General features: G+C 73.8%; 45 protein-coding genes, 1 tRNA gene and 2 pseudogenes (1 of these 48 running past the window's edge). 26 read left to right on the forward strand and 22 right to left on the reverse strand.

The genetic code is table 11. The features are described 5' to 3' along the window. Positions 1 to 119: 119 nt before the first annotated feature. From AC068A_RS15205 to AC068A_RS15230, 6 genes and pseudogenes are all read left to right on the forward strand, one after another. Positions 120 to 5,441 (forward strand): annotated as a pseudogene (locus tag AC068A_RS15205) (type I polyketide synthase); the annotation flags it as partial. Position 5,442: 1 nt separating this feature from the next. Continuing rightward, complete coding sequence (locus AC068A_RS15210) at positions 5,443 to 10,398, forward strand: type I polyketide synthase (RefSeq protein ID WP_478584993.1); 4,956 nt, start codon at positions 5,443 to 5,445, stop codon at positions 10,396 to 10,398. Then, positions 10,395 to 10,727 carry an acyl carrier protein gene (locus tag AC068A_RS15215; protein WP_478584995.1) on the forward strand — a complete coding sequence of 111 codons (333 nt, stop codon included), beginning with the start codon at positions 10,395 to 10,397 and terminating at the stop codon, positions 10,725 to 10,727. Before AC068A_RS15210 ends, AC068A_RS15215 begins: the two co-directional genes overlap by 4 nt. Further along, positions 10,724 to 11,569 (forward strand): alpha/beta fold hydrolase, encoded by an 846-nt coding sequence (locus tag AC068A_RS15220; RefSeq protein WP_478584997.1) that lies wholly within the window; start codon positions 10,724 to 10,726, stop codon positions 11,567 to 11,569. Before AC068A_RS15215 ends, AC068A_RS15220 begins: the two co-directional genes overlap by 4 nt. After that, positions 11,566 to 12,765, forward strand: a complete 1,200-nt coding sequence (locus tag AC068A_RS15225) for a glycosyltransferase (RefSeq protein WP_478584999.1) — start codon at positions 11,566 to 11,568, stop codon at positions 12,763 to 12,765. The genes AC068A_RS15220 and AC068A_RS15225 overlap by 4 nt, the downstream gene beginning before the upstream one ends. A gap of 161 nt (positions 12,766 to 12,926) precedes the next feature. Beyond that, on the forward strand, positions 12,927 to 13,988 hold the full coding sequence (locus AC068A_RS15230; protein WP_478585126.1) for a class I SAM-dependent methyltransferase: 1,062 nt from the start codon (positions 12,927 to 12,929) through the stop codon (positions 13,986 to 13,988). A gap of 96 nt (positions 13,989 to 14,084) precedes the next feature. Here AC068A_RS15230 and AC068A_RS15235 read toward each other — a convergent pair whose 3' ends face one another. Further along, on the reverse strand, positions 14,085 to 14,927 hold the full coding sequence (locus tag AC068A_RS15235) for an alpha/beta fold hydrolase (RefSeq protein WP_478585001.1): 843 nt from the start codon (positions 14,925 to 14,927) through the stop codon (positions 14,085 to 14,087). 296 nt (positions 14,928 to 15,223) lie between these two features. Between AC068A_RS15235 and AC068A_RS15240 the strand changes: the two genes are divergently transcribed. The 3 genes from AC068A_RS15240 (at position 15,224) to AC068A_RS15250 (ending at position 18,946) form a co-directional block, all read left to right on the forward strand. After that, on the forward strand, positions 15,224 to 16,234 hold the full coding sequence (locus AC068A_RS15240; RefSeq protein ID WP_478585003.1) for a hypothetical protein: 1,011 nt from the start codon (positions 15,224 to 15,226) through the stop codon (positions 16,232 to 16,234). Continuing rightward, positions 16,231 to 17,361, forward strand: a complete 1,131-nt coding sequence (locus tag AC068A_RS15245; protein ID WP_478585005.1) for an alpha/beta fold hydrolase — start codon at positions 16,231 to 16,233, stop codon at positions 17,359 to 17,361. Before AC068A_RS15240 ends, AC068A_RS15245 begins: the two co-directional genes overlap by 4 nt. A gap of 298 nt (positions 17,362 to 17,659) precedes the next feature. After that, a complete protein-coding gene (locus AC068A_RS15250) occupies positions 17,660 to 18,946 on the forward strand; it encodes a PP2C family protein-serine/threonine phosphatase (protein ID WP_478585128.1) in 1,287 nt (428 codons plus the stop codon). A gap of 96 nt (positions 18,947 to 19,042) precedes the next feature. Here AC068A_RS15250 and AC068A_RS15255 read toward each other — a convergent pair whose 3' ends face one another. Then, positions 19,043 to 20,248, reverse strand: coding sequence for an erythromycin esterase family protein (locus tag AC068A_RS15255; protein ID WP_478585007.1), 1,206 nt, complete (start codon positions 20,246 to 20,248; stop codon positions 19,043 to 19,045). A gap of 70 nt (positions 20,249 to 20,318) precedes the next feature. Here AC068A_RS15255 and AC068A_RS15260 point away from each other — a divergent pair, with 70 nt between their 5' ends. The 4 genes from AC068A_RS15260 (at position 20,319) to AC068A_RS15275 (ending at position 24,288) form a co-directional block, all read left to right on the forward strand. Further along, on the forward strand, positions 20,319 to 21,068 hold the full coding sequence (locus tag AC068A_RS15260) for a TioE family transcriptional regulator (protein ID WP_478585009.1): 750 nt from the start codon (positions 20,319 to 20,321) through the stop codon (positions 21,066 to 21,068). 234 nt (positions 21,069 to 21,302) lie between these two features. Then, a complete protein-coding gene (locus AC068A_RS15265) occupies positions 21,303 to 22,046 on the forward strand; it encodes a class I SAM-dependent methyltransferase (protein WP_478585011.1) in 744 nt (247 codons plus the stop codon). A 378-nt stretch (positions 22,047 to 22,424) separates the two neighbouring features. After that, a complete protein-coding gene (locus AC068A_RS15270; protein WP_478585013.1) occupies positions 22,425 to 23,582 on the forward strand; it encodes a serine hydrolase domain-containing protein in 1,158 nt (385 codons plus the stop codon). Positions 23,583 to 24,033: 451 nt separating this feature from the next. Next, positions 24,034 to 24,288, forward strand: a complete 255-nt coding sequence (locus AC068A_RS15275; RefSeq protein ID WP_478585130.1) for a cytochrome P450 — start codon at positions 24,034 to 24,036, stop codon at positions 24,286 to 24,288. Between the two features lie 81 nt (positions 24,289 to 24,369). Here AC068A_RS15275 and AC068A_RS15280 read toward each other — a convergent pair whose 3' ends face one another. The 4 genes from AC068A_RS15280 to AC068A_RS15295 all read right to left on the reverse strand — a co-directional run bounded on the left by AC068A_RS15280 (position 24,370) and on the right by AC068A_RS15295 (position 29,924). Continuing rightward, a complete protein-coding gene (locus AC068A_RS15280; RefSeq protein ID WP_478585014.1) occupies positions 24,370 to 25,137 on the reverse strand; it encodes an NPP1 family protein in 768 nt (255 codons plus the stop codon). A gap of 193 nt (positions 25,138 to 25,330) precedes the next feature. Then, a complete protein-coding gene (locus tag AC068A_RS15285; protein WP_478585016.1) occupies positions 25,331 to 26,278 on the reverse strand; it encodes an NmrA/HSCARG family protein in 948 nt (315 codons plus the stop codon). A 290-nt stretch (positions 26,279 to 26,568) separates the two neighbouring features. Continuing rightward, positions 26,569 to 29,028: a CehA/McbA family metallohydrolase gene (locus tag AC068A_RS15290; RefSeq protein WP_478585018.1), complete on the reverse strand. Its 2,460-nt coding sequence runs from the start codon at positions 29,026 to 29,028 to the stop codon at positions 26,569 to 26,571. Between the two features lie 104 nt (positions 29,029 to 29,132). Next, a complete protein-coding gene (locus tag AC068A_RS15295) occupies positions 29,133 to 29,924 on the reverse strand; it encodes an SDR family NAD(P)-dependent oxidoreductase (RefSeq protein WP_478585020.1) in 792 nt (263 codons plus the stop codon). A gap of 155 nt (positions 29,925 to 30,079) precedes the next feature. On the opposite strand from AC068A_RS15295, the gene AC068A_RS15300 reads away from it, so the two are divergent. Then, on the forward strand, positions 30,080 to 30,661 hold the full coding sequence (locus AC068A_RS15300) for a TetR/AcrR family transcriptional regulator (protein WP_478585022.1): 582 nt from the start codon (positions 30,080 to 30,082) through the stop codon (positions 30,659 to 30,661). Positions 30,662 to 30,747: 86 nt separating this feature from the next. Here AC068A_RS15300 and AC068A_RS15305 read toward each other — a convergent pair whose 3' ends face one another. The 5 genes from AC068A_RS15305 to AC068A_RS15325 all read right to left on the reverse strand — a co-directional run bounded on the left by AC068A_RS15305 (position 30,748) and on the right by AC068A_RS15325 (position 36,024). Beyond that, on the reverse strand, positions 30,748 to 31,617 hold the full coding sequence (locus AC068A_RS15305) for an STM4011 family radical SAM protein (RefSeq protein ID WP_478585024.1): 870 nt from the start codon (positions 31,615 to 31,617) through the stop codon (positions 30,748 to 30,750). A gap of 10 nt (positions 31,618 to 31,627) precedes the next feature. Next, positions 31,628 to 33,034: an STM4012 family radical SAM protein gene (locus AC068A_RS15310; protein ID WP_478585026.1), complete on the reverse strand. Its 1,407-nt coding sequence runs from the start codon at positions 33,032 to 33,034 to the stop codon at positions 31,628 to 31,630. Then, entirely contained in the window at positions 33,031 to 33,837 is an 807-nt protein-coding gene (locus tag AC068A_RS15315) for an STM4013/SEN3800 family hydrolase (protein WP_478585132.1), read from the reverse strand. The genes AC068A_RS15310 and AC068A_RS15315 overlap by 4 nt, the downstream gene beginning before the upstream one ends. Before the next feature lie 109 nt (positions 33,838 to 33,946). Next, entirely contained in the window at positions 33,947 to 35,053 is a 1,107-nt protein-coding gene (locus tag AC068A_RS15320) for an STM4014 family protein (protein ID WP_478585028.1), read from the reverse strand. 11 nt (positions 35,054 to 35,064) lie between these two features. Beyond that, entirely contained in the window at positions 35,065 to 36,024 is a 960-nt protein-coding gene (locus AC068A_RS15325) for an STM4015 family protein (RefSeq protein WP_478585030.1), read from the reverse strand. A 268-nt stretch (positions 36,025 to 36,292) separates the two neighbouring features. Here AC068A_RS15325 and AC068A_RS15330 point away from each other — a divergent pair, with 268 nt between their 5' ends. The 4 genes from AC068A_RS15330 to AC068A_RS15345 all read left to right on the forward strand — a co-directional run bounded on the left by AC068A_RS15330 (position 36,293) and on the right by AC068A_RS15345 (position 39,646). Then, entirely contained in the window at positions 36,293 to 36,619 is a 327-nt protein-coding gene (locus tag AC068A_RS15330) for a hypothetical protein (protein ID WP_478585032.1), read from the forward strand. 42 nt (positions 36,620 to 36,661) lie between these two features. Beyond that, the gene (locus AC068A_RS15335) at positions 36,662 to 37,684 is read left to right on the forward strand and encodes a DUF6745 domain-containing protein (protein ID WP_478585134.1); all 1,023 of its coding nucleotides are present in this window, start codon (positions 36,662 to 36,664) and stop codon (positions 37,682 to 37,684) included. Between the two features lie 113 nt (positions 37,685 to 37,797). Next, positions 37,798 to 39,009, forward strand: a complete 1,212-nt coding sequence (locus tag AC068A_RS15340; RefSeq protein WP_478585034.1) for an FUSC family protein — start codon at positions 37,798 to 37,800, stop codon at positions 39,007 to 39,009. Positions 39,010 to 39,145: 136 nt separating this feature from the next. Next, on the forward strand, positions 39,146 to 39,646 hold the full coding sequence (locus AC068A_RS15345; protein WP_478585036.1) for a hypothetical protein: 501 nt from the start codon (positions 39,146 to 39,148) through the stop codon (positions 39,644 to 39,646). 70 nt (positions 39,647 to 39,716) lie between these two features. On the opposite strand, the gene AC068A_RS15350 is transcribed toward AC068A_RS15345, so the two are convergent. The 4 genes from AC068A_RS15350 to AC068A_RS15365 all read right to left on the reverse strand — a co-directional run bounded on the left by AC068A_RS15350 (position 39,717) and on the right by AC068A_RS15365 (position 43,070). After that, positions 39,717 to 41,237 (reverse strand): hypothetical protein, encoded by a 1,521-nt coding sequence (locus tag AC068A_RS15350; RefSeq protein ID WP_478585038.1) that lies wholly within the window; start codon positions 41,235 to 41,237, stop codon positions 39,717 to 39,719. 170 nt (positions 41,238 to 41,407) lie between these two features. Next, positions 41,408 to 41,575 (reverse strand): hypothetical protein, encoded by a 168-nt coding sequence (locus AC068A_RS15355; protein WP_478585040.1) that lies wholly within the window; start codon positions 41,573 to 41,575, stop codon positions 41,408 to 41,410. Positions 41,576 to 41,773: 198 nt separating this feature from the next. Further along, positions 41,774 to 42,478, reverse strand: coding sequence for a DsbA family oxidoreductase (locus AC068A_RS15360; protein ID WP_478585042.1), 705 nt, complete (start codon positions 42,476 to 42,478; stop codon positions 41,774 to 41,776). A 460-nt stretch (positions 42,479 to 42,938) separates the two neighbouring features. Beyond that, entirely contained in the window at positions 42,939 to 43,070 is a 132-nt protein-coding gene (locus AC068A_RS15365) for a hypothetical protein (RefSeq protein WP_478585044.1), read from the reverse strand. Between the two features lie 270 nt (positions 43,071 to 43,340). On the opposite strand from AC068A_RS15365, the gene AC068A_RS15370 reads away from it, so the two are divergent. Beyond that, complete coding sequence (locus tag AC068A_RS15370; RefSeq protein WP_478585046.1) at positions 43,341 to 46,148, forward strand: ATP-binding protein; 2,808 nt, start codon at positions 43,341 to 43,343, stop codon at positions 46,146 to 46,148. A 115-nt stretch (positions 46,149 to 46,263) separates the two neighbouring features. Here AC068A_RS15370 and AC068A_RS15375 read toward each other — a convergent pair whose 3' ends face one another. Continuing rightward, positions 46,264 to 46,974, reverse strand: coding sequence for a TetR-like C-terminal domain-containing protein (locus AC068A_RS15375; RefSeq protein ID WP_478585048.1), 711 nt, complete (start codon positions 46,972 to 46,974; stop codon positions 46,264 to 46,266). Between the two features lie 368 nt (positions 46,975 to 47,342). On the opposite strand from AC068A_RS15375, the gene AC068A_RS15380 reads away from it, so the two are divergent. The 3 genes from AC068A_RS15380 (at position 47,343) to AC068A_RS15390 (ending at position 48,832) form a co-directional block, all read left to right on the forward strand. Beyond that, positions 47,343 to 47,939 (forward strand): hypothetical protein, encoded by a 597-nt coding sequence (locus AC068A_RS15380; protein WP_478585050.1) that lies wholly within the window; start codon positions 47,343 to 47,345, stop codon positions 47,937 to 47,939. Between the two features lie 97 nt (positions 47,940 to 48,036). Beyond that, positions 48,037 to 48,111: transfer RNA gene (locus AC068A_RS15385), tRNA-Trp, on the forward strand. Positions 48,112 to 48,184: 73 nt separating this feature from the next. After that, positions 48,185 to 48,832, forward strand: a complete 648-nt coding sequence (locus tag AC068A_RS15390) for a class I SAM-dependent methyltransferase (RefSeq protein ID WP_478585052.1) — start codon at positions 48,185 to 48,187, stop codon at positions 48,830 to 48,832. Positions 48,833 to 48,941: 109 nt separating this feature from the next. Here the strand turns inward: AC068A_RS15390 and AC068A_RS15395 are convergent, their stop codons facing one another. The 3 genes from AC068A_RS15395 to AC068A_RS15405 form a co-directional block, all read right to left on the reverse strand. Further along, positions 48,942 to 49,181 (reverse strand): hypothetical protein, encoded by a 240-nt coding sequence (locus AC068A_RS15395; RefSeq protein WP_478585054.1) that lies wholly within the window; start codon positions 49,179 to 49,181, stop codon positions 48,942 to 48,944. A gap of 206 nt (positions 49,182 to 49,387) precedes the next feature. Next, complete coding sequence (locus tag AC068A_RS15400; RefSeq protein ID WP_478585056.1) at positions 49,388 to 50,494, reverse strand: translocation protein TolB; 1,107 nt, start codon at positions 50,492 to 50,494, stop codon at positions 49,388 to 49,390. A 368-nt stretch (positions 50,495 to 50,862) separates the two neighbouring features. Next, positions 50,863 to 51,816, reverse strand: a complete 954-nt coding sequence (locus AC068A_RS15405) for an alpha/beta fold hydrolase (protein ID WP_478585058.1) — start codon at positions 51,814 to 51,816, stop codon at positions 50,863 to 50,865. A 122-nt stretch (positions 51,817 to 51,938) separates the two neighbouring features. On the opposite strand from AC068A_RS15405, the gene AC068A_RS15410 reads away from it, so the two are divergent. Then, positions 51,939 to 52,547: a TetR/AcrR family transcriptional regulator gene (locus tag AC068A_RS15410; protein WP_478585060.1), complete on the forward strand. Its 609-nt coding sequence runs from the start codon at positions 51,939 to 51,941 to the stop codon at positions 52,545 to 52,547. An 81-nt stretch (positions 52,548 to 52,628) separates the two neighbouring features. Then, the gene (locus AC068A_RS15415) at positions 52,629 to 53,174 is read left to right on the forward strand and encodes a hypothetical protein (protein WP_478585061.1); all 546 of its coding nucleotides are present in this window, start codon (positions 52,629 to 52,631) and stop codon (positions 53,172 to 53,174) included. Between the two features lie 161 nt (positions 53,175 to 53,335). On the opposite strand, the gene AC068A_RS15420 is transcribed toward AC068A_RS15415, so the two are convergent. Beyond that, complete coding sequence (locus AC068A_RS15420; RefSeq protein WP_478585062.1) at positions 53,336 to 53,485, reverse strand: hypothetical protein; 150 nt, start codon at positions 53,483 to 53,485, stop codon at positions 53,336 to 53,338. A gap of 699 nt (positions 53,486 to 54,184) precedes the next feature. On the opposite strand from AC068A_RS15420, the pseudogene AC068A_RS15425 reads away from it, so the two are divergent. Both AC068A_RS15425 and AC068A_RS15430 read left to right on the forward strand, forming a co-directional pair. Further along, positions 54,185 to 55,476: pseudogene (locus tag AC068A_RS15425) on the forward strand (sensor histidine kinase). Then, the gene (locus AC068A_RS15430; protein WP_478585064.1) at positions 55,464 to 56,147 is read left to right on the forward strand and encodes a response regulator transcription factor; all 684 of its coding nucleotides are present in this window, start codon (positions 55,464 to 55,466) and stop codon (positions 56,145 to 56,147) included. Before AC068A_RS15425 ends, AC068A_RS15430 begins: the two are co-directional and overlap by 13 nt. Positions 56,148 to 56,272: 125 nt before the next feature. Here the strand turns inward: AC068A_RS15430 and AC068A_RS15435 are convergent, their stop codons facing one another. Together AC068A_RS15435 and AC068A_RS15440 are read right to left on the reverse strand one after the other, a co-directional pair. Next, on the reverse strand, positions 56,273 to 56,968 hold the full coding sequence (locus tag AC068A_RS15435; RefSeq protein ID WP_478585065.1) for a hypothetical protein: 696 nt from the start codon (positions 56,966 to 56,968) through the stop codon (positions 56,273 to 56,275). After that, positions 56,944 to 57,365, reverse strand: the 3' portion of a protein-coding gene (locus AC068A_RS15440; RefSeq protein WP_478585067.1) for a hypothetical protein. It continues 142 nt past the right edge of the window; only the last 422 of its 564 coding nucleotides appear in the window; its start codon lies beyond the right edge, outside the window — the gene reads right to left on this strand; its stop codon occupies positions 56,944 to 56,946. The genes AC068A_RS15435 and AC068A_RS15440 overlap by 25 nt, the downstream gene beginning before the upstream one ends.

Here is a 57,365-nt window from a genome sequence, read left to right on the forward strand (position 1 = left end):
GAGGTCCCCACCAAACGTTTGCTGTCCTCCGTGTCTCGCGCGGGGGTGGGTCTCCTTTTTCTTGGGCTGGGGGGCTTCCTTGTGTGGGGCCCGCCCCCCCCCCCCCCCCCGCCGAGGCCGGCACCCGGGCTCCGGCTCCGGCTCCGGCTCCGCTGGACGTGGCCATCGTCGGTATGGCCTGCATGTTCCCCCAGGCTCCGGACCTGGCGGCCTTCTGGGCGCAGGTGCTGGACGGCCGTGACGCCATCACCGAAGTGCCCCCGGAGCGCTGGGATCCCGAGGTGCACTGCTCCCCCGGCGCGGACGGCGCCGGCCCGGCCAGCGCGTCCAGGTGGGGCGGGTTCCTGCCCCGCGTACCCTTCGATCCGCTGCGCTACGGCATCCCGCCGGCGTCGCTGGGCAGCATCGAGCCGGTGCAGCTGCTCGCGCTGGAGGCGTCCCGGCGCGCCTTGGAGGACGCCGGCTACGGTGAGGACGGCCGCGCCTTCGACCGCGCGCGGACCGGGGTGGTGTTCGGCACCGAGGCCGGCAGCGACCTGTCCAACGCCACCACGCTGCGGGCCGTGCTGCCCTCCTACTACGGGCAGGTGCCCGCGGGGCTGGACGAGCAGCTGCCCCGGCTCACCGAGGACGCCTTCCCCGGCATGCTCGCCAACGTCGTCGCCGGCCGGGTGGCCAACCGCCTGGACCTGCGCGGCCCCAACTACACGGTGGACGCCGCCTGCGCCTCCTCGCTGGCGGCCGTGGACGTGGCGTGCAAGGAGCTCGTCCTCGGCACCAGCGACGTGATGCTGTGCGGCGGCGCCGACCTGCACAACGGCATCAACGACTACGCCCTCTTCACCTCCGTGCACGCCCTGTCCCCGACCGGCCGCTCCCGCGCCTTCGACGAGGCCGCCGACGGCATCGTCCTCGGGGAGGGCGTCGCCTGCGTCGTCCTCAAACGCCTCGCGGACGCCGAACGGGACGGGGACCGGGTGTACGGGGTGATCAAAGGAGTCGGCGCCGCCAGCGACGGCCGCTCCCTGGGGCTGACTGCGCCCCGGCCGGAGGGCCAGCGCGCCGCGCTGGAGCGTGCGTACCGGGGCGCCGGCGTCTCCCCCGCCGAGGTCGGTCTGGTGGAGGCACACGGCACCGGAACCGTGGTCGGCGACCGCACCGAACTGGGCGTGCTGACGGACGTCTTCGACGAGGCGGGTGCGCGCGCCGGGAGTTGTGTGCTGGGCTCGGTGAAATCGCAGATCGGGCACACGAAGTGCGCGGCAGGACTGGCCGGGCTCATCAAGGCCGCCCTCGCCCTGTACACCGGGGTGCGGCCGCCGACCCTGCACGTGGAGAGGCCGAACCCCGCCTGGCGGGCGGGCGCCGGCCCCTTCGCCTTCCACCGGGAGGCGCTGCCGTGGCCGGCCGCCCCGGAGCGGCGGTACGCGGGGGTGAGCGCCTTCGGGTTCGGCGGCACCAACTTCCACGCGGTGCTGGCCGCCCACCGCGGGGACGGGCCGCCGCCGGCGCACGCCCGGGACGTGTGGCCGGCCGAGCTGTTCCTGTTCCGGGGGACCGAACCGGCGGCCGCCCGGCGCGCCGCAGCAGCGCTGCTGGACCCGGCCGCCGCGGCCCTCCGCGGCGACGCCCCGTGGCGGCTGCGGGACCTGGCCGCGACCGCTTCCCTCCGCGCGGCGCGGGCCCGCGGGACCGTCCGGATCGCCTTCGTCGCCGAGGACACCGAGGATCTGTGCCGCCTGCTGCGCGCAGCGGCGGAAGCGGACGGCGGCGCCGATGCAGGTCCGGGTACGGAGGCGGGTGCGGGGGCCGCCGCAGGTGCCGGGGGCGGGGTGTACCGGGCGGCGGCCGAGGCAGGCGAGGGGGCGGGACGTACGGCCTTCCTCTTCCCGGGACAGGGCAGTCAGCGGCCCGGAATGTCCGCCCACCTCTTCACCGCCTTCCCCGATCTCGGCCGGCTGCTCGGCGCCGACGCGGGCGGCCGGGCCATCGGGGCGCTGTACCCGCCAGCCGCCTTCGACGACGCCGCCCGGGAGGAGATGCGGCGGGCGCTCACCGACACGCGGGCCGCGCAGCCGGCCCTGGGCATGGTGGAGCTGGCGGCGTACGAACTGCTCGTCCGTTGCGGCATCCGGCCCGACATGGCGGCCGGCCACAGCTACGGCGAGCTGGTCGCCCTGTGCGCCGCGGGTGTCATCGACGCCGAGTCGCTGCCACGGCTGAGTTCCGCCCGCGCCGCGGCCATCCTGGACGCGGCCGGTGACGACCCCGGCGCCATGGCGGCGGTGGCCGCCGCGCCGGAGGACATCGGACGGGTGCTGGGCGGCCCGCCGCTGCCGGACGGGCTGGTCGTCGCCAACCTCAACGCGCCGCGGCAGAGCGTCCTGTCGGGGCCGACCCGCGCGGTCGAGGCAGCGGTGCCCCGGCTGCGGGACGCCGGGCTGGCGGTGAAGCGGCTGCCGGTGGCGTGCGCCTTCCACAGCCCGGTCGTGGCCGCCGCCGGGCCGGCATTCGGCCGGGTCCTCAAGGAACTGCCGCTGCGGGAGCCGGAGTTCGAGGTGTGGGCCAACCGCACCGCCTTCCCCTACGGGGCCGGCCCCCAGGCGGTGCGCGGGGAACTCGCCGCGCAGATCGGGGCGCCGGTGCGGTTCGCGGCGCAGATCGAGGCGATGTACGAGGCCGGAGCCCGAACCTTCGTCGAGGTCGGGCCCGGTCGGGTGCTGACCCGGCTCGTCGCGGACGTCCTGGGAGACCGGCCGCACCGGGTCATCGCCTTGGAACCGCGCGCCGACAGCGGTCTGGCAGGCTTCCTCGACGCACTCGCCCGGCTGGCGGCCGCCGGACTGCCGGTGGTCAACGACTGGATGTTCCGGGGGCGGGACGCCGTCGACATCGACCGGGCCGACGCCCCGCGCACGCCCGGCTGGACGGTGGACGGACACATCGTCCGGACCGCGTCCGGCGAGCCGCTTCCCGGCGCCCTCGCGCCGGCCCGACGAGTCGTGGAGGCACCCGTGACGACGGACCCCGGTGAGGCGGCGTCCGGCGCGCCGGACGCGCTGGTCGCCGAGTTCCTGCGCAGCAGCCGGGAGATGATCGCCGCGCAGCGCGACGTGCTGCTGGCGTACTTCGGCGGTGTGCCGGACGGGACGGTCCCCGGCGCTGCCGTGCCGGTGCCGGTTCCGGTGCCGGTGCCGGCGTACGGGCCCGGGCTGACGGCCGGCGCCGGCGCCCCGGGCCTCGCGGCGCCGCCCGCCCACGGGGCGCCTGCGGCGGGCGTGCATCCGGGCCGTGAGCTGCCGCACGGTGCGGCGCCCGTCCCGGGAGGCGGTGCGCCGGATGCCGCCGTGCCCGCGCCGCAGTCCGCAGAGTTCACCGAGGAAACGGTTCTGCGGACGGTCCTGGAGCTGATCAGCGAACGCACCGGCTACCCCCTGGACATGGTCGAGCCGGGGCTCGACCTGGAAGCCGACCTGAGCGTGGACTCGATCAAACGTGCCGAAATCGCGGGAGAACTCGCCCGTCGCCTCGGCGGCTCGGGTGGCGGCCCCGTGCCGGCGGCACTGGACGACGCGGAACTGGAGGAGCTGACGCGGGCGCGGACCGCGTCCGCGATCGCCCGGTGGCTCGTGGACCGCGCGACGGGCCCCGGCGCGGCCCCGGCGCCTCCGGTCCCGCCCGAGGTCCCGGTCGCCGCCGCGGCGCCCGGCACGGCTCAGGGCGACGCCCCACCGGCATACGGCAGCCCGGCCTTGCCCGTCCCGGACGGCTCGGAGCGCACCCCGAGCCCGGACCCGAAGCCGGCGGCGGAGGAGCCCGCACCCCGCACGGGCGCGGCCGGCGATCCCGGTGCCGCGGCCGACGCCGCCCATCGCGCGCGGCCCGACCGGGCGGCGGAGGGCGACGGCCCGGCAGAGCCGGTCGCGGCCTCCCCGCGGCGGTACCGCGTGGTGCCGTCGTACCGGCCGGCGAGCACGGCCGGTACGACGGCGGACCTCGCCGGTACACGGTGGGTGCTGGTCGGCGACGGCGCCGGGGCCTGGCGCGGAACCGCCGCGGAACTGCGGGCGCTGCTGGCCGCGCGCGGCGCGCAGGCGACGCCGGCGGACACCGGGCCCGCAGCGCCGGCGGACCCGGGCCTCACGGCGTCGGCCGACGGGCCTGCGGACGGTGTCGTCGTGCTGAGTGCGCTGGGCGAGAGCGGAGGTCCGCCGTTCCTGCCGGCCGGCTTCCCCGTCGTACGGGCCGCCCTGCGCGGTGCCCCGCGCCGCCTGCTGGTCGTCCGGGAGGCCGGGTACGGGGCGCGGGCTGCCGGGACGGACGGGCTGCTGCGGTCCGCCGCCCGCGAGTACCCCGACATCGCGGTGCGCTGCGTCGCGCTCGATCCGGACGGGGTGCCAGGGCCGGCGGCGGCCGCGGGGGCGCTGCTGGAGGAGCTGCTTGCGGGCGGCAGCGAGCCCGTGGTCGTGCGCACGCCCGCCGGACGGTTCGCGCCGGTGCTCGCCGAGGCGCCGCTCGGCCCGCTCGCCGCTGCCGGGGCGGGGCCGGCCGGCGAGGGCGCCGCCGAGGCGGAGGCTCTGGGGCTGGGCCGGGACAGCGTCGTGGTCGTCGTCGGCGGGGCCCGCGGGATCACCGCGCAGTGCGTGGCCGTACTGGCGGCCGCCGCCCGCTGCCGGATCGAACTCCTCGGCCGCACGCCGGTGCCTGCCGGGCCCGAGGACCCGGTGACGGCCGCCGCACCCGACCGCACCGCCCTGCGGGGCGTGCTCGCCCGTACCGGCCGCCACGCCTCGCCCGCCGCGGTCGACAGCGCCGCCGACCTGATCCTGGCCCAGCGCGAGGTCACCGCGACGCTGGACGCCGTACGGGCCGCCGGCGGCCGGGCCGGGTACCGCAGTGTCGACTGCCGGGATGCCGCTGCCGTGCTCGAGGCCGTCAAGGAGATCCACTCCGAGCACGGCCGCGTCGACGGGGTGGTCCACGCCGCGGGAGTCGTCGAGGACCAGCTGATCGAGGACAAGTCGGAGGCGTCCTTCCGCCGCGTCCACGGGACCAAGACGGAGGGCGCGGCCGCGCTGCTCGCGGCGGTCGAGGAGCTGCCGCAGGCCGAACACCTGTCGTTCGTCGTCCTGTTCGGCAGCATCGCGGCCGTCCTCGGCAACCGCGGCCAGGCCGACTACGCGGCGGCCAACGACGCGCTGGAGGCGTACGGGGCCGCCTGGGCGGCCCGTACCGGGCGGCGCGCACTGACCGTGCACTGGGGGCCGTGGGCCCCCTCCGAGGGACACAACGGCATGGTCGGCCCGGAGCTGGCCCGGCACTACGCCCGGCGCGGGGTCCGTCTGATCGACCCGGAGGAGGGGGCCCTGGCCCTGCTGCGGGAGCTGGCCTGGGGTGACCCGGCGGAGCGGGCCGTCGTCCTGACCGCCTCGGAGTGGTGACGTGACCCGCCCCCCGCACGGGGGCGGCGCCCCCGCCGTCCCCGTCGCCGTCACCGGCATGGCCGTGCTGCTGCCGGGCGCACCCGACCTGGCTGCGTACTGGCACAACCTGTGCGCGGGTGTGGACGTCATCGGCGAGGTCCCGCCGGGTCGCTGGGACGCCGCCGCCTACTACCGCCCCGGCAGCGCGCCGGAGCCGGCGGCGGCCGACCGGGTCTACTGCCGGCGCGGCGGGTTCGTGGACGCCGTTGCGGAGGTGGACGTCGCCCGCTGGGGTGTCATGCCGTCCTCCGTCCCCGGCACCGAACCGGACCAGCTGATCGCGCTGCACGTGGCTGCGAACGCGCTGGCCGACGCCGGCGGCACCGACCGGCTGCCCGACCGCGACCGCATCGGGATCGTCCTGGGGCGCGGCGGCTACCTCACCCCCGGCCTGGTCCGCCTCGACCAGCGCGTGCGCACCGCCCGCCAGCTGGTGCACACCCTCGGCGAGCTGCTGCCGGGCCTGGATGCGGATCAGCTGGAGCGGGTGCGGGCGGCGTTCACCGAACGCCTGGGTCCCGACCGCCCGGAGGACGCCATCGGCCTGGTGCCCAACCTCGCCGCCTCCCGGGTCGCCAACCGCTTGGACCTGCGCGGTCCCGCCTATACGGTCGACGCCGCGTGTGCGTCCTCGCTGCTGGCCGTGGACCAGGCGGTCGCCGCACTGGCCGCCGGGCGGTGCGACCTGATGCTGGCCGGAGGCGTGCACCACTGCCACGACATCACGCTGTGGAGCGTCTTCTCGCAGCTGCGCGCCCTCTCGCCGAGCGAGCGGATCCGCCCCTTCCACCGCGGCGCCGACGGGCTCCTCATCGGCGAGGGCACCGGGGTGGTGGTGCTCAAGCGCCTCGCCGACGCGGAACGCGACGGCGACCGGGTCTACGCCGTGATCCGCGGCACCGGGGTCAGCAGCGACGGCCGGGCCTCGGGACTGGTGAATCCCGATCCGGCCGGGCAGGCGCGAGCGGTGCGGGCGGCCTGGCGGGCCGCCGGCCTGGACCCCGCGGCGCCCGGCTCGCTGGGGATGCTGGAGGCGCACGGCACGGCCACCCCGGCCGGCGACGCCGCCGAACTGGCCACGGTACGCGAGGTGTTCGGCCCGCCGGAGCCGGGGCGGTCGGCGCACCGGCCCGTCATCGGGTCGGTGAAGTCCATGATCGGGCACGCCATGCCCGCCGCGGGGGTCGCCGGGCTCGTCAAGGCGGCGCTCGCCGTCCACCACGGCGTGCTGCTGCCCACCCTGCACTGCGAGGACCCGCATCCGGCGCTGGCCGGGACCCGCTTCCGTCCGCTCGCGCAGGCGGTCGCCTGGGAGGCCGGGCCGGACGGCGGGCCGCGCCGGGCGGCGGTCAACGCGTTCGGGTTCGGCGGGATCAACGCGCACGTTGTCCTCGAACAGGCCCCGTACGGCGGGGGCACTGCACCGGCCGCCTTCCCCGCTCCGCCCGCGCCGCGGGGGCGGGCCGTGGTGGACGAGCCGGAGCGGGTACTGCTCCTCGCGGCCGCGACGTCCGACGCCCTTGCCGACCTCCTCGACGGGCGCGGGGCGTCGGGGCCGGCGGGCGGGGCCCCGGCCGGCGCGGAGGCCGGGCCGGTACGGCTGGGCATCGTCGGCCCCACCCCCCAGCGGCTCGCCCTGGCCCGGCGGGCCGTTGCCAAGGGCGAGCCGTGGCACGGGCGCGGCGACGTGTGGTTCCGGCCGGGCCCGCTGCTCGGCGCCGGCGCACCCGAGGCCGGCAGGACGGTCTTCCTCTTCCCCGGCCTGGAGGCCGACTTCGCGCCCCGGGTCGACGAGGTCGCCGACCGGTTCGGCCTGCCCCGGCCGCCGGCCGCACCCCACCCGGCCCCGGGCGGCGGACCGGGCGGCGCGGGGGGGCTGGGCCTGCACGGGCTCGGCGTCGTCGCCGTCGGCCGCCTGCTGGACGCCGCGCTGCGCCGCATCGGCGTCGTCCCGGACGCGGTCGCCGGGCACAGCATCGGCGAGTGGACGGCGATGGTCGCGGGCGGGCTGTACGAGGAGGAGGCGGTGGACGCGTTCATGGCCGCCTTGGACCCGCAGACGGTCAGGGCCGCCGACCTGGCGTACGCGGCCGTCGGCGCGCACGCCGACCGGGTGGCCGGACTGCTGGCTGCCGGAGACCACCCGGGTGTGGTCGTCTCGCACGACAACGCGCCCAACCAGTGCATGGTGTGCGGACCGCCCGCAGCCGTGGAGCGGTTCGCCGCCGCGCTGCGCGCCGAGGGTGTGCTGGTGCGCACGCTGCCGTTCCGCTCCGGCTTCCACACCCCGATGCTCGCGCCCTGTCTCGGGCCGTTCCGGGAGGCCGCCGAACGGCTGCCGCTGCGCGCCCCGCACACTCCGGTCTGGTCCGGCACCACGGGGGCGCCGTTCCCGGTCGACGAGGCGGGGATCCGGGAGCTGTTCGTACGCCACCTGCTCGAACCGGTCCGCTTCCGCGTGCTGACCGAGGCACTGTACGGGGCGGGGTTCCGCGTCTTCGTCCAGGCGGGCCCCGGGCAGCTCGGCTCCCTGGTGGGGGACACGCTGGCCGGGCGGGACCACCTGGTGGTGGCCGCCAACTCCCCTCGCCGCGGAGGGCTGGACCAGCTCCGGCGGGTGGCCACCGCCCTGTGGACGGCGGGCGCCGGCACCGGCCCGCAGGCCGTGGACGCGCCGGCCGTGTCCGGGCACGCCGGGCACGCCGGGCAGCCCGGCTCCGTCGATCCGCGACTCGGGCATCCGGTCCGGCTGGACCTCGGCGGCGCGCTGGTGAGCCTGCCGCCGTCGGCCCGCCCCTCACTGACCGCGTGGCCCTCCCCCGCGGCCGTGCACGCCCCGCCGGACGCCCCGCCGGACACCGCGCCCGATGCCCCGCCCGACTCCCCGCCTGACGCCCCGCCGCATGCCGCGCCGAACGCCGCGCCCCCGGCGGCGGTTGTCCGTTCCGCCGGGCCCGGGAACACGCCGGGGCCTGCGGGAGCCGTGGCGGCCGAGTTGTCGGCTCTGCTGCACGAGACCGCACAGGCCGCCCGGACCGCGGCCGCGCTGCTCACCGCGGCCCGTCCGGCCGGCCCCGTACGCCGTCCGGCACCGCATCCCGCTGTACGGCCGGCCCGGTTCGGCCCGGCGTCCGCCGCTCGCGGACGACTGCCGGAGACACCCCCCGCGCCCGGCCCACCGCCCGGCCCGGCCGCCCCGGCCGCCGCGCCGCGAGCCGCGGCCGACGGTCCCGCCCGGTGCGAGACGGTGCGGGTCTCGGTGGAGGAGATGCCGTACTTGCTGGACCACTGCTTCTTTCCGCAGCGCGCGGACTGGCCGGACATCGCGGACCGGTGGCCGGTGGTGCCGGCGACGACGATCGTGGCGCACATGACGGCGGCGGCGGAGCGTGCCGTACCGGGACAGGTGGCCGTGGCGGTGCACGACGCGTGCTTCGACCGGTGGCTGACGGCATCCGAGCCGGTGGACGTCGAGGTCACCGTCACCCCGTGCGGGCCGGGCCGGGTGGCGGTGCGGTTCGGGCCGCATGCCCGCGCCGTCGTGGAGCTGGCCGCCCGCCACCCCGCGGCGCCGCTGCCGCCCGGACCGCCGGACCCTGCTTCCGAGCGGGTGCCCGACCACACAGCCGAGCAGGTCTACCGCGAGCGCTGGATGTTCCACGGCCCGGCCTACCAGGGCATCAGCCGGATCACCGCCGTCGGGGAGGGGCACGTGCGCGCCACCCTCACCGCGCCCCCCGCGCCGGGCGCGCTGCTGGACAACGTCGGCCAGGTCCTCGGTTACTGGATCATGGCGACGCGCGCCGACCGGACCGTGGTCTTCCCCGTGCGGATGCGGCACATGCGCTTCTTCGGACCGTCCCCGCGGCCCGGCACGGAGGTGGAGTGCCTGGTACGGATCGCCTCCCTCACGGAGACCGTCCTGGAGGCCAACGCCGTACTCACCGTCGCGGGCCGGGTGTGGGCGGAGCTGACCGGCTGGCAGGACCGCCGCTTCGACAACGATCCGCACACCCGGCCGGTGGAACGTTTCCCCGAACGCAACACGCTCTCGGTGACCGGGCCCGGAGGCTGGTCGCTGGTGTTCGAGCGCTGGCCCGACCTGGCCTCCCGCGAGTTGATCATGCGTAACGCGCTGGGCGGACCCGAACGTGCCGCCTACGCCGCCAGGCCGCCGCGCGGCCGCCGGCAGTGGCTGCTGGGCCGGATCGCCGTGAAGGACGCCGTGCGCCGGCTGCTGTGGGACGCCGGCGAGGGGCCCGTCTTCCCTGCCGAACTCCTCGTGGCCAACGAGCCGTCGGGACGGCCGCGGGTCACCGGACGGCACGGCCGTACGCTGCCGCCGCTGGAGGTGTCGTTGGCGCACTGCGCCGAGGCGGGCGTTGCGCTCGCCCGCGCCGGACGTCCGCCGGGTCTGCCGGGACCGCCGGGCGGGGACGGTGCGCAGGCGTGCCGGCCGGGGCCGGGGATCGACATCGAGGAGATCGCCGTACCGGCCGAGGCGACCCTGGCAACCGTGTTCGGACCGGCAGAACGCGCGCTCCTGACGGCTTGCCAGACGGGCTCCGAGGAGGCGCCGGAAGTGTGGTTCACCCGCTTCTGGGCGGCCAAGGAGGCCGTCGCCAAGGCGGAGGGCACCGGCTTCGCGGGCCGCCCCAGGGACATTGCGGTGGCGGCTGCGGACCCGGACCGGTTGACGGTCCACGTCCGCCGGCCGGACACACCGCAGGCCCCCGGGACATCGGACGACCCGAACGGGCCGGAGGCCGCGGCCCGCGTGTACCGGGTGGGCTGCGTACGGGTCGCCAATCCGCCCGGCCTGCCGCCGCGCGCGTACGTCGTGGCGTGGACGACCGGCCCGGACCCGGAACCACCGGGTGCGGGCGCCGACCGTGACGAGGGGAGCGAGTCGTGACGACCAGCCGGCCCGGCGTGTCCGAGGGCGCCGACGAGGCGGAGGTACTCGCCGAACTGACATCCATGATCCGGCAGGTACTGGACGGGTACGAGTTGGAGGAGGGCGAGGTCACCATGCGGACCCGCTTCGGAAGCGACCTGGAACTCGAGAGCATCGACCTGGTGACGCTCGCCGGGCTGCTGGAGGAGCGGTACGGCCGTGCGGTGAACTTCGCCGAGTTCGTGGCCGGCATGGAGCTGGAGGAGATCATCGAGCTGGACGTGGGCCGGCTGGTCGAGCACATCTGCCTGTGCCTGAAGGCCGCGGACGGGACCCGCCCGCGATGACCGTCCTCGACACCGGCCGGGTCCGGCTGCACGTGCAGCGCCTCGCGCCCCCGGACGGCGGCCGGGCGCGGGCCACGGTGGTACTCGTCCACGGCCTGCTCACCGACAGCCTCGCCAGCTACTACTTCACCGTGGCTCCGGCCCTCGCCGCCGCCGGGCTCGACGTGGTCATGTACGACCAGAGGGGACACGGCCGCAGCGGACGCCCCGAGTCCGGATACGGCCTCGACGAGGCCACCGACGACCTGGACGCCCTGCTCACCGGACTCGAGGTGCCCGGACCGGTGCACCTGGTGGGCAACTCGTACGGCGGCACGGTCGCCTTCTCCTACGCGCGGCGGCGCCCGGAGCGGGTGGCGAGCCTGGTGGCCGTCGAGTCGGAACCCGCCACTGCCGCGTGGGCGGTCAAGCTGGCCGGGCTGCTGGAGCGGGTCCGCCACGAGATGAGCGTCAACGAGGGCGCCGCCCTCGACTGGATCGCCGCCCACCACGGCGGCCACACCGCCCGCCTGGCGAAGTCCGCCGGGCGGCTGGTGCGGGACACGACCATCGCCCGGGACATCCCGGCCGGCCCCGTGCTCGACGACGCGCAGATCCGCACCATCCGCTGCCCCGTCCTCGCGCTCTACGGTGCCGACTCCGACCTGGCCGAACAGGCGCCCCGGCTGCGCGCACTGCTGCCGCACTGCACCACCGAGCTGGTGCCGGGCCTGCGCCACTCGGTGCTGGTGGAGGCGCCCGGGCGGGTGCGGGACGCGATCCGGGACTGGGTCGGCCGCCACGACCCGCCGGACATCCCGGGGGAGCCGGTCGCGGCCGGTCCGGAGGTGCGTGCCCGGTGAGTGCCTTCCTGTTCGTCGTGCCGCCGCTGGTCGGGCACATCAACCCGGTCGTCGCAGTGGCGTCCGCGCTCGCCGACCGCGGCCACCAGGTGGCCTGGGCGGGCGAACCCGCGCTGATCCGCCGCCTGGCCGGACCTGACGCGGCGGTCCATCCGTGCCCGCCGGGCGGGTTGGGCGGGCCGGGCGGGGGCGCGGCCCGCGCCGTCCGGCCGCCGGACCTGCGCGGCCCCGAGGCCTTGCGCTTCCTGTGGGAACGCTTCCTGGTCCCGCTCGCCGAGGCGATGGCGCCGGGAGTGCGGCAGGCGGTCGACGTCTTCCGGCCGGACGTGGTCGTCGCCGACCAGCAGGCGCTCGCCGGAGCGCTGGTGGCCGAGGACCTGGGGCTGCCGTGGGCCACGTCGGCGACGACATCGGCGGAGTTCGCGGACGCACTCGGCTCGATGCCCCGGGTCGCCGCCTGGAACGACACGCTGCTGAGGGACTTGCGCGAACGGATCGGGCATCCGGGCCGCACCGGCGACCCCCGGTTCTCCCCGCACCTCGTACTCGCCTTCAGCACCCCGGAGCTGGCCGGGCCCACCCTGCGCGGCGGCGACCGCGTCCGCTGGGTCGGCCCTGCGCTGGCCGCCCGGCCCCGCCCCGCCGCGTTCCCCTGGCGCCGGCTCGATCCCGGCCGGGCCCTGGTGCTGGTGACGCTCGGGACCGCGAACGCCGGCGTCGGCGGGCGTTTCCTCACCGAGGCGGCGAGCGCGGTACGGGCCCGGGCCGGGAGGGTGCAGGCCGTGGTGGCCGACCCGGAGGGGGTGCTCGGCGGGCGGACCGGCGATCCGGACGTCATCGCGCTGCCCCACGTTCCGCAGCTCGACCTGCTGGAGCGCGCCGCCGCGGTGGTCTGCCACGCGGGCCACAACACCGTGTGCGAGGCGCTGTGGTACGGGGTGCCACTGGTGGTGGCGCCCATCCGCGACGACCAGCCGGTGATCGCCGCACAGGTGGCGGCCGCCGGAGTGGGGGTCCGGATCCGCTTCGGACGGGCCGGTGCCGCCGCGATCGGCGCGGCGCTGGACACCGTACTGGGCGAGCCGCACGTCCGGGCGGCGGCCGCGAAGGTCTCCGCCGCCTTCCGTGCGGCAGGAGGCGCGACCGCCGCGGCGGACCATCTCGAACGGCTGGCACGGCAGGAGGACCCCGTATGAGCTCCGCACACCGCGCTGACCCCGGCGGCCCCGGGAACACGGGGGACCGCAAGGACGCCAACGAGCACGAGGCCGCCGCGCGCGACGCCTACGACACCGGCGCCCCTGCCGCCGCCGCTGCCGCTGCCGGCCGTACGGGGCGCAGGGACCGCGCCGCACGGGTGGCCGCGCTGCGCGCCGCCTACCGGCGGGAACTCGCGGAGGGCACCGGTGTCTTCTTCGAGGCCCGGCGGCACCGGTGCCCCTGGTGCGGCTCGGCCCGCCTCGGCGGCCGGCTGCGCACGACCGACCTCCTCCAGCACAAGCCGGGCGAGTTCAGTCTGGACCGCTGCCACGACTGCGGGCACATCTTCCAGAATCCCCGGCTCAGCGAGCGCGGACTCGCCTTCTACTACCGGGACTTCTACGACGGCCTGGGCGAGGAGCGCCTCGGCGGGGTGTTCGCGGGCCGCACCGCGTCCTACCGGGCGCGGGCCGAGTCGGTGCGCCCGCACCTGGCCGGCCCGGCCGAGTGGCTGGACGTGGGCACCGGGCACGGGCACTTCTGCGCGAGCGCCGCGGAGGTCCTGCCCGACGTGGACTTCGACGGCCTCGACCGCTCCGACGGGGCGGAGCTCGCCCAGCGGGCCGGACGGGTGCGCCGCGGGCACCGCGGGGCGTTCACGGAACTGGCGGCGAAGATGCCCGGGGCGTACGAAGTGGTGAGCATGTTCCACTACTTGGAGCACGCGACCGACCCGCAGGACGAGCTGGAGGCGGCGCATGCCGTACTCCGGCCGGGCGGCCTGCTGGTGATCGACGTCCCGGACCCGGAGAGCCGCTGGGCCCGGCTGCTGGGCCGCTGGTGGCTGCCGTGGCTCCAGCCGCAGCACCTGCACCTGGTGCCGGTGGCCAATCTGCGCCGGCGGCTGACCGAGACCGGTTTCACGGTGCTGGCGGAGGAACACGCCGAGGCGCACGACGCCGTGGACCTGGTGGCGGCGGCGTGGCTGGTACTGGAAGGGCTGGCACCCCGCGAGGACCTGCCCTGGCTGCCGGAGCCGCCCGGGGCGGTGCGCCGGGCGCTGCGCGGCGCCGCCCTGCTGGCCGGGGTGCCGCTGCTGCTGGCGGCCACCTTGCTGGACCGTGTGGTGGCGAGGCCGCTCGCCCGGCGGTGGGGACTGACCAACGCCTACCGGCTGGTCGCGCGACGGGAGGGGCCGGGGGCGGGCCGGCCGGCGTGAGCCGCACGAGCGGTGTCGCCGCTTCCGGCCCACCGGGCTCGACGCCGGGACGACCGGCGGGCAACCCGACCCGGTGGACGGCCCCCACCGTCCGGGTCAAGCGGTGAACGGGGCCAGGACCGAGGCGAGGCGGTCCTCGTCGATCAGATCGAAATGATCGACGTCGGTGAGTTCCACGGAAACGGTGTCGGCGTCCCCATGCCGGCCCATGGCCGAACGCATGGCGGACAGGTGTTCTCCGTAGGAAGCGGAGAGAACCAGCCGTACGTGCTCTGCCACACGGGTCACATTGTGCAGCCGGGCCCCGAATTGGTCGTAGCCGTCGGGCCGCCAGTAGGTGATCATGTCGCGGGACAGTTGCGCCACCTGTTCAAAATCCTTCGGCGCCACCTTCGTCAGGTAATGGCAGAGTGACCGGAACCCGTCCTTGTCCGGGGCAAGATTGACCAGTCGCTTGAAAGCCGGAACCGGATCTGTCGGATCCGCCTCCGCGAACAGCCGGGAAATGGTCATGGTCGATTGATTGACATTGGGATCGAGGAGTACGGCGGCACGCACCGCCGGAACCTCACCCCCGCCCCGCCAGTGCTCCGCGAGCTGAAGGATCAGGTCCGCGCCGAGCGAGAAGCCCAGCAGCACGATCTTCTTGCCCGCGTTCTCCCTGCTGACCTGCTCGACGAAGGCGGCGGCAAGCCGGATGTGCGAGGCCAAGGGGACCGGCGGGATCCCGGTCGGCCGGTCCGGTTCGTAGCCGCGCAGGTTCAGCGCGATGCCGTGGGTGTCCGCGTGGCTGAGGTAGCCGAGGTAGTCCGTCGCATCGAGGCCCAAACCGTGGAAGAAGAATGTGAGCGTGTCGGAGTCCGACTTTCGTTCCAGGTACCTCAATCCGGTCGACGTTCGTCCTTCGGTCACCTGACCGAAAGCCAACGCAGAGGTCATACGGACCACCCTCTGGCAGATGTGTGCGGCAAGTGCGTGAGCGACTCTAGACCAACACCGCATGGCATGTGCCGGAATGGGTAAGACCACCATCCGGCGTCGGCGAAGTGGGGACCCGTCGGCGTTCTGGACACCACCCGGGACCGTCCAGCTTAATTGGGTGGCACTCGCACGGCTACCGAACGGGCCAAGAATCGAACCATTGATTCCGGCACGTCGTCCAGTCAGCCGAACAAGAGGGGGGCGCTTCGGTGATGTCCGACGGCAAGGAGCTTCTGGTACGCACGCTGAGCGATATGCAGCAGCACGAACAGGGCAATCACGGCTGGTCGGTGGTGCACGAGTCGATGGCCCTGCTGGCCGGCTCCGGCTCCGCCCCCGGCCTTGACCGGCTGCTGGAGTCCGTACGCCGCACCCGCCCCCGGATGAGCACCTCGCACCTCATCACCCTCATCGCCATCGCCCTGCGCACCGTGGCCGCGCAGGACCCGCGGGCCGAGGCCCTCTTCTCGCCCGAACTCCCGCCCGCCGACCGGGCCGAGCTGCTCTCGGGGACACTCGGGGAACACCACGACCGGATCGCAGCCGTGCTCACCGGCCGCTCCAACTCCTTCACCGGGGCGCGCCGGTTCCTCATACCCCAGCTGCTGCTCGGCTCCTGGGCCGCGCACCACGGCATCAACGGGATACGCCTGCTGGACGTGGGCACGGGGATCGGGCTCATGCTGCGCCAGCTGAACAACAAGGTGGTCTTCGACCGGTTCGCCCCCGACCTCGAGTGGAGCCCCTGCCCGCCGCCGTACCGGATGCTCCCGCTGGATGCGCGGCACGGGATCGATGCCCCGCCGCTGCCCACGCTGGACTGGGTCCGCGCCTGCCACGGGCCCTCGGCCTATTACGACGACCGCTTCTCCGAGGTGCAGTGGTCACTGGCGCAGACGGCGTCCGCCGACGGCACCTTCACGATCTCCGCCCTCGACGTGCTCGACCTGCGGGCGCTGGCCCGGTATCTCCGCACCCACCGGATCAACGTCGTCACCTGCAACTTCGTTCTCTACCAGTACGACGAAGCCACCCGCGGCCAGGTCATCGACGCGATCAGGGAGGCATTGGCCCCGCCCGGGCTGCTGCTCGGCATGGAGCCGCGTGACGGGCTGCGCCGGATGGGGGCCCGGGTGGAGGCCCATCCGACCGGCAGCGCCGACCCGCTCCACGTCGCGGACGTCTCCGACGCCCATGTCGTCGGGCGGGTCACGGCCGGCCCCGGCTTCACCGAACTCACCGGCCTGGACGGACCGGGCCGATGAGAGGGATCGACACGACACGGCTGGCCGCCTTCACCGCCCGATGGAAGGGGCCGCTGGCGGCGGCCGGCGGGGCCGTCAGCCTGCTCGTCGGGATCTACAGCGACGAGGCACGCGCCATGCTCGCGTGGACCTGGACCCAGGTGGCCGCCGGCGGAACGCTGATTGCCGCCGGTGTCGCGGCCGTTTTCTGCACGGCCTGGTGGGCGCGCGGCCGGGTGGAGCGGCGCAGGGAGACCCAACGCGAGGTCACCCTGCAGTCGTTCGAGATCCGTGCCGACGACTTCGACGGCGACCTCCCGTCGGACCAGGCCGTCATCGGCCGCGAACTGCGCTACCTCGAACGGCGTACGTCTTCCTCGCACTTGGTGGTCCTGCTGCACGGTCTCGGCCTGGACGCCGAGGACTTCCGGCCGTACATGAACAGGGCCCGGCAGCACACCGTCGCCATCACTGCGTTCGGGCACAACGCGGATGAGGCCCGAGACAGCCGGTACGGTCCGATCGGGCTGGCGACCCACGCCGATCTGATCAACGGCGCCATCAACAACCTGTGCCGGCAGTACCCGCACAAGAAGCTGACCCTGGTGGGCTTCTCGGTCGGGGCGGACATGCTGTTCCGGCTGGCCGCGCTGTGGACCGCGTACCCGGACCGCAAGCCGAAGGTGACCGCTTCCCTGCTGCTGGATCCCAACATCAACCACTCCACCATGATCATCACGGGGAGCGTGGCACAGATGAACCCGGACGAGCCGCTGGCGGAGCTCAAGCGGATCGCCAACATCCCGCGTTCCCCGGTGGAGTTCCAGAACGTCTGCGAGTACCTCCACAAGATCACCGAGAAGGATCTGCACCTGGTCCAGCGCTATGCCTCCGAGCTGTGGACGGACTGGGAGCCGGAGGGCCGGTACGACCTGTTCTTCCGGCGCTTCGACCAGCTCCAGGCCCTGTCCGGCACCGTGAAGATTTTCTTCTCCACACACTTCGAACGCCACTTCAACGACGTGGTGGGGCTGGCCCGCCAGCGCGGCGTACGGCGGGTCTTCGACCTGCGCCGGGTGGACCACTTCGAGCTGTGCCGGGAGACGTTCCTGGTCCGCGAGGTGGACGCCCTCACCCGGCGCCGCTGACGGCGATCCCAACCGTCCGGGGCCGGTACGGTCAGCTGCCGAACGTGTCGCGCGTGCCACCCCCTGGGGTGCCCTGGCCCTGCGCCCGCCGCCGGTGGTGCGGCTCGGCGTGGTGCACGACCCCGGCGGAGCGGGGGTTCGGCGGACGACGGAATCGGCACACGAGGCGTCAATGCCGGTCGTCGGGGACCTGAGCTGCTGGGATGGCGGAGCAAGCGGGGTGCACTGACGGAGGTGGCGGTTGAGCCCAGACGGTGGGTTGCCCGGCGACGACGGACCCGCGCAGTGGCCGGTGCCCGTGTGGCGGGACTGGGCCGGGCAGGCGGTGGAGTCCATCGGGTCCAGTCTCGACGAGCAGACGACGTGTGCGGAGCTGGCCGTGTTCCTGTTCCGGCGGTTGTGCGAGGCGGCGGCGGTGGACCTGCTGCCCGAGCCCGTGAGGGCATCGGGTCCGAGGCCGGGTACGCGGTCCGCGGCGGGCCTGGAGCGGGTGGCGGTGGTCGGACGGACCGAATTGCTTCAGGAAGCGGTCCCGCACGACGCCCGCGGCCTGTCGGTGCTGGCGGTTGACGACGGCCACCCGATCACCGTGTCCACGGAGGCCGGGCGGGACGACCAGGGGGCGGTGCATGCGGTGTCGGTGCCGCTGGTGGCGCGGGCGCGGATGTACGGCGCGGTGGTGGCCGTCCGCACCGGCCCGCACCCGGGCGGCGGCCCTGACCCGGCCGTGGCCGGGGAGGACCGGCCGGGAGGCGGAGCCTTCACCGACGAGGAGATGGCGGTGGTGCATTTCGCGGCCCGGCTGACGGCCGTCCACCTCAGACACGCGCGGGAGCACCGCACCACGCACAGCATGGCGCTGAACCTGCAGCAGGCGCTGCTGGCCGAGCCCGGGCGGCCGCACCCCAACCTCGACCTGGCGACGCGCTACCTGCCCTCCGGCACAGGCGTGCTGGTGGGCGGGGACTGGTTCGAGACGGTCCGGCTGCACTACGGGCGCACCCTGCTCGTGATCGGGGACGTCATGGGGCACGGGCTCGACGCGGCGGTCGACATGAACGCCTACCGCTCCATGCTCCGCTACGTCGCCTCCACCGACCTGCCCCCGCATCGGGTACTGCGCCAACTCGACGCCGCGGTGTCGGAGGAGGGCACCCGTCGCCCGGCCACCTGCCTGCTCGTACGCATCGACCCCGCCCGCGGCAGTGCAGCATTCTCCAGCGCGGGGCACCTGCCCCCGGCGGTCTTCGGCCCCGACGGCAGCGGCACACTGATCGAGGTGCCGGTCGGCCCGCCCCTCGGCACCGGCCTCGGCGGCTACGAACTCACCACCCGCACCCTCGCACCCGGAGAAACACTGCTGCTGTTCACCGACGGCCTGGTCGAACGACGCGGCGAGGACATCGACGTCTCACTGGCCCGGCTGGCGGGGCTGCGACTGCCCTCGGGCATCGGGGTGCAACAGACATTGGACCAGGTGCTCCAGGCCCTCGACGCCAACCACGCCGAAGACGACGTCGCCGCCCTCGCGGCACGGATCCGACCCCGAACCCAGCAACAAACGCACGACGCGGGACCATCCTGAGCTCCCGCCCCAGCCCCACCAGCCCCACGCCATTGCCGGTCGGGACACCCCTCGCGCATCCGAGGCGCCCCGACCGGCCGGACCGCTGATCCGGCGCTAGCTGTTCTGTCGAACGTCCTTGACGAACACGATCCCGTCGCTGCCCGCCAGGTGAGCCGGGTCGAACGGGGCGTAGCCGAACCAGGGGGACACGCGGGGCGCAGGCCGTGTGTCGCCGAGGGCGGCGGCCAGCCGCCGGGCATCGATGACGCAGCGGTCCTCCGGGAGCGCGTACAGGAGTCCTTCGACGGTGTCCGGCGGCGGCGTGTCCACGTCCCGGTGCCGGATCGTGCCGAGGGCCGTGGCCACGAAGGCGTACTCCTCGCCGAGCCGCGCGCTCACCAGCGCACCGGCGCTCCACCACTCCAGCGGCTTCCCGCCCATCCGCATCGTGCTCTTCTCCCGCTGGAGATGGGAGTTGTGGGCGTGGACGAGTGCCGGGCCGCGATCGGCGATGGCGAGGAGGTTCCGGGCCATCATCTGGTCCCGCACGCCCACCAGCCGGGTCAGGCGGGCCGGCGAGGTGTCGGCCATCCAGTGGTGGTAGCGCAGCAGGCCGGTGGCGGTGCGCCCGTACAGGCGCGCCCGGTCCCAGTCGTCCCGCGAGGTCGCCGCGAGCAGGTGCGGCGTCTGCTCGTCGAGCAGCGCCGCCAGATCGTCGGCGAGCAGCCGCAGCTCACCGGCCTCGGCCGCCCGGCCCACGGACTGGGCCGGGTCCCTCATCGCGGCGGGGTTGGTCCACCGGTCGTCGGTGCCGAGCAGGCGGTCGAGCGTGTCCGCGGTGCAGGGGAGCAGGTCCCGGTCCAGGTGGGCCGAGAGGTAGCCGTGGAGTGCGGTGAGGGCCTGCCGGGGGCTCGCGGCGCCGGTGATCTCCAGCGGGCCGTCGAATCCGGCGAAGCGGAGCCGCTCGGCAGCGGGCCGGCCGTCGTTGTAGGCGCGCATCCAGCGTACGAGCTCGCGGTTGGCCGCGGAGGCGCCCCAGCCGTGGCTGATTCCGTGCTCCACGACCTCGTCGAGGGTGCCCGTGCCCGAGGTGACGTGGTCGTCCACGACCAGGCCCATCATGCAGTCGCTCTCGATCGCGATCGTCCGGTAGCCCTCCTGCTCGACGAGCTGCCGGAAGAGCTCGTTGCGCAGGTCGAGCAGAGCGTCCTCGCCGTGGGTGGGCTCGCCCAGGGCGAGCAGGCGGGGCCGGGCCGGGAGCAGCCTCATGACGGCGGCAGCGTCGACGGTATGGGCGGTGTCCGTGATGTCGGTAGCCATGCCCTCAACGCTATCGTTGAACCCTCGGTTGAAACTTTTCCGCGATGTCACGCGCGCTATCGTCAGTTCCATGGGGCGAAACCTTCAAAACGGCGAGCGGCTCAGGCCGGTTGATCTGGCGCGCGGGCACGGTCTGTCGACGCAGGCGATCAGGAACTACGAGGAGGCCGGCATCCTTCCGGCTGCCGCCCGCACACCCCACGGCTACCGCACCTACACCCCGGTGCACGCCACGGCCCTGAGTGCCTTCCTCGCCCTGGTGCCCGGCCACGGCCACCAGACGGCGGCGTCGATCATGCGGGCCGCGAACCGGGGCGCGGTCGATGAGGCGTTGCGCCTCATCGACGAGAGCCATGCCCAGCTCCTCGACGACCGGCGTACCCTCCGGGCCGTGGAGAGCGCCCTGCACGGCCTGGAGCCCGCCACGGCGGCCGAGCCCGGTGTGGGGTCCAGGACGGCCGCGGTGTCCGGGCCCGGCGGCACGTTCATCGGACTGCTGGCAGGGCAGCTCGGAATCCGGCCCGCGACACTGCGCACATGGGAGCGCGCCGGGCTGGTGCGCCCGCGCCGCGACCCGCGGACCGGGTACCGCGTCTACGACGAGGCCGACGTACGGGACGCCCGGCTGGCCCACCAACTCAGGCGCGGCGGCTACCTGCTGGAGCAGATCGCCCCGCTGATCGCCCAAGTGCGCGCGGCCGGCGGGCTGGAGCCGCTGGAGGGCGCACTGCGCGACTGGCACGGTCGGCTGTCCGCCCGCGGTCGGGCGATGCTGACCGGGGCCGCAGGGCTCGAGGCGTACCTCCGCGAACGCGGATGACTGGTCGAACGGCCCGACCAGACGCCGGCAGGCGGCGTTGGCCTTCCGAGAGCGGCGAGAGGTCGTAGGAGGGTGTGAGGTCGCCCGGCCAACTTCTTTGTGCCATCTGCCAGTACGGCGCCCGGACAGCGGCGGAGCAGACTGCTGCCACGACCGCACCCCGGCGAGCCTCTGGATCCGGAGGGCGGGCGTGGCCACGTAGAACAAGCCGAAGCAGAAGAGGGGGCGCGGCACATGAGCGTGCAGCAGTACGACGGGATCGGCGAGGCATTCGAGGGGTTCAAGTCCCTGCCGCTGATGCGTTACGGGGAGGTGCCGAGCTTCCTGGGCATGGTCGGGGACGTGAGCGGCAAGTCGGTTCTCGACCTGGCGTGCGGCACCGGCTTCTACAGCAGGGAGTTCAAGCGGCGCGGCGCCACGGATGTCTTCGGTGTCGACATCTCCGTCGAGATGATCGCCGCAGCGCGGGACATCGAGCAGCGCGACCCGCTGGGTGTGCGCTACGAGGTCGGTGACGTGGCCGAGCTGCGACCCCTCGACCGGCGCTTCGACATCGCGCTGGGAGTGCAGTGCCTCAACTACGCCGAGGACCTCGCGGCGATGGAGCGGATGTGCCGCAACATCCACCGGAGCCTGGTGCCGGGCGGAGAGTTCTTCGTCCTCGCCCAGAAGCCCGACTACCGGTTCGACTGCGCGTCACTGGACACGTACGGGTTCCGCTGCGAGCCGACCGGCGAGGAGATCGAGACGGGTCCGCGGGTGCGGGTCACGGCTCTCCTCGAGCCGCAGCCGATCAGCATCGTCGCCGCGGCCCCGCGCCGCGAGGTCTACGAGGAGTGTCTGCGGGCGGCCGGGTTCGATGAGGTGGAGTGGGTTCCGCTGCAGGTGTCCGAAGCCGGCATCCGCGAGTTCGGCAAGGACTTCTGGGCGGACCTCCTCGCGCACCCGCCGCTGGAGATGCTGCGCTGCCGTACCTGACCGGCCGACTGCCCGGACCCTCGAGTACGGTTCCGCTCCTGCAGCCGCCAGGCCCTCGGTGCCAGCGGCCGGACGAAGCGGTTGCCGGCTGACCTGACGGGACAGAAAGGGGCCCGCCCTCAGTGCTCGTGCGGGTGCTCGCCGGATGCGTGGTCGAGGAATCGAGTCACCAAGGCGCGAAGGCCGTCCACGTCGGTGGAGGGCCTTCACGTCTGCGGCCATGCCGAGCCGGCCGAGCCGGCCGCCAACGCCCCGACCGCCTGATCCCGCCAATCTTGGCCGGAAGCCGGCGCATCCCCTCGGCTGGCCCCTCCCCCAACCGCATGCTCGATCACGTCTGTTGATCGACACGACCACGATCGAGGGGGAAATCGTCGCATGGCGGTACGCAGGATACGGATCGGCCTGATCGGTGCGGTGGTGGCCGCGGTGTTGGGCGGCGCGGGGTTCGGCACGCCCGCGGTGGCGGCCGGCGAGGCACCCGCCGGCAGGCAGGCCGGCCACGAGAAGACGCAGGCGGCACTGGAGGAATCAGTCAAGGACGGAGCCGGAGCACTGATCCGGAGCGTGGACCGGAACCGCGCCTGGAAGAGCTCGGCCGGAGTCGGCGACCTCACCACGCGCACGCCGCGCGGCGCCGACGACACCTTCCGCGCCGGCAGCATCACCAAGACGTTCGTCGCCACCGTCCTGCTCCAGCTGGAGGCGGAGCGCCGGCTGAGCCTGGACGACCCGGTCGAGCAGTGGCTGCCGGGGACGATTCGCGGGAACGGCTTCGACGGCAGCCGGATCACCGTCCGCCAGCTGCTCAACCACACCAGCGGGCTCCGGGACGCCCAGGACGATCCTGAGGTCCGAACCCGCACCACCGGGCAGGGATTCCTGGATCACCGATACGAGTCCTGGCCCCGGGAACAGCTGATCGCGGCAGCCCTGCGGCAGACCCCGGCCGGCAGCCCGCACCAGGGGAAGCACGACTACTCGAACACCAACTACACCCTCGCCGGGATGGTGATCGAGAAGGTCACCGGCCGGTCCTGGGCCACAGAGATCGAGCGGCGGATCATCCGTCCGCTGCGCCTGCGGTCCACGCGCCTGCCCGGGACCGACCCCGGTATGCCCGCCCCGCACAGCCGCGCGTACCGCAAGGTGCTGGCGCCGGCGAACCCGGAGCCCTTCGACGTCACCGAGTTCAACCCGTCGCTGTTCACCTCGGCCGGCGACCTCATTTCCTCGGCGGACGACCTCAACCGCTTCTACCGCGCGCTGCTGGGCGGACGCCTGCTGCCGCCGGTGCAGCTCGCGGAGATGAAGACCACCGTCGATGCCGGCGGCGGCTCCGGCTACGGGCTGGGGTTGTCCTCGCTCACCCTGGACACGTGCAAGGTGACGCTCTGGGGCCACATCGGCCGCGTAGCCGGTTCGTTCACCGTGGCCGGGGCCACCGAGGACGGCAGCCACTCGACGGTGATCAACTTCAACGCGGACTGGAACACCGCCCCATCGCGGATCATCGAGGCGGAATTCTGCGGCTGACTCCTCCGCCGTCGGAGCGGCGGAGCGCCTCGGATCGGCATGGCGACGGTCCCGCGCCTGTCGGAGGGCCGACTGGCGCGGGACGGGTCCCTCCGGGTTACGTCGTATAGCCCCGGCCACGTCGGCGATGCCGCGTAGGTTGCCGTCCGTAGCCGCGCCGACACCGAGCCGAGTCAGAGCCGTTCCCGGCCGGACGGTTCCAAGCCGGGCGGAAAGGCCGACGGGCCCCGCCCGGCCAACCGAAAGGAAAACCGCCATGGCCGCCCTGATTCCCCGCGCAAGTCGCTCCTCGTAGCGGTCTCCGCCGTCGCCGCGCTCCTCCCTCACCCGTCCTTGTGGAGAACGTGCTCAAGCACACCAACACCACCTATACCATCACCCGGGACCTGCTGGGCGAGGAGGCCGACGGATCCGGCCCGACTGCTGGATCAACCAGCCCGCCGGCAATCCCCTGCCCAAGTACGCCTTCATGCCCTTCGGCGGCGGACCGCGAACCTGCCTCGGAGCACACTTCGCCACCGTCGCAATGGTCATCGCCACCGCAACCCTGACCAGGCGCTACCGCCTCACCCGGACCCCGGGCGCCACACCCACGTTCAGCACCCGCAGCATCCTCCAACCCGAAGGCCTCACCCTCGACGTCACCGCCCGCGCCCCGAAGCGCCACCCAGAGCGGCGGTACCAGAAGGTCGGTGTGCAGCGGTAGGTGTACCGCACCGCGGCAGGGATGCCGCACCGGACGGGGCCCCGCAATTGCGCCCGGGCCGGACTGACTTGCGGCCTGTGACTACTGGTACGGGTTGAAGGGAATGCCGGCCGGCTTGGCCTCCGCCAGGTGCGACTGGAAGGCGCCGTCCTTCAGGCCGAAGTGCGCGCTGCCGAAGTCGGCCTGGCTGAGCTTGTCCCGCAGGGTCGGGGGGTAGCCCGACCAGCCGACGAGTACGGGGAACTGCCAGGCCCGCTTGTGGTTCTCCGGTGGTTCGTCGTTGTTGTTCGCGGCACGGAAGCAGTGCGTGCCCACGCCGTCCTTGTGGTAGACGATCTCGGGGTGGGTGCCGACCCAGCGGATCTGGTCGCGGGTGTGGATGTTGAAGTCGCCGTGCGCGGACGTCGCGACGTACTTCGCCTCGTTGTTCTGGATCCACACCACCACGTGTTCCCAGTCGTGACGGTGGCCGCCCAGGCTGACCCAGGGGAGAGCCTGGTCCTTCTCGAAGTACAGCGCGTAGATCACGGCGCACCAGCCGTTGTTGCAGGTCGCCCGCGAGTACCCGTTGGTGTTGTCGAGGTCCGAGGCGTCCCGGCAGCTGCCGTCCAGGGCCCCGGTGGGTTTGAGGCCGCCGTTCAGGGAGCCGTTCGGGCCTATGGCCGGTGTCGGGTAGCAGCCATCGGTGTCGTAGTCGTAGGCGGGCTGGAAGTTCAGCTCCATCGGTTCGGCGTTGACGGGCAGCGCGGAGGGCGGCGCCGCGAACGCCGTCTGGGGGACGCCGACGATCAGGGTGAGGGCGGCACCGACGACCACGAGTGATCTCCGGATGTGACGGTTCGTCCGCAAGGCGGGCCTCCCGGCCAGTGGGGGGGTGACGGATGACGCGCGAGCCCGCCGCCGCTGGGCGGCACGCCCGGAGCATCATTGGCGAACCTGGCCGGTAGAGCAAGGGTTCCGGACGGCAACATTGCGCCGTGCAGGGCGAGTTGGGGCAGCATCACCCGATGCGATGGCCAAACCGAGCAGGGCGCGGGTCAGGTCAGGACAAGTGGAAGTCGTCGCGGTGTGCGGACAGCCAGGTTCTGAAGTCCTGGAGGCCGGGGTGGAGGGCGCGGACGGCGTCGAGGTCGCGGGCGGCGGTGAAGGCGTGCTCACAGTCGGCGTAGTACTGGAACATGTTGCCGGCCTCGTCGGCGCCGGGGAATCCGAGCGCGCGGAAGGCGTCCGCTGTCAGGGGCCGGTATCGCACCGGCTTACCGAGCACGTCGGTCATGGCCGCGGCCATCTCGTCGACGGTCAGGTGCTCGCCGGCGATGCTGATCGTGGCGGCGATGAAGTCGGTGCTGCCTTTGAAAATGGCCAGGGCGGTCTTGCCGATGTCGTCGACGGCGATGCCGGAGAGCCTGCTGGCGCCCATGGGGTAGATGAGTTCGAAGGTGCCGTCCTCGGCCCGGCGCGGGCCGGACATCGACAGCAGGTTCTCCCAGAAGAACGTGGTCCGCAGGAAGGTGGTGGGGACGCCGGCGTCGGTGAAGAAGTGGTCGGCCTCCGCCTTGGCGTCGAAGTGCGGCACCTTGTAGGAGCCCTGCAGTGTGGGCATCCGGTCGTCGTCGAGCGGAATGCACTCGCGCGTGTCCTCCAGCGTGGACCAGATCGCGTGCTGTACGCCTGCGTGTCCCGCCGCCCGGGCCAGGGCCTGCGCCTGGGCCTGCTCGTGGGCCGCGGACATGTCCTCCCAGAAGTTGGTCACCAGGAAGGCACCATAGGCACCGTCCAGGGCCGGCTGCAGGCTCGACTCGTCATCGATGTCGGCGCGGACGACCTCGGCGCCGAGCCGTTCCAGCTCTCCGGCCCGGTCCGAATCCGGCCTTCGGGTCACGGCCCGCACCGCGAAACCGCTGTCCTTGGCCTCCAGGAGGGCCCGGGCCACGGCCCCGCCCTGATGCCCCGTCGCGCCGAACACGGTGATGATCCGCCTGCCGTCCATCGCCAGCACCTCTTCCCTGCCGCAGCCAGCCGCCCACAGAACCTGGTAGCGAAACCTACGGTCGTGAAAGCCCACATCCACGCGCACACGCCGACACCCTCCGCAAGACGCCCCTTCTCCAGGGCGTGGAATCGCGGCGGCGCCGATCGTCGCGGAGCCTGTGCGGGGCGGAATACCTTCATTCGTTCGCGGTGGCACGCGCCTGCTGCCGGGCCGGCTGCCGGAGCCCCTCGGGCGAGTGTGGTGACGGACCGCCCCGGCGCCGGCGGCGACGTCGGCCCGGCATCCTCTCAGCCGGCGCTGATGGCCGCGATGTGGGCCGTGCCGTCACGCAGGGCGGTGATGCGGACCTGGCCGGCCCGGAACGGATCGCGGCCGTTCGGGCCGGGTATCCGGGCGAAACCGGTCCAGGAGCCGTCCGGCCGACGGACCTCGTGCCAGAGCTTGCCGTCGCGGCCGACGGCCACGACCTGCGCCGAGCCGTCGGGCATGCCCGCCATGTCGACGGCGCTGGCCCCCATGGTGGGAGTGGTCACCCCGCGCGGGGGCCGGAAGCCGGTCCACGTACCGTCGGGGCGGCGCACCTGGTGGTAGACCATGCCGTCGAGTCCGATGGCGAGCACCTGGGAGGACCCGTCCGGCAGCCCGGTGATCGCGAGGGCCGGACCCGAGAAGGCCGGCGCTCCGTTGTGGCCGGCGAGCCGCCCCCAGCCGGTCCAGGATCCGTCGGGACGCCGGATGCAGTGGCACATGGCTCCGTCGGTGCCGTAGGCGACGACCTGCGCGGAGCCGTCGGGCATCGCGGCGATCGCCGCCTTCGTCGCGCCCCAGCGGCCGGCCGCGGAACCGCCGGACACGGCCCGGAAACGGGTCGGGGTGCCGTCGGCGCCGCACCGCTGGTGGTAGAGGGTGCCGTCCATGGCGACCGCCACGATCTGGCTGGTGCCGTCGGGGAATCCGGCGATCGCCGCGTCGAGGACGGTGAAGTCGCTCCGGCCGTCGGGCCCGGGGAGCCGGCGCCAGGGGCTGACCGCGGTCGAGCCCTTGCGGGTGGTCAGCCACAGGCTGTTGTCGGTGCCGAGGCCCAACGTCTGGACGCTGCCGCCGGGCAGGCCGGCGACGGCGGTCTGCACCCCGGTGAACGACGGCGCGTCCTGCGGGCCGGGAAGGGGCCGCATGCTGCTCCAGGAACCGTCGGGGGCCCGTTCGGTCGCGAAGAGGGTGCGCTGCTCGACGTCGTACGGAGGGAGGCTCGCGGCGTAGAACCAGATGGGGTTGGTGACGGCCACCATCTGGTCCAAGGTCGTCGATGCGGGCTTCAGGCGCCGGACTTCGGCACGGGCGAAGAGGGAGGCCTTGCCCCAGCCGCGCCAGTGCAGCCGGCCCGTTCCGTTGCCGCCGGTCTTCGTTGCGGCCATGACGCCCCACTCGGTGTGGAGCGTGATCACGGCGTCCGGGGCACCCGACACGTCGACCGTGACGTCGACGGCCTCGAAGAGGGACAGGGGCAGCTCCTCCCCCGGGCCGGCCGTCGCGCCGTGGGCTGCGGCGGTGAAGTCCACGGTCACGCCGGCGTTCTCGGCGGCGTACGACCTGCCCCTGCGCAGGGCGTCCAGGATATCGGTGCGGGACAGGCCGGCGGCGTGGACGACGTTGTGCGGCTCCCCGACGGCGTCGCCGGGGCTGTGGGCGTCGCTGTTGCCCAGGCCGGCAATGCGCTTGCCCAGGCAGAGCATGGTGTGCCAGACGGCGATGTTGGCCGCGTCGTCCAGCGTCCACGGCCCGTTCCACACCTCCAGCGCGTCGACGCGGTCCAGCCCGAACTCCCAGAAGGCGCCGGGTCCCGGGGTCATGGGGTGGGCGGCGATGGCCAGTCCGCCGAGGCTGTGGACGCGCCGGATGTGGCGGTCGAGCACTCCGCTGTCGGCGGGCGCGTAGTGCCAGTCCACCCACTCCCCCTGGGGCAGTCCGACGGCCAGCCAGTGGCCGTGCCGGGTGGTCACCTCCTCGGCGTTCAGGACGAGCAGGTCCGTGGGGACGTTGCCGCGCCAGGAGACCCCGGTGGAGCTGGTGTTGTGGTCCGACGTGGCGATGAAGTCCATCCTGGCGGCGCGGGCGGCCGCGACGAGCTGGTCCACGGTGCGCCGGCCGTCGGAGTGGACGGTGTGGAGGTGGAGGTCCCCGCGGTACCAGCCGCGGCCGCGCCCCGGCACCGCCGCGGGCAGGAAGTCGTACGGAACCTGCGGCAGCGGGTCACCGTACTCGAGCGTGACGCTGATCTGCCAGGCCATCCCGCCGGGCGTGTTCACGATCGGGCCGAGGGCGACGGACCACTTGCCGGCCTGGATGGGGCCGGGGACGTATCCGGGGGTGGCGTCCGAGCCGGAGAGGGTGAAGTCGCGCCGCGCCCCACCGGACCAGCCGCGGAAGCCGGTGGGGCCGAACATGCCGAGGTCGAGCACACCGTCCGCGGCGTCGAAGGCGGCGGATACGGAGATGCGCCGGACGCCGTCCGGGACGTCGAAGTCGACGGACGCCCACTGGTCGAAGCCGTACGGCGAGTGGCCGTGGTAGACGGTGGTCACTCCCCCGTTTCGCCCGGGGACCGTATCGGCTCGCGCGAGGGTCGCGGGGACGGTCGCGGCGAGGCCGCCGGCGGCGAGGAGGGTGCCGAGGCGCAGGAGGTCGCGGCGTCCGACCGGGGAGCCGCCGTCATGGCGTGCTGCGGGGCGCGGGGGTAAGCCGTCCATCGGGATCGCCTTCCGTTCTCCGGTGCGGGTGGGAGGTGGGGAGTGGGGCGGGTGAGTGCGGTGCGGGCGCGGGCGTGCGGGCGCGGGCGTGCGGTGCGGGCGCGTCAGCGGGTCCCGCGCTGGGCGTTCACGATCGCCGCCATGGTGCGCTCGACGCCCATCCGGCCCTGCACCTTCTCGGCGAACCCGGGGAACTGTCCGGCGATGGCGCTCAGCACCTTCAACTCGCTTGGGGCCACGTTCACTTCGCACAGGTCCCGCTCGACGGCGCGGATGACGCCGGCGGACACCTGCGCCGGGGAGACCGTACGCATGCCGGCCGGGGGTTTGGCGCCCGTCGCGGCGAACATGCCCGCCTCGCGCACGAAACCGGGCTGGACGAGGGACACGCCGACGCGCGTGCCGCGCAGGTCCTGGCGGAAGGCGAGGGCGAAGCCGCGCAGGCCGAACTTCGTCGCGTTGTACAGCGAGGAGGACTTGCTGGCCGCCTTGCCGGAGATGGACCCGACGAAGGCGATGTGGCCCCGGCGGGCCTCCACCATGCGCGGGGCGAGGAGGCGCGCCAGCAGCACCGGTGCGTGCAGGTTCACGGCGAGCGCGCGTTCGACCTGGGCGGGGGTGTACTCCAGCACGTCGCCGCTCGACGGCAGGGCCGCGTTGGCGACGAGTACGTCGACATCGGCGCACTCCCGCGCGAGGCGTTCCACGTCGGACGGGTTCGCGAGGTCCGCGACGACGGCGCGGGCCCCGAACCGGTCTGCGACGGCCTTCAGCGCGTCCTCCCTGCGCCCGGTGAGCACGAGAGCCGCGCCCTTCTCGGCCAGCGCTTCGGCGAGCGCCGTCCCGAGGCCACCGGTGGCTCCGGTCAGCAGAACCGTCGATCCGTTGATACGCATCCGCATCGCCCTCCCATTTGTTCGTTCGAACGAACTGGACCATAGAGGAGGGGCGCCGGGCGTGTCCATGCCATGGACGCCCAATGCCCGCGCCCCGTTCGGGGGTTGCCACCCGGCCCGTCGGGCGGTCTTCGCCGGATGCGACCATTGCGGGCATGGAGAAGGCAGCCGACACCCGCCAGAGCATCATCGACGCCGTCCTTCGGATCATCGGCGACGAAGGCATCGCTGCGCTGAGCAACAGGCGGATCGCGAAGGAAGCACAGGTGTCGCTGGGCTCCGTCACCTACCACTTCGCCACGCAGCACGAGCTGCTCCGCGAAAGCCTGCTGCACTTCGTGGCCCAGGAGACCCGGCGCTTCACCGAACTGGCCGAGAACTGCGCCGTCACGGACTGCCTCGACGTCGAAGGCGCGGCCGAGCTGGTGGAGACGGTCGCGGGAGGCACCGCATTCGACAGCCGGCACATCGCGCCGTTCGAGCTGTACATCCAGGCGGGGCGCGACGAGCGGCTCCGGGCCGCCGCGGCCGAGTGCTTCGCCGCCTACGACAGGCTCGCCTGCGGCATCCTGGACCGGCTGGGCCTGCCGGACCCCCAGCGCCTCGCCGGCGCCGTGGTGGCGCTGGTCTTCGGGCAGCAGCTGAGGAGGCTGGCCACCGGTTCTCCGGCGGAGGAACTCGTGGACACCCTCCTGCTGCTGACGGGGTGCGCGGCCGGCTCGGACGCGCGCGCCTGACCGCCGTACCGGGCACCGGCGGGCAACACCCAGCCGGTCGAGCACCGCGCGGACCCGTCGGGCCGGATCCCGGGGAGACGGCCCGGTCAGGCCACGGGAACGGATTTCCCGCCCGGTGCCGCCGGAATGCGTTCCAGGACGCCGCCCGCGAAGACGTCGTACAGCGGGAGCGTCTCCAGGTGCACGTAGCCGATGTGGCAGTCGCAGACGGCGAGCGGGCACGGGCGCGGGCGGAGCGCGGCGCGGTACGAGCCGTCGTAGAGGTTGCCCAGCTCGGCGCGGACGAAATGGCAGCGGCGGACGGTGCCCTCGCCGTCCACCGACACCACCGACCGGCCCGTGCGGCAGGGCAGTCCGGCGGAGCGGTGCGGGTGGCGGCTGTAGGGGAAGAGCGGGTCCACGGCGGTCCAGGTGTCGGCCTCGGCGTCCGTGTACGTGTGGCCCTCGGCGGCGTTGACCCACAGGTAGACGTGCGCGGGCAGGTCGGCGCGCAGCCGCCGGGCGTGCGGGAGGTTCTCCGGCAGGCCGACGATGCCGACGCTGTGGCGGACGCCCCGGTCGGCGAGGTCGTGCACCTTCGACAGGAAGCGGGCGTAGGGGGTCTGGCCGGGGTGGTACGTGCACCACAGGGCGAGGGTGGCGGGGTCGGCCTCGGCGAGCCAGTCGGTGCGGCAGCTGAGGTTGGTCTGGATGGCGACGCGCTCGATGTGCGGCTGGTGCGAGAGGCCGACCAGGGCGCGCCGGTACCAGGAGCGGACCAGCCCCTCCCCCCAGGGGGTGAACAGGAGCGAGAGCCGGTCGTCGGCGGCCGCCGTGGCCCAGGAGGTGAAGCGTTCGAGGGCGGCCCGGTCGGCGCGCAGTTGGGCGGGGCTGTCGCGGCGCTTGGCGAAGGGGCAGTACGGGCAGTCGTAGTCGCAGGAGGCGAGCGGTCCGCGGTAGAGGATCGTGAGGTCCATGGGCTGCGGCCTACTTCGGTGCGTAGGCGGCCATGGCGGCGCGGACGGCGGGCGAGAAGAGTGCGGGGCCGAGCGCGTCGGAGTACGCGAGGCCCTCCGGGGTGAGGCGCAGTACCGCAGGCTCTGTGTCGTCCCCGTCCCGCGCGGTCTCCTCGAGCCAGCCGCGGGCGGCGAAGTCCTCGAGCTCGGCGGGGAAGTCGTCGTACGGGTGCGTGCCGAAGCGTTCGCGGTAGTCGGCGACGGGTATGCCCTGCGCCTGGAGCAGGGACTGGAGGAGGTGGCGGCGGCGGGCTTCGTCGCCGTCGACGTACCGGCCGTGCACGGCGCGCCCGAAGTCGGAGGTGGCGGCGTAGTCGTCGATGATCGCCCTGATCTCGCCCATGTCGACGGCGTAGTCGAAGGAGTAGTGGAGGGCGGAGGTGTAGGAGCGGGCGCCGCAGCCCAGGCCGATCATGCCGTCGGTCTGGCAGGCGTGGTCGTCGGGGCCCTGGGGTGCCGCGCCTGGGCGGCGGAACATGCGCATCGACACCTGCTCGTAGCCGTGCGCGAGGAGGTGGTCGCGGCCCTGCCGGTACAGGGCCAGGCGCTGTTCGTCCCACTCGCGGTCGGTGTGGGCGGTGCGCCGGGCGAGGCCGGTCAGGGGGCGGACGTAGAGGGGGTAGAGGTACAGCTCCTCGGGTGCCCAGGCGAGGGCCGCGTCCAGGGAGGTGCGCCAGGTGGCGGGGGTCTGGCCGTCGATGCCGTAGATGAGGTCGATGTTGAGGACCGGGATGCGGGCCTCGCGGATCCGGCCGAGGGCGGCTTCGACGTCGGCGCGGCGCTGGGGGCGCACGGCGGCCCGGGCCTCCTCGTCGACGAAGCTCTGGACGCCGAGGCTGAGGCGGGTCGTGCCGCGCTCGGCGAGGACGGCGAGCCGGTCGGCGGTCGCGGTGGCGGGTGAGGCCTCGACGGAGAGCGGGACGGCCCGCAGGTCGGCACCCATGCGCCGCTCGGCGATGTCGCAGAGGCGGGTGAGCTCGTCCGCGGTGAGGAACGTGGGCGTGCCGCCGCCGAAGGCGGCGTTGGCGAACCGGACCGGGCCGTCGTCGCCGAGCGCCTCGCGGACGGCGGCGGCCTGGCGGTCGAGCGCGTCGAGGTAGCGGCCGGTGAGGCCGTCGGGGGCGCCGATGCGGGTGAACAGGTTGCAGAAGCCGCAGCGGACCTCGCAGAACGGTATGTGGAGGTAGAGGGAGAGGGCGTCCTTGGACTCGCCGCGCCACAGGTCGCGCAGGGCGGGCCGGTCGGGCAGGGGCCGGTAGGCGGTCTTGTGGGGGTAGGCGTAGACGTAGCTCTGGTACGGGCGTAGGGCGGCCGCGGCCGTGAGCGGGAGCGGCGCCGGGGCAGCGGGAAGGAGCAGGGTTTCGGCGGGGGCGGTCATGCGGACGGCTCCAGGAAGAAGTGGGCGTACGGCACGGTCCACACGGCCTCGTGGGCGAGGCGGTGGCCGGTGTAGCCGTTGTCGCCGTAGGTCGTGCCGTGGTCGGAGCAGACGATGGCGAAGCAGCGGCGGCGGGAGCTCATCGCGGTGAAGAGCCGGCCGATGTGTCGGTCGATGTACTCCAGCGCGGCGGCGTGGCTGGCGCGGGTGTCCCCGCCGTCACGGGTGGCGCCGGGCAGGTGGAACCAGTTGGGCTGGTGCAGCGCCGAGGCGTTGAGGAAGAGGAACAGCCGCTGGTCGGCGGGCAGCCCGGCGACGACCTGCTCGGCGCGCTCGACCTGGGCCTCGAAGGAGGTGGGGGACGCCACGCCGAACGCGGGCTCCCAGTGGCTCTCCTGGAACATCCCGGGGAGTACGTCGCCCAGTGCGCCCTGCTTGTTGAAGAAGCCGACGCCGCCGATGCAGACCGTGCGGTACCCGGCCGCGGCCAGGCCGGAGACCAGGTCCGGGGTGTCGAAGACGTACGTGCGTCCGGCGGTGGACTCGCTGCCGGCGAAGCGCGCGGCGAACAGCCGCGGGTGCGGGCCGGGCGCGGCCGGCGTCGGCAGGAACCCGGCGAACATCGCCTGGTGGGAGGCGTAGGTGAAGCTGCCGGGGGCGTGCCGCCGCTCCCAGGCGCCGCCGGGCAGGTGGCGGGCCAGGTGCGGGATGCGCCCGGCGGCTGCCAGCTCGACGGCGACGTCGTAGCGGAGGGTGTCCAGGGTGAGCAGGAGCAGGTCGTCGCGGCCGACGACCTCGTTCATGTCCGGGAGCTGCGGGTCCGGGTGCTCCGAGGCCGGGTGCTCCGGGTCCGGGTGCTCCGAGGACGGGAGTTCCGGGTCGGGGCGGTCCCCGTGGGTCGGCGGGTGTGTCTCAGGCAGGTGCACGGTGGTTCCTTGCGATGTGGTGCGGTGCGGCGGCGACCTGGGCCGCATAGGTGTCCAGGCCCTCGGCGCCGCTGCCGGGCAGGCCGGTGAGGCCGGGCAACAGGTCGCCGAAGGCGTTGACCTCGGCGACGGCGAACCGCCGCCAGCCCACGGCGGGCAGCAGGTCGACTCCGACGCACAGGGTGCCGGGGAAGCAGGCCGCGGCCCGTTCGCAGGTCTCCAGTGCCCCGGTCCAGTGGGGGCCCGCGGCCTCGGCGACGGCCGTGAGGTCGCCGCGGCTGCCGCCGAGGTGGAGGTTGGTCATGGGCGAGCGGCTGGTGCGTACGACGGCGTGGGTGGCGCGGCCGGCCACGACGACCACGCGCAGGTCCGCCGCCCGGCCGCCGAGGGAGGCCTTGGGCCACCAGCGTTCGACGTGCAGGCCGTCGGGGGCGAGGGCGTCGACCAGGGCGGCGGTCTCCCGCTCGCTCGTGATGCGGCGTACCCGCAGGGAGTTGTGCAGGCTGCCGTCCCCGGCCGTCTCGACGGAGGTGGTGGCCCGGATCCGGCCCCGGCCGGCCGTCTCGACGGCGACGACACCGGACGCGGAGGAGCCGTGGGCGGGCTTGACGAACGCACGGGGCATGCCGTACGCGGCCATCAGGTCCCGTACGTCGGCCCAGCCGCGCACGGGCGCGGCCCCGCCGGAGGTCGGGGAGGCCGGTACGGGCACCCCGGCGCGGTCGAGGGCGCGGTGGCAGTGCCGCTTGTCGAACAGGACGGCCAGTTCGTCGGGGTCGTCGAGGCGGAGGCCGCCGCTGAGGCTCCGTACGGCCGCGGTGAAGCGGGCGTACCAGCGGGCGCCGCCCTCGACCCGGGTGGGGTCGGCTGCGCCGCGCAGGATCCGGTCGACCTCGGGGTTCTCCCCCGGCGAGTCGAGGCGTACCAGCTCGTCCGCGGCGAAGGCCGCACCGCCCTCGCGCAGGACGGAGACCCAGGGCACGACGCGGGGCGCGGGCTGTCCCGCCTCGCTTACGGCCCGGGTGAACAGGGTGACGCGGCGGTTCTCGGGGTTGCCGACGACCGCCCAGCGCGGGGGCGTGTGCTGCGTCATGGGCCGGCCCGCTACTCGCCGACGGCGACGAAGCGCCAGACGCGGCCGTCCCACTCGTCCTCGTCGGCGCGGCCCCGGTCGAGGTCGAGGGTGACTCCGGCGCCCTCCAGGGTGTCCCGGAAGCGCTGCTTCAGCGGGTCGCTGAGGTAGTTGTGGTGGAGGTCGAGCTTCTTGAGGTGGGTGAGGGGCTGGCCGCCGAGGAGGGCGGTGCCGCCCTGGTCGGTGAGGACGCCCATGGACAGGTCGAGGGTCTCCAACCGGGCGACCACGGGCGCGGACGCCATGGCGGTGGCGATCTCGTCCTGGATGTCGCTGTTGCGCAGGGCCAGATGGCGCAGGCTCGGCAGGAGGTCGCCGTCGATGATGGGCTCGACGTCGGTGAGCGCGCTGTCCCCGCCGTAGTTGTCCGTGCCGAGCCAGAGGTCGAGGTGTTCGAGGGCCGGCAGGCTGCTGGCGGCGATGTTGCGGACCACCCGGGCGGACAGGCCGCCGGTCTGGACGGTGAGGGAGCGCAGCCGCCGGTGGGTGAAGGGCGGGACGACGAGGCCGGTGCCGCCGCGGTCCCCGAACTCCTCCAGCTCCGGGAAGGCGTCGAGGAGCGGGCCGACGTCGCCCTGGTTGATCCAGGAAATCTCGCACTCCTCGGACTCCATGTCCCCGAGGAACAGGGCCCGCAGGGCGGGGAGCTCGGCGCGGGCACCGACGAGCGCGGCGATGATGTCCTCGGGCCCGCTGTCGTACGCGTCCTCCCAGGCGCCGACGACGATCGCGCGGACGCGGGTGGTGTCGACGGCGGCGGTGAAGCGGGCGAAGGCCTCGGTCCAGCTCTCGTCGGCGTCGTAGGTGTCGGAGAGCATGCGCCAGGCGACGGCGTCCGCCTCGGGCAGCGGGGTCCGGTCCTCGTCGTCGGGGCCGGGGAAGGTGAAGACGGGCAGTCCGTACGACTCCGTCAGATGCCTCGGGTAGGTCATGGTTCCCCGCCGTTCCTCGTGTGTCGCGTCCGTGGCGCCTGTCGCGTCCGTCGCGCCTGTCGCGTCCGTCGCGCCTGTCGCGTCCGTCGCGCCGTGGTGTGCGACGCGTCGATGTGCTGCAAGTTGTAGCAAGCGGCTCTGACAGCGCCCCTGGCGGGGGCGGCAGGCGGCCCTCGCGGCGACGGCGGGCGGCTGTTGTCAGACCCTCCCCGTAGCTTCGAAAGGGACGCGGTCGCACCGGGCGGCGCGCGTGGGGAAGGGGACAGCCATGTACCGGCAGGGGGACGTGCTCATCGTGCCGATCGAGGAATCGGCGGTGCCGCCACAGGCGGCCGAGGGGTCGCAGGAGCCGCGGGACGCGCGGGGCCGGATGGTGCTGGCCCGGGGCGAGGTGACCGGGCACGCGCACGCCGTGGTGGGCCCGGGCCGGCTGGTGCGCGAGGCGGGCCCGTTCGGGCCGCAGCTGCTGCATCTGCCCGACGGCGGGCGGGTGGTGCACGAGGAGCACGCCGCGATCGCGCTGCCGAAGGGCTGGTACCGGGTGGTGCGGCAGCGGGAGTACGTGCCGGGCGCGGTGCGGATCGTGGCGGACTGAGGGGGCGTGGGGACCGTGATGACGGAGACGGCGGAAGTCGTGATGGACGAGATCGACGTGTGGCGGGCCGCCGCGGCGGCCACCGGGGCCGCGGACCGCGCGGCCGCGGAGGCGGGGGTGCGCCTGGCCTATCTCGCGGCCGGGCTGCCGGAGCCGCAGCGGATCGTGTGGGCGGACTCGCCCCGGGCCGCGATCCGCCTGCTGGGCGACCCCGACGGGGCGTGGGGGACGCAGGCCAGGGGGCGCAGCGTCCGGGAGCAGGTCCGCAGCCTGCCGTGGGCGGCCGAGCGCGAGCGGCTGCACGAGGAGCTGGGCCCGCAGGGCTGGGGGCGGCGCTGGGGCCTGACCGGCGCCCGACTGTGGCGGAACACCGAGCAGCTGGCGGACCGGATCCGCGCGGGGCTCGTCGAGGAACTGGCGGAGGACCGCTCCGAGGAGGCCGAGGTGCGGCTGCTGCTCCTCGACGCGGTACTCGGCCAGCACGACGCGGCCTGGCTGTGCGCGTTCGGCACCGGGGCGGGCTCACCGCTCGCCGGGCTCGCCGCGATGGCGCGCGCGGCCGGGTGGTGGTGGCCGTACGAGCGCCTGGCCGTGGTGTGCGAACGGCCGGTGGAGCTGCACCGGGACGAGGCGGGCCGGCTGGACCGCGCCGACGGTCCGGCGCTGGCCTTCCCGGACGGATTCGCACTGCACGCGTGGCGCGGCATGCCCGTACCGGGCGACTTCCTGGCGGGACTGGGCGAACTGACGCCGGAGCGGATCCGCGGGGAGGAGAACGCGGAGCTGCGCCGGGTGATGCTGGAGCACTACGGCTACGAGCGCTATCTGGACGAGTCGGGGGCCGAGCCGGTGCACCGGGACGATGCGGGCGTGCTGTGGCGAATACCGCTGCCGGATGACGAGGACGTCGTCATGGTGGAGGTCGTCAACTCCACGCCGGAGCCGGACGGTACGCACCGGACGTACTGGCTGCGGGTGCCGCCGGACACCCGGACCGCCCGGCAGGGCGTGGCCTGGACGTTCGGGGTCGACGCCGAAGCGTACGCGCCGCTGCGCGAGACCTGACGGCGGGGCCTCGTCGGTAGGGGTCGGCCGAGGTCGGGGAGAGGAGGCCGTCTGACGAGGGGAAAATGCCGGGCACTGCGTCACCGGGTGCCGGTGGGGGAATGCGCGCAGGTATGCCGGAAATGATCAGCACCATCTCCCGTATCGCCGACCGCCGGCGCGAGCCGGTCGCCGTCCAGGCCCTGCGTTCCACCGCGGCAGCCGTCATCAGCTACGTGATCGCGCTACGGCTGAGCAGCGAGCCTGTCCCGCTGACCGCGCCGCTGACCGCACTGCTCGTCGTCCAGGTCACCCTCTACTCCACGCTGACCACGGGTATCCGCAGGGTGAACTCCGTCGTCGCCGGCGTCCTGATCGCCATCGGCTTCAGCGCGCTGGTGGGACTCACCTGGTGGAGCCTGGGCCTGGTCATCCTCGCGTCCCTGCTCGTGGGCCACCTGGTGCGGGTGGACGAGTTCGTGCCCGAGGTCGCGATCAGCGCCATGCTGGTCCTCGGCGTCACCCAGGTTGCGGACACCGCATGGGACCGGGTCCTGGAGACGCTGATCGGCGCAGCGGTCGGGATGCTGGTCAACCTGCTCGTCGTGCCGCCGGTCTGGGTCGGCCCGGCCAGCGCAGCCATCACCGACCTCGCCGCGCGCATGAGCCGGCTGCTGGGCCACCTCGGCGAGGAGCCGCCCGGGCCCGCCAAGGTGGAACAGGCTGCGGCCCGCCTCCACGAGGCGCGCCGGCTCGACAACGACATCGCACTGGTGGACGCCGCCCTCCGGCAGGCCGAGGACAGCCTCCGTCTCAACCCCCGGGTCAAGGAGGGCCTGCTCTCCCGGCTGGTGCTGCGGACCGGCCTGGACACCTTGGAAATCTGCGCGGTGGTTCTCCGTGTGGCCTGCCGTACGCTGACCGACCTGGCCAAGGCCCGCCCCGACAGCCCGCTGTTCACGGCCGAGGTCAGGGCCGCGCTGCGGGAGGTGCTCGGACACACGGCCAAGGCGGTGGAGAGCTTCGCCCAGCTCATCACCGCCCAGGTCAGTGCCAACGCGGAGAAGGCGGAGGCCCGGCTGGCCGGGGAGCTGGTGGTGGCCCGCGCAAGCCGAGACCGACTCGCGGACCTCCTGCTGGCCCGGATCGGGGAGGACCCGGCCCAGTGGCAGCTGCACGGCGCGCTGCTCGCCGAGATCGACCGGGTGCTCGACGAACTGGGCGTGGACAAGCGCTCCCAGCGCCTGCTGGAAGAGCTCGACCGCCACACCCGTACCCGCACCCGGCGGAGCCGCCGTTTCGCATCGCGCCTGCGGGGCAGGCGCCACGGCGGCGGGGGCACGTGAGTCGCCGGGCAGGGGCCGCGTGGTCCCGGGATCGCGCTCGCGTGTGCGGCGCGGGCACTGCCCGGGTGGGGTGGCGCCTCGGGACGAGAAGGGTTCCCTCCGGCGTCTGCGCGGGAGAAAGCCCTACGGTGTTCACGTGACCGGCGAGCAGACGACCATCGAGGAGGCGGCAGCCCGGCTGAAGGAACGGCTGTACGCGACGATCACGATGATCTCCGTGGTCATCGGCCTCGGCGCCGGCGGCCATGTGGACGCGGCAGACGCCGCGGTCACGGTCGTCACCGCCTCGGTGGGCCTGTGGCTGGCCGCACTCGTGGCCGACCAGCAGGCGCACCGGGTCGTCCACGGGACCCTCGCCACCGGACGGGAGCTGCGCTCCATGCTGTTCGTCAGCAGCCCGCTCCTGCTGTCCGCGGTGGGCCCGCTCCTGCTGATCGTCGTCTCGGCACTCGGGGTGATGACGTTGAACACCGCCCTGGTGACGGCCGCGGGGGTGAACGTCGGCACCCTCTTCGCCTGGGGCTGCTACGGCGGCATCCGCATGGGGAGCGGAACCGTGTTCGCCCTGGCCGCCGGTGTCATTGACGCGGCGATCGGCACCACAGTCGCCCTGGTCAAGGCAGCCGCCGGTCACTGACCTCACGCGGCGGACGGCCGACGGACCGGAAGCCCCCGGCACAGACCACCCCTGCACCTCGCCGACGGACTCACAGCGCGTCGAGTATCTCCTCGAGTGTCTCGCCCGGTTCCGTCCGTCCGAGTACGAGCACGCGTGCGGGCACTTCCGCGGCCGCGTAGGCGGCGAGTCGGTGGTGGCCGTCGAGGACGACACCGAGCAGGAAGCGCTCCTGCCACTCGGCCGAGACGTAGCGGTCCTCCCTCCAGCCCAGCAGGAGCGCGGCCGGCCGCTCGCCCCGCGCGATCGCCGACGCGTGCCGTTCGACCGTCGCCGGGTCGAGCGCGGACAGCGGCTGCGACGGCAGGATGCTGCCGTAGGCGGGGACGGCGCCGGGGATCGTCTGCGGTGTCTGGAAGTGCTCGGTGCCCGGCCAGCCCGTCGCGTCCACTTCCCAGCCCTCGGCGTCCTGGCGCGCGGCGACTCGCCGCAGCCACCATGACCGCTGCGGCGCCCCGACGCGTTCGAGGGGAAGGTCGATCAGGCGTGCCCGGTAGTTGCCGGTTTCCAGCTCGTGGATCAGCGGTTCGAGAGCGCGTACGGTCGCGGCGGTGATGTCGCCCGGGTCGGCGAGGGCTTCACGCACGCGTGCCGCATCGGTCCTCGCCTCGGCGGGCGGGAAACCGAGCAGGTACATCGTCGTCTCGCAGGTGTCGCAGTCAGAGCTGACGCGGTACAGCGCGTGCCGTCCGACGTGCAGGGTCTTGTTCCATCGCGGCCACGACGAATCCGGCTCCGGCGGGTCGTAGTCGACGCGCACCCGTCCGCGACCCTCGTCCAGGGAGAAGCTCAGGCTCCTTGGCGAGTCGGGGACCACGTCGCGTACTTCGGGCACCGGCGACGCGGCGAGGTCGATGCCCGGCCATATGCGGCGGACGTGTGCCGAGTACTCGTCCGGCGTGCGCCACTCGGGGATGAGCGGGTCATGCCCAGTGAGGCGGACGAGAGCGCGGTGGACGTCGCCGGCGGGCAGGTCGGGGCCGGTGGCGAGCCAGTCGAGCAGGTGCGGCACGGCCGCCGGGTCGCCCATCTCCTCCAGCGCGACCGTGAAGGCGACGTGGGTGAGCCCGGTGACCTCGGACAGGCGCCGGGCGATCGGCACCGTCCACTCGCGCGCGCCGAGGCGCGCCAGCGCAAGTGCCGCCCGGCCGCATACGGCGTCCGTCCGCAGCAGCGTCCCGAGCACCCCCGCGCGGTCCGGGTCCCCGGACAGTCCGAGCGCGTCGACGATGGTCGGCGTGTACCCCAGTTGCGCGATCAACCCGTCGAGTACCGGCGCGGGCACCGCCAAGCAGCGCCGCACCGCCGGCGACAGCAACTCCGCTGACCCGAGCCGCGCCAGCAGGTCGAGCACGACCGGGTCGCCGTCCTCGCGGAGAAGGGTGAGGAGGTATGCGAGCTGCTGGCGTTCGGCCTCGCTCGCGCCTTCGTAGCGCCTGCTCACGTGCGCGGCCAGCACGGCCGGGCCACCGGGTGGGTCGGCGGCCAGCTCCTCGAGCGCAGTCCAGCAGCAGGTGGCGGCGAGGGCGGCATCGAGCCGGGCTTCGAGCATGGGGTGGAGGGTACTTGGCGTGGCTTGAAGGGCGCGACCTGCATTTTTGCCGCTGGCGTGACCGTTTCTGACAGAAACGGGTCGTGGGCGCCGGAGAGGGGCCCGTCGCAGTCCTCCGCGGACCGGACTGCACGAACAGATCCCGCCACGGGGTCCCATGCCCCCGAGACTCAGTCGCCGCCGCCTCCCCCGCACGACGAACCGCAGGAGGAGCCGCCGCCGCAGGAGTCGCCGCCGTCGCCCCACCGGCCCTTGCGCCGCCTCGACCGCCCGCCTCCACCCAGTACCTGGAAAGCCACCACGACGATGACCAATGCCATGACCAGCACGACTTCCATCGCTTGCCCCCGTTTCCCTCGGTACAGGTCGTACGAGGACGATGCCCTGTGCAGGAGCACCCCCAAGCCCGGGTTGAGCAACTTCAGAGCTTCCCCCGCGCTTCCGGCCGAACGGCGTACTCGGCTGGACGGACGAGACACGCCTGGGTCCTGTCTCTGCCGCGCCCGGGGGCGGGGGTGGCCGGGGCCTTCCGCCTGTTACCGGGTGACCTGCGCGTCTGCGTACAGGGTGTCGAGGAGTTCGTCGGCCCAGTCAGTGCTGTAGGCGTCCAGCCTCGGGAAGCCGCCCTCGTACGGGGAGCGGGTCCAGGTGAACGTGGCTCCGGGGTTGTGGCTGGCGTAGCCGCCGGCGGCGAACAGGTGCGGGCTGCCCTGGACCCCGGGCCCCTGGGCGGTCCGCCACTGCTCGTAGACCTCGGCGCGACCGCTGCCCCGGGCCAGGGCTGCCGCCAGGGCCTCGGCGTCCACGTGCTCGCAGTCCTCGGCGAGTTCGAGGATCACCGAGTGGATGCTGATGCACTTGCTGTCGGCGTAGAACGCCTTGCGCAGCGCGCGGTCCAGCTCGTCGCTGCCGCGCAGCCCGCCGATCGCCGGGTCCTTGGCGGCCTGGACCGCCTCCATGGCGGGCAGGGTCGTGACCGGGTAGGCCTCGGGGCGGCCGTTCCACAGCCGCCAGCCCAGCTCGGGCCGGTGTGCGGCGATGGCCGTGATCTCCGGGTCGACGATGAACTTCGGGGTGGGCTCGCTGTTGAACAGCTCCAGGGGGAAGGCCCGGTGGTCTATCTGCAGGGGCAGCTGCCGCCGTTCGGCGGTGGCGTGCAGGGTGTGCAGGGCGAGACTCGCCCACGGGCAGCAGATGTCCGACCAGACGGTCACCGTCGGGCTGCTGGTGTGCGTCAGCACGTCTTCCTCCTGGGTAGGCGGGGCCTCCGGCCCTCTTGCCGCGGCGCGGGGCCCACGCCGATCAGAACCCGGCCCGCACCCGCCGGTCCATCGCCATCGGGGCAGTTCGTCAGGTGACCGGCGACGCCCGTGGCGCCGGGCGCCGCGGGGCGCCGCCTTCCACCGGCACGTGCGGTGTGGCTGCAGTCACACCGCACGGTGTCACACCTGGTCTCGCCGCGCTGTCCTCGCCAACGGCCAACGGAAGCGAGGCCACAGCGGGCTCCCCGAGCTACCGCCGGCGTTCTTCACCCGTCCGCTGGTCCGGCTCCTCGAAGCCAAGGGGCTTCGAGGTGGACGGGACCTTCTCGTGCCGCGTGTTCGCTGCGCGGGCGTTCGCCCGAACGGCTCCGGGAGGGGCGGGCCCGGGGCCTGAAAATGGCCCCCTGCCTCCGGCCGCCTCGCCCCGCCGCAGCCCGGATCAGCGGTGCAGGAGCCAGGTGACGAGAGCCTCGGTTGCACTGGCCGCGATGACGAGGCCGAGGGGAGGCAGTGCTGCACGGAGGACCGTACGGACACGGGTGAGGAAGGAGGGTTCGGAGTTACGGGTCATGGCGTGCTCCGCAAGAGCCGTGCCGGCCGCCGAATGCGGCCGGGCGATGACGTCATGAGCACGCTTCCGATGGGTTTCCGGCGAACCCGCCCACCCCCGCCGGGCGGGCACTTAGCCTGTCCCCGAGGGAACATCGGATTTTCCGACGACGGGCGGGGGCCGGAAGCCTCGGAACGGCAGGGGGCTCTCGTGGGCGGTCAGGCGGACAGGTTCTGGGCCGCGCTTTCGGCGGCGTACGAGGCGGCCGGGCGTCCTCCGCTGAGCAGGTTGGTGCGTGAGGCACAGGAGCCGGCGCACGGGCAGCGGCACTTCCGGCCGGACGGCAGTCCGCAGAAGTCGGCCGTCCACAGCTGGCTGAACGGACGCTCGGTCCCCGGCAAGGAGCACACGAGACACTTCCTGCGTCTGGCCGCCTTCCTGCGGGACGAGGCGGTCAGGGAGGGGCGCAGCCACCCGGTCAAGGCGGAAGCAGGGTGGCAGCAACTGCTGGCCCAGGCCCGGCTGGAGCGCGACGCGGCTCGAGGCGGCCGGCCCCGCACCCACAGCACACCCGACACGCAGGTCACACCGGTGAACCTGCCGCCGGACCCGCCGGACTTCACCGGCCGGGACGAGGAACTGGCCGAGATCCGGGAGGGGCTGGACCCGGCTGAGGACGAGGACACCACGGTGGTGGTGTCCGCCGTCGCGGGTATGGGCGGAATCGGCAAGACCGCGCTGGCCCTGCGCGCCGCCCACGAGGCCTTGGCCGGCGGCCGGTTCCCAGGCGGTGTGCTCTTCGCCGACCTGCGCGGCTACGGCGACGATCCGGTGGCCGACGCGGGGGCCGTCGCCGACCGCTTCCTGCGGCTCTTGGGAACGAAGCCGGACAAGCTGCACACGACCGACGAGAAGCTGGACGCATGGCGGTTGCGTCTGGCCCGGCTGGCCGCGGAGGACCTGCCGGTGCTGGTGGTGCTGGACAACGTACGCACCCCGGGGCAGATCGGCGGCCTGCTGCCGTCCGCCCCGCACCGTGCCCTGGTCACCTCCCGCCACCGGCTGTCCTCCCTGCGGGCCCGCCGGATCGGCCTCGCGCCGCTCTCTCCGGACGCGGCCGTCGACATCCTGGCACGGTCGTCCGCCGCGGCAGGCACGGTCGATGCCCGGATCGCCGCTCAGCGGACCGACGCGTTGGCGCTGGCAGGCCTGTGCGGGTACCTGCCCCTGGCCCTGTGGATCGTCGGCGTGCTCCTGGTCGACGAGCCGGAGCGGCCCCTCGCCGATCTCGTGGAGGAACTGGAGGACGCAAAGGCCCGACTCGACGTGATGATGTACGACGGCGAGGACGACAGCGGCCGTCCGCTGGCGGTGCGCGCCTGCTTCGAACTGTCCTACCGGCACCTGACCGGGCCGCAGCGCCGTGCCTTCCGGCTCCTGGCTGCCGTCCCGGGCCCCGACGTCTCCACCACGGCCGCCGCTGCGCTGCTGGACCTGTCCCGGGCCGAGGCACGACGGCTGCTCGTCGGCCTGGACCGGGCCCACCTGCTGGAGCACACCCCGGGCACGGAACGCTGGTCCATGCACGACCTCGTCCACCTCTTCGCCGACGAACTCGGCCGTGCCGAAGCCGAGGAGGACGGCCGGAGCAGCGCTGTCGCGCGACTGCTGGACCACTACCTCACCATGACCGACGCTGCGGTCGCCCACCTCCAGCACGAACCGGACAGGCCGGATGACTTCCGGGATCAAAGCCAGGCGATGGAGTGGCTGGACGAGGAACACAGCGCGCTCCTCGCGGCAGTCAGGGCGGCACCGGTCGATCATCCCGCCTCCACGGGCATCGCCCTGACCCTGGCACCGTACTTCGCCCGCCGGCGACGCTTCGACGAATGGGTGGCTCTGACCTCGGCCGCCTTGGCGGCGTTCCGGGCGGCCGGCAACCGGAAGGGCGAGCACACCGCACTGAACAACCTCGCCTACGCATTCCGTGAGGCACACAGAGTGGAGGAGGCCATCGAAGCCGCGACCGCAGCCGGGGCCGGCTTCCGGGAGGCCGGCGATCGCAGGGGCGAAGGCAAGGCACTCGTCAACCTCGGATGCGCGCTCATGGAAGCGGACAGGAGCCAGGAGGCGATCACCGCACTCGGCGCAGCGGTCGACATCTTCCGCGGGACGGGCGACCGCCCGGACGAGGCAACGGCCCTCAACGATCTGGGGGCCACGCTGCTCAAGGCGGAAAGGACAGAGGCAGGCATCCAGGCCCTGACGGCAGCCGAGGGCGTCCAGCGCGAGATCGGCGACGGGTACGGCCGAGCCAGGACACTGGCCAACCTCGGCGCCGCCCACAGGGACGCGGGTCGGTACGCCGAGGCGCTGGAGCTCATCGAGGACGCGGTGGCGGTGAGCAAGGAAGTCGGCGACCGGCACGGCGAGGGGCGGGCACTGCTGCAGCTCGGCCGCACCCTCGTCGAGGCCCGCAGGTTCGACGCGGCCATCGAGGCCGCTGCCGGCGCGGCAGGGATCCTCCGCGAGACCGGAGACCGGCACGGTCTCGAATCGGCTTTCCACTGGCTCGGATTGGCCATGGCCCCGGTCGGCCGGTACAGGGAGTCGATCGCCGCACTCCGCACGGCCGCAGACATCTGCCGCGAGGTCCACGACGTGCACGGCGAGGCAACGGCGCTGAACAGCCTGGGCGTCACCTTGAACGAGACGGGCGGCTTCAGGGAGGCATGCCACGCCTTCTCCAGAGCCGTGGGCCTCTTCCAGGAGGCGGGCGACCGCCACCACGAAAACGCGGCTCGCATCAACCTCGGGACGGCACTCGGGAAGCTCGGCGCGTACGAAGAGGCCTCGCTCCAACACATCACAGCGGCGGGCAACTTCCACGCGACGGGCGACCGGCACGGCGAAGGATGGGCGCTGCTCGGTCTGGGGTACGACCTGGCCGGCCTGGGCCGGGCCGACGAGGCAATCCTCGTACTGAACACGGCCGCAGCCATGTTCCGCGAGACCGGGGACGCCGACCTCGAAGGGCAGGCGCGGGGCAACGCGGCACGGCTCAGGCTGCTCCGGCTCGGGTCCGCAGACGGCTGACGCATCGCCGCACCGGGACCGATTCGACCGGGCGAGCGCGCAGCAGGAACGCCTCACGATCGGCGCCGCCCTGCGCGTTCACGTCAGCAGACGTCGGTCCGGTGCGGCAGGCGGCTCAGGCGTCGTCCGCGTCCCCGCCGGGGAGGACCTCGAGTCCGATGCTCTCGGCTGCCACGGCGACGGCGTAGTCGAAGAACGCGGCCTCGTCCTTGACGCTGTCGTGGGTGCGGCTGAACACCTGGAAGACCAGGAGCCCGATCAGATTGCTCCACAGGACGATGCCGCGCTCGATGACGTCCGAGAACGGAGCCTCGGGCACGCCGCCGAAGAGCTCGACCGCCGCCGGCAGCAGCAGCGGCGTCCCGGGCAGCGCCCGCCGGGGCGGGGTGAGCTCACCCGCCTCCAGGGCCGACCGCACGATGCCGGCGAGCACCGCAGGCGTGCGGGAGGCTGGCAGGACCGTGTCCTGCGGGGCGTGGTAGCCCGGCACGGGCGAGCCGTAGATCAGCGCGAACTCGCCCGGGTGCGTGAAGGACCACTCCCGCAGCGCACGCATGACGGCGAGGAGGCGCGAACCGGCCGACGCGCCCGCGTCCGCGGCGGCCCGGTCGGCCTGCTCCATCGCGGCACCGGAGGTGTCGTAGGCGTCGATGACCAGTACGGTCAGCAGGTCGTCGCGGTGCGGGAAGACGGCCTCCACATCAGCGAGGGCAAAGCCGCCGTCTCCGGCCACGGCGTCCAGGGACAGCCCTCCGGCACCCAGACGCGGCAGCAGACGGCGGGCCGTGTCCTTGATCACGGCATGCGATATCACGTTGTCATCCATGCCGAAACCGTACCTCTCCGCCGAACTCCTGCCACGACAGTGGTGTGTGATGCGGCATCAGCAGACTGGTCCGGCACGGCGTCCTCTCCCCCGCACCCCCGTCGTGCTGGGAAGGGAGCGTCCGGCCGCCGATCGTCCGGGGGGAAAAACGGGGATTCCGGTTCGGTGGGGTTCGGGGTCCCGCTACGGTGGCCGTGTCACCGCCCAGTGGAGGTCCAGTGCCAACGACCGTGGTGGGGTTCCGTCTCGGCTGCGATGCGCGGAGCCGACAGGCAACCATCGTTCTGACCGAGTCCGGTGTCCTCCACCGCTCCAACGGGCCCCTGGGGTCGACGTCGAAGCCCGGCCGGCCCGACGCTCCCGCGTCCGTGGATCCCCACCCCGTGCCCCGGCAGGCCGCCAAGCTGCGGAAGCTGCACGCCGAGCTGACCGGTGCCGGGTTCAGCCGGGTGCTGGTCCCGCCCGCCTGCGTACGGCTGGAGACCGACGAGCATCCACTGCACGCCAAGCCGTACGGGGGGAACGCTCCCCCGCCGCATCCGGAACTGGTCGAGGAGTTCGTCGGCTTGGCGCCGTCCTCCTCGATGCCGCTCGACGAGGCGATCCGGGCCTTCTACTCCGCCGTCGGCATTCCTTCCAAGCCTCGGCGTCCCGTCGCGGTGGGGGCGGCGGTGCGGCCGCTTCCGCCCCGTGTCCAACAGGCTCTGCGCGCCCTTGCCCGCGGCGCCACCATCACCTCGCCGCCGCGGCGCGGCGTCGGATGGCGGGTCACCCCGGGCGGGGTGCGCCTTCACGTGGGTCCTGCGGGTGAGGCGCTCACCCGGCAGGAGGTTGCGGACCTCCAGGCCGCGTTGTCGGCGTGGCTGCGGCTGAACCCGCAGGCCACGGTTCCGGGCCCGGCTTCCCTCGCACCGCTGCTCCCGGAATCGGCATCGCAGGGGCCGCCGTCTCGGGGGTCGGCGTGAGGGGTGCGCGGCTGCTCGCTGCCGGGGATCCGCGGAGGCTGTGCGAAGCCTGCTCGGCTGACCCGGCGCGCCACCTCCTACAATGCCGGTCGGGGGCGAAGCCGTAGCGCAGAGGTCGTCGCGCGTGGTCTCCAAAACCTCGAGGACGCCGGTTCGACTCCGGCCGGCTTCGTCCCCTCCCTACGGTCGGCTCGTCCGGGGGCACGGGAGACCGGCCGCCAAGCGGCCTCGCTTAGCCTTTGGCCATGAGTGGTCCGTTCAGTACAGCCGGGGACGGCGTCAGCCGCCCGAGGGGAACCGCCGGGTATGCCGAGGCGGCGGACGCGCTGGCCGTCCAGTACGAGGAGGTCGGCTTCGGCGAGGTGCACGGCGACGTGCTTCACCTCGTACCCACCGAGCCCGGTCGCATCCTGGACGTGGGCGCGGGAACCGGACGGGATGCCGCTGCGTTGGCGGCCCGCGGGCACCGCGTCGTGGCGGTCGAGCCGACCGCCGAGCTGCGGACCCACGGTCAGCGGATCCATGCGGGGAGCGGGATCGAGTGGGTGGACGACGTTCTGCCGGATCTGGCGCTGGTTCGGCATCCGGGCCGGTTCGACGCGGTCTTCGCCACCGCGGTGTGGATGCATCTCGATGCCGAGGAGCGTCGACGTGCGATGGCCAGGGTTTCCGCTCTGCTGGAGCCGGGCGGCCGGTTCTTCGTCAACCTGCGGCACGGCCCCGTTCCGGACGGCCGCCACATGTTCGACGTGTCCGCTGCGGAGACGGTGGAGCTGGGGGCTGCGTACGGACTCCGAGTGGTCCACCGGAGCGAGCGTCCCGATCTCCACGGCCGCGCACGCGTCCGGTGGAGCTCCCTGGTCGTGCAGGCGGCGGACGCCGTCGGACACTGATCCGGCCGGGCCCGGCCCGGGGGCCCGGCCCGGGGGCGCGGTGTGGGGGGGGGCAGCGCTCGAGCCGCATGCGGATCAGCCGCCCGGGCACCGGACGTGACGCGCGGGGTTACGACGTGCCGCCACGCTTGGTGCGCCATGCCGCGAAGGCGACGAGGCCGCCCACGGCGAGGGCCCCGACCTTCACTCCGAGCTTGACGGACAGCCAGCCGGTCACGAAGGGGATGTGCCAGCCCATCCGCCACACGAGGAAGAGGAGGGAGATGGCGACGAGAAGGCCGACAGCGACTCCCACGGCGGTCTTCAGGGGTGTGGAGCCGTCGGTGCGCTTCGCCTTGTCGTCTGTCATGACCACAACGCTAGTGGCCGCTCGGGTCGCCACCGTACTCCGAAAGGACGACGCCCCTGTCATCGAAAGTTGATCGGTCGGGCAGGTGCTGAATGTCTTTCAGCCATCTTGGCGGGCACGCCGGTTCGGTCCGCGGGCACCGCTGTCGGGGAACAGCCGACGGCCGCCGCGGAGCGGGTTCGCGGCGGGCTGTGGGGTGGCTGGGCTCAGGTGTGGAACGGGCCTGCCACTTCGTAGACGGTGCCGGTGGTGGAGGCGAAGTACATGCGCTTGCCGTCCGGGGCGAAGTCCAGCCCGGCCAGGGCCGTGCCGCCGTCGAGGCGCAGGAACGGGGCGATGACGTTGCTGCCGGTGATGGCGCAGATTTCGGCGTTGGCGCCCGCGCCCTCGGTCACGAACATTTCTTCCGCCGCCGACTTCCCGAACGGGAAGGCCGCATCCCGCGGGCAGGTCAGTGGTCCGCCGCCGGTCTCGGCGGCGTCGTAGTGGACGCGGAGCAGCGGGCCGAAGGCGTCGACCCGATAGATCCGGCTGTCGCCCTGGGTGGGGATGGCGTAGGAGACGGAGTTCTGGGCGGCCAGGCCGCCGGGCCGGTTGAACCTGATCTGGTCGGGCAGCTGGCGGCGGATGGGGGTGGCCGCCGCCGAGGGGTCCGGGACCTGCTTGTGGACGACCTGGGCGGTGCCGGGTGCCGCGGTCCATGCGTAGAGGGTGGTGTTGAACATGCGGTAGACGCCGCCGTCGGGCTCGTCCTCCGTCATGAAGAGGCTGCCGGCGCTGTCGTACGTGAGTCCGCCGCGCTTGAACCGCCCGTGTTCGGGGCGGCGTACGGCCGCATTCACGCCGCGCGGGTCGGCCTCGTACGCGTATCCGCCGGTGATGCGCTCGCCGACGAGCCATCCGCCGCCCGGCCTCGCGGTGCCGAGGGTGGGGGCGGTGCTGCCGGTGTCCACGCGGTGGGCGCCGGTGATCGTGCCGTTGGAGGAGAAGCGGATCGCGCTCGCGCCGCCGTTCTCGGAGTGCGATACGTAGATCCATCCGGTGCCGTCCCGTACGACGCCGCCGGGGCCGGGAGCCGCGTGCCAGGTGTAGGCCGTACCGGTGACGGCCAGGCCCGAGCGTGCGATGACCCTGCCGGTGAAGCCGGCCGGCAGGCGCAGGCCGTTCGCGTCCGGGGCGAGGAGCTCGCCGTACGGGCTCGGGCCGGGTTGCACGGCGGTCGCGGCCCGGGCGGACCGGGGGGGCAGCGCAGCGCTGACGCCGGCGGCCGCGGCACCGATCGCGGCGGCACGCAGCAAGACACGTCGTTTCATCACTGGAACCTTTACGTCGCTTCGAAGCCGAAGGGTGGCCGAGGTGACCCTGCCGTTGTCCCCGGACCTGTCCGGCCATCTTCACGGGACGCGGGGCGGGCCGGACGGGACCGCGTCGTTCCCTGTCAGGTCGGGGCCACGGCCGGGCCGCCACCACGGTGACGCCCAGTGGGCACGCGTCGAGCCGTTGAACGGTTCGGCTCGTGGAAGGGCGCCCACGACCGGCTGCGGGGGCCACTGGATCCTCGGCTTCGGGGCGCCTGCACCTGTGCCCGTGCCTGCGCCTGCGCCTGCGCCTGCACCGGGTAGCCGTCTTCAGGGCCTGCCGGGCGATGGGCCCTGCCCGCGGGCCGCTTGCCGGCTGCCCGTTACACCCGCACGGGACCGTTGGCCGCCGGGTCGAGGGAGTCGACGTCATCCATGAAGCTCAGCATCCGGGCGTTGACCACGTCGGGGTGGTCGATCTGCGGTCCGTGGCCCGTGTGGGCGATGATCTCGGCGCGAGCGCCGGAGATCAGCCGCGGCACGCGCTCCAACTGCCGCTTCGGGCGCAGGAGCAGGCTGCGCTTGCCCATGATCAGGTAGAAGGGCGTCCGGATGGAGCGCAGCTCGTCCTCCGACAGCGGCAGCGGCGCCGGCCTGCGGATCCGGAAGGCCTTCACACCCGCGTGGATCCACGCGCGCAACTCCGGAACGACGATGACCGGTTGCTCCAGCCACTTGGCCAGAAGCGGCCGCAGCGCCTTCGGGGCGAAGGTGGCGAAGAGGCTGGCGAAGATCCATACGAAGAACCGCAGGCCGACCTTCTCCAGGCCGCCCGGGTCGAGGGCGGTGACGGAGGCGAGTCGTCCCGGCCTGAGGTGGGCCTGGTTGATGACGAGCCAGCCGCCGTAGGAGGAGCCGACGAGGTGGACGCGGTCGAGGCCGAGTGCGTCGAGGGCCTCGTCGAGCCACTGGGCGGCCCGCTCGGGCTGCCACATCGGCTCGCGGTGGTTGCTGCGCCCGGGATCGCCGGGGGTGTCGAGGGCGTAGACGGGGCGTTCGGCGCTGAGCGCGGGGGTGTTGGGGTACCACATCGCGGAGCAGCCGCCCGAGCCGTGGATCAGGACGACCGGGGTGCGGTTCTCGGCGGCGGGGTCCGCCGGTCCGTAGCGGTAGACGTGGGTGGTGCCGAAGCTCGTCTCGACGTCGGTCTCGGAGCGGACGGGGGCGCCCATCGCGAAGAGGACGTCGCAGGTGTCGAAGTAGCGGTCGCGCAAGGTGTCGTTGACGTAGCGGCCGACGTCACGGCGGGCGCGGGGTCGCGTCGTGTTCTCGGTCACGGGTACCTCCTGGAGTCCGTTCTTCGTAATACGAACGTACCACAAAGATGGTACGGCGGTATCATGAAGGGGTCCGGGGAACCCGGGCTGCGAGATCCACCGAGGACGGGCGGAGACACCACATGCCGAAGCGCGTGGACCACGACGAACGCCGGACGCAGATCGCCGAGGCCCTCATCCGCGTGGCCGGCCGGCGCGGGCTGCACGCAGTCGGGATGCGCGATGTCGCCGCCGAGGCGGGGGTGTCACTGCGGCTCGTGCAGTACTACTTCCAGACGAAGGAGAACCTGCTCTTCTACGGGCTCCAGCACCTCACGGACCGCTTCACCGCCCGCGTCGGCGCGCGCCTCGCCGCCGCCCCGGACCGGGGCCCGCGCGCGACCGTCGAAGCCCTGCTGCTGGCCTCCCTCCCCACCGACGAGGAGAGCCGCACCTTCCACCTCCTGTACACCTCGTACTCGATCCTGTCGGTGACCGACGAGGGGCTGGCCGCCCAGCCGTTCATCGACAAGCCCAACGCCGCGGAGGACGCCGTGACCGGCATGCTCCGGCAGGCACAGGAGGCCTGCCTGGCCGACCCCGACATCGACGCGCGCACGGAGGCGATCAGCCTGCTCGCCATGACGGCCACCATGGGGACCAGCATCATCGTCGGCCAGCGCACGCCCGAGTCGGCCATCGCCGTCCTCCACCACCACCTGGACCGCATCTTCAAGGGCAAACGTGACTGACCCGCGGGTGAGGCCCGAACGGAGGCCTCCAATCCGCTGGTTTCACCCCTGCACCCTCCGCCCGGGGCGTAGCGTGGCCGCATGAGCGATGTCGTGGGGGGCAGGGGCCCGGAGCTGCCGCCGTCGTACCCGCCGAAGTCGCCGCCGCAGAAGAAGAAGCCGGTGCAGCAGCCGCGTCCCCAACCGGGCACCAAGCCGCAGCCGCCCTCCCGGGAGCGGGCGCGGCTGTCGGTGCGGAACCGGCAGACGGCCGCGCTGGTCTACCGGTCGGACGAGTGGGCGGCGAGGAAGGCAGCCGGGGAGGCCCTGGCCACGGTCCGCGGCTGGGGATACGGCGAGCTGGACGCCGACGACCTGGACGAGGTGATGCGGCTGCTCGTCGGCGCGGTCGTCGCGGACGGCGGGAAGCGGGTCAGCGTGCACCTCGCGGACCAGGACCGGTCCGTGCTGGTCCTCGTGCTCAGCCACCGTGTCGACGGGGGCCGGGGTGAGCAGCAACTGCTCAGCGACCTGGCGACCGTACCGAGCGTGCACACGTGCGGCAGCGATGTCGGTGAGGACGGCCGGCGCGTGTGGGCCCTCCTGGACACGCACCCCCGGCCGCGGCGGACGGGCCGCGTGGCGTAACCCGGTCCGCCGCGAAAACTCGGCGCGACCGTCGTCCTGCGCCGACCGGGACCGGGGCCCGCCCGGGCCGCAGGGGGGCCGCATGGCCCGGCGGTTCGGCCGGCCGTCGGGACCACGCTCCGGCCGCCTGGCGGACGGCCGAACGGACGGCCGGCGCGGGGTCAGTCCTCGCCCAGGATGATGTGCTCCTCGACCGCGGGCTCCGGCCTGCTCTCGGTAGTGCGGCGGACGCTCTCGGCCGCCCCGGGGCGGGGGGTGGTGCGCCTCGCGTCCTCGGGCTGGTCCGTGCTTGCCACGTCGTTCCGCGTCATGGTCTTCCTTTCGTCCGATCGGGGCGGAGGCGGTCGCCGGCAGCGCCGCCGCGCGCAGGGCGCAGTCGGCGCGCCACGGGCGACGGCACGCCGTGCCGGGTTCCTCCCGGGGTGCGCCGCTCTCCGCGATGCCGTGCGCGCTCGCGCTCCTTCCGTGCGTCCGATCAAAAACAGGACGCGCCCACACTGTGACCGGCCGCGCGGCGCGCCGCCCCCGGTGGGACGCCGTCCGGGTGAAGGGGCCTCGCAGCGGCCTCGCAGTGAGCCACTGCGCCAGGGCCGGCGACGGGCCTCGCCGCCGCATGGCTGGTTCTGCCCGAGGGGGCGGCACCGCGGTTCTGCGCCGCGTACGGGGACGTGGACCGGGCGACGGTCCGGCGTGCACGGGGATGGGCCGTGCTGCACGGTGTCTCCCCCATCGGTATGGGCCGGGCTTGGGAGCGGGGTCTTCCCGGCGGCCGGCCGACTCGGAGGCGTGCCGGTCGGGCGGCTCTCGGCCGTGTGCCGGATGCCGGTTGACGGGGGCGCCCGTTCCCGGCGCGTGCGCGGTTGCGGTCAGGACGAGGGCGACCCCGGTCGGCTTCAGGCGCTGTGCCCCGAGGAGTTGCGGACGGGCCGTTCGTGCTGGTCCACGGCTTCGTGGAGCCGGTGCCCTGACGTAGGGTCACGTGGGACCAGCCGCATCGGAGGAGCGTACGCATGCCCGAACTGCCCGTGCCCGTCCGGCTCGGGACCGTGTTGAGGAGCGGACCGCGGCGGTTCCTGCCGTCGTGGTGGCCGTGGCGCGGCTGGCTGTACCTGGCCTCCGGGGCCCTGGTCGGGTACGTGGTGTTGGCCGTGCTCGCCGTGCTGCTCGTCGCCGGGGTGCTGTTGTCCTGGCTGGGCATCGGGCTGCTGCTGCTCGCCGCGGCGGTGCTCAGCGCCCTGCCGCTCGGCGCGCTGGAGCGGTGGCGGCTGCGCCTGGTGGACCCGGAGCGGATCGCGGACCCGCACGCCCCGGCGGCCGGGGCCGGGCCGATGGGCCGGCTGCGGACCCGGTTGCGGGAACGGGCCACCTGGCGGGAGCTGGGGTACGCCGCCCTGCTCGCGGTGGTGTTCGGGCCGGCCGGGTTCGGGGTGACCGCCCTGCTCGCCTTCTCGGGTGCGCTGGTCGCGAGCCCCGTGATCGTATGGGCCCTGGCGCCGGAAACGGTGATGCTGATCCCCGGGCGTGCGGTCTCCGGCCCCGCCGAGGCCCTGGGCGGCACCGCTGCAGGGCTGTTGGGGCTGCTGCTCGCGGCGTACGCGGCCGGACTGGTCGCCGCAACCCAGGTTCGTCTGGCGCGGGCCCTGCTCGGGCCGCGCGAGGAGGACCTCCGGGTGGTGGAGCTGACCCGCTCCCGGGTCCGGCTCGTCGACGCCTTCGAAGCCGAACGGCGGCGGATCGAACGGGACCTGCATGACGGTGCCCAGCAGCAGCTGGTGGCGCTGAGCATGACGCTGGGGCTGGCCGAACGGGAGTTGCGCGGCGTGCCGGAGGCGGCGGCCGCGGCCGAACTGGTCGCCCGGGGACGGGCGGAGGCCAAGCAGGCGCTGGCCCAACTCAGGGAGCTGGTGCGGGGTATCCATCCGCAGGTGCTGACCGACCACGGGCTGGCGGCGGCCGTCACGGAGCTCGCGCTGCGGCACCCGGTTCCGGTGGCGGCCGACCTGGACGGGGTGCCGCGGCTGCCCGAGGCGGTGGAGGCCGCCGCGTACTTCTGCGTCGCGGAGGCGCTGGCCAACGCGGCCAAGCACAGCGGGGCCGGCCGCGTGGAGGTGACGGGCCGGGTCGTGGACGGGAAGCTGACCCTCACGGTCGCGGACGACGGCCGCGGAGGGGCCGAACCGGCCGCGGGGGCGGGCCTGGTGGGGCTGGCGGACCGGCTGGCGGTGCTGCGGGGCAGACTGGTGGTGTCGAGTCCGGTGGCGGACCGACCGTACTGCGGGTGGAGGTGCCGTGCTCCGGCTGATCCTGGCCGAGGATTCCGTGCTGCTGCGGGCCGGGCTGACGGAGGTGCTGTCCCGCAGCGGGCACACGGTGGTCGCTGCGGTCGGCGACGCGGAGGCGCTGAAGCGGGCGGTGGCCGCAGAGCGGCCCGACGTGGTGGTGACCGACGTACGGATGCCGCCCGGCTTCCGGGACGAGGGGCTGCGGGCGGTCCTGGAACTCCGCGCCTCCGACCCGTCGTTGTCCGTGCTGGTGCTGTCCCAGTACGTGGCGACGGCCTACGCGGCGCAGCTGTTCGACGGCAGCGCGGGCGGGACGGGCGGTACGGGTGCGCCGGGCGGGCTCGGCTACCTGCTGAAGGACCGCGTCGGCGAGGTCGACGAGTTCCTCGACGCGCTGGAACGGGTGGCCGCCGGGCAGACGGTGCTCGACCCCGAGGTGATCCGGGTGCTGCTGAACCACCGCCCGGCGGACCACCCGCTGGGCCGGCTCACCCCGCGGGAACGGGAGGTGCTGGCGCTGATGGCGGAGGGCCTCAACAACCAGGCCGTGGCGGCCCGGCTGTTCGTGACCGAGGCCGCCGTGGTGAAGCACGCGAGCAGCATCTTCATGAAACTGGAACTCGACCCGTCGGAGGGCAATCGGCGGGTCCTGGCCGTCCTCGCCCACCTGCGGGGCTCCGCCGTCGGCTGATCTGCGGTTCCCGCCTCGGGGAACGGCCGGCGGTGGTCGGCGAAGGCGGCGGCTTCGCGCTGCCCGTACGGGAGCGAGCGGCGACCGCGCCACCACGTGCTGCGGGGACGGCCGGTCCGGAGTCCTCATCTGCCGGCCGATGCCCGCAACGGCCCGGTCCGCGCCGAGGGCGCCGGGGGCGCCGGGGGCGCCGAGGAGGCGACGACCCGGGAGGCCGAGGGCGCCGCGGCGGCCGGAGCCGCCGACCGCGCCCAGAGCACCAGCAGCACCGGCAGCGCCAGGTAGCCGAACCGCCCCGCCGGGGCCAGCAGGAACGCCACCGCCAGGCCGATGGCGAGCCGGTCGGCGGCGGCGACCACGGTCCGCGGCGGCCGCAGCACCAGGGACAGGGCCACGGCCGCCCCGCCGAGGAGCAGCAGCCCGACCGTCACCCACCACCCGTACGGGCAGAGCTCGCTGATCAGGCGGCCGGGCAGGGGGCTGTTCGCCGGGGTCGGCACATCGGCCCTGCCGGTGGGGAACGCGAAGACCTGGCGGACCAGTTCGCCAGGCTGCAGCAGGGCCGCCGGCAGCACCGCCACGGCCGTCCCCGTCACCGCGAGCAGCCCGCACCGCGCTGCCGCCCGCCACCCGTGCACCGCTGCCAGCAGCAGCACCGCGACGGGCACGGCCGGCCAGGCCGTCCACTTCAACGCACACGCACCAGCCAGCACGGCACCCGCGAGCACCGGCCGCCCGGCCGCTGCGGCAGCCAGCGCCAGGCAGCACGACCCGGTCAGCGGCAGGTCCACCCCGCTCACAGCCAGCGGCAGCGCGACCACAGGAGAAGCGACCAGCGGCGGGAACAACCCGTGGAAGCGGGCCCCTCGTCCGCCGAGCCCGCCGAGCAGCCGTCGACCGCCCCACATTCCACCGAACAGCGCGGCCGCACACCCCGGGCGTCCCCGAGCAGCCGGGACAGCCAGCCGGAGTCCCCGAGCACCGCCCGCGGTATCCCGAACACGGCCATGCCCGGCAGGTACGGGGTGTACTCCTCGACCCGGACGGGCCCGTCGACGTACGGGCTGCCGGACTCGAGCAGCAGGCGGCCGGACCGTTCGATGACGGCGACCTCCGACTGGCCCTGCCCGGTCCACGCCAGGTACAGCAGCGGGACGGCGACCGCCCCGGCCAGCGCGAGCGCGAGGGCGGCGCGGGGCCGCCGCAGCCCGGTGGCGC

This window comes from Streptomyces sp. NPDC043854 (assembly GCF_056436005.1).

Excerpts from the sequence above, each read along its gene's own strand:
- AC068A_RS15220 (WP_478584997.1), top strand. The coding sequence starts at position 10,724 with ATGACCGTCCTCGACACCGGCCGGGTCCGGCTGCACGTGCAGCGCCTC.
- AC068A_RS15235 (WP_478585001.1), bottom strand. The coding sequence starts at position 14,927 with ATGACCTCTGCGTTGGCTTTCGGTCAGGTGACCGAAGGACGAACGTCG.
- AC068A_RS15240 (WP_478585003.1), top strand. The coding sequence starts at position 15,224 with ATGCAGCAGCACGAACAGGGCAATCACGGCTGGTCGGTGGTGCACGAG.
- AC068A_RS15245 (WP_478585005.1), top strand. The coding sequence starts at position 16,231 with ATGAGAGGGATCGACACGACACGGCTGGCCGCCTTCACCGCCCGATGG.
- AC068A_RS15255 (WP_478585007.1), bottom strand. The coding sequence starts at position 20,248 with ATGGCTACCGACATCACGGACACCGCCCATACCGTCGACGCTGCCGCC.
- AC068A_RS15260 (WP_478585009.1), top strand. The coding sequence starts at position 20,319 with ATGGGGCGAAACCTTCAAAACGGCGAGCGGCTCAGGCCGGTTGATCTG.
- AC068A_RS15265 (WP_478585011.1), top strand. The coding sequence starts at position 21,303 with ATGAGCGTGCAGCAGTACGACGGGATCGGCGAGGCATTCGAGGGGTTC.
- AC068A_RS15270 (WP_478585013.1), top strand. The coding sequence starts at position 22,425 with ATGGCGGTACGCAGGATACGGATCGGCCTGATCGGTGCGGTGGTGGCC.
- AC068A_RS15285 (WP_478585016.1), bottom strand. The coding sequence starts at position 26,278 with ATGGACGGCAGGCGGATCATCACCGTGTTCGGCGCGACGGGGCATCAG.
- AC068A_RS15290 (WP_478585018.1), bottom strand. The coding sequence starts at position 29,028 with ATGGACGGCTTACCCCCGCGCCCCGCAGCACGCCATGACGGCGGCTCC.
- AC068A_RS15295 (WP_478585020.1), bottom strand. The coding sequence starts at position 29,924 with ATGCGTATCAACGGATCGACGGTTCTGCTGACCGGAGCCACCGGTGGC.
- AC068A_RS15300 (WP_478585022.1), top strand. The coding sequence starts at position 30,080 with ATGGAGAAGGCAGCCGACACCCGCCAGAGCATCATCGACGCCGTCCTT.
- AC068A_RS15305 (WP_478585024.1), bottom strand. The coding sequence starts at position 31,617 with ATGGACCTCACGATCCTCTACCGCGGACCGCTCGCCTCCTGCGACTAC.
- AC068A_RS15310 (WP_478585026.1), bottom strand. The coding sequence starts at position 33,034 with ATGACCGCCCCCGCCGAAACCCTGCTCCTTCCCGCTGCCCCGGCGCCG.
- AC068A_RS15315 (WP_478585132.1), bottom strand. The coding sequence starts at position 33,837 with ATGAACGAGGTCGTCGGCCGCGACGACCTGCTCCTGCTCACCCTGGAC.
- AC068A_RS15320 (WP_478585028.1), bottom strand. The coding sequence starts at position 35,053 with ATGACGCAGCACACGCCCCCGCGCTGGGCGGTCGTCGGCAACCCCGAG.
- AC068A_RS15325 (WP_478585030.1), bottom strand. The coding sequence starts at position 36,024 with ATGACCTACCCGAGGCATCTGACGGAGTCGTACGGACTGCCCGTCTTC.
- AC068A_RS15330 (WP_478585032.1), top strand. The coding sequence starts at position 36,293 with ATGTACCGGCAGGGGGACGTGCTCATCGTGCCGATCGAGGAATCGGCG.
- AC068A_RS15335 (WP_478585134.1), top strand. The coding sequence starts at position 36,662 with ATGGACGAGATCGACGTGTGGCGGGCCGCCGCGGCGGCCACCGGGGCC.
- AC068A_RS15340 (WP_478585034.1), top strand. The coding sequence starts at position 37,798 with ATGCCGGAAATGATCAGCACCATCTCCCGTATCGCCGACCGCCGGCGC.
- AC068A_RS15350 (WP_478585038.1), bottom strand. The coding sequence starts at position 41,237 with ATGCTCGAAGCCCGGCTCGATGCCGCCCTCGCCGCCACCTGCTGCTGG.
- AC068A_RS15355 (WP_478585040.1), bottom strand. The coding sequence starts at position 41,575 with ATGGAAGTCGTGCTGGTCATGGCATTGGTCATCGTCGTGGTGGCTTTC.
- AC068A_RS15365 (WP_478585044.1), bottom strand. The coding sequence starts at position 43,070 with ATGACCCGTAACTCCGAACCCTCCTTCCTCACCCGTGTCCGTACGGTC.
- AC068A_RS15375 (WP_478585048.1), bottom strand. The coding sequence starts at position 46,974 with ATGGATGACAACGTGATATCGCATGCCGTGATCAAGGACACGGCCCGC.
- AC068A_RS15390 (WP_478585052.1), top strand. The coding sequence starts at position 48,185 with ATGAGTGGTCCGTTCAGTACAGCCGGGGACGGCGTCAGCCGCCCGAGG.
- AC068A_RS15395 (WP_478585054.1), bottom strand. The coding sequence starts at position 49,181 with ATGACAGACGACAAGGCGAAGCGCACCGACGGCTCCACACCCCTGAAG.
- AC068A_RS15400 (WP_478585056.1), bottom strand. The coding sequence starts at position 50,494 with ATGAAACGACGTGTCTTGCTGCGTGCCGCCGCGATCGGTGCCGCGGCC.
- AC068A_RS15410 (WP_478585060.1), top strand. The coding sequence starts at position 51,939 with ATGCCGAAGCGCGTGGACCACGACGAACGCCGGACGCAGATCGCCGAG.
- AC068A_RS15415 (WP_478585061.1), top strand. The coding sequence starts at position 52,629 with ATGAGCGATGTCGTGGGGGGCAGGGGCCCGGAGCTGCCGCCGTCGTAC.
- AC068A_RS15420 (WP_478585062.1), bottom strand. The coding sequence starts at position 53,485 with ATGACGCGGAACGACGTGGCAAGCACGGACCAGCCCGAGGACGCGAGG.